Source organism: Phenylobacterium sp. (assembly GCF_030681155.1).
Taxonomy (GTDB): Bacteria; Pseudomonadota; Alphaproteobacteria; order Caulobacterales; family Caulobacteraceae; genus Phenylobacterium.
The window spans coordinates 57,672-115,342 of sequence record NZ_JAUXXE010000021.1 but is presented as its reverse complement, the minus strand read 5'-3'; the positions used below and the strand labels follow the sequence as shown (position 1 = coordinate 115,342).

Genomic DNA, 57,671 nt, shown 5'->3' with positions numbered 1-57,671 from the left:
AGACGAAGCAAATTTGGCGGTTTAGGCCGCCCGATCACGATAGGTCAGCAGCCGCAGGGCGTTGAAAACGACGACCAAGGTGGAGCCTTCGTGCATCGCCACGGCAGGGCCGATGCCAAGTCCCAGGATCGTCGCGGGCACGAGGATCGCCACCACTCCCAGGCTGATGAAGACGTTCTGGCGAATGACCGATCGCGTTCGGCGGCTAAGACCGACGGCGAACGGCAAGTGGCGAAGATCATCTGCCATCAGGGCGACGTCGGCGGTCTCCAGCGCGACGTCGGATCCCGCCGCGCCCATGGCGATGCCAACGGTGGCGTTCGCCATTGCCGGCGCGTCGTTCACGCCATCGCCGACCATCGCGACCTTGGCCTCCGCCCGCAGTTTGCGGATGGCCTCGACTTTGTCTTCGGGCATGAGATCACCCCAGGCTTCGTCGAGGCCGACATCCCTAGCGATCGCCTCGGCGACCTTGCTGTGGTCTCCCGAGATCATCAGCATGCGGGTGATGCCCAGCCGTCGAAGCGCAACCAAAGTTTCGCGCGCGGCTTCTCGCGGGGTGTCCATCAGGCCAATGACGCCGAGGTCGCGGTCTCCCTTACGGACTGCCATGGTCGTCCGACCTTGATCCCGGAGTTTAGCGATGGCCTGGGCGGCCTCAGCGCTCAGCGCCGGTACCCCGTCCACGCCGAACATCTCTGCCTTGCCTATCCAAACAGTCATGCCATCCAACTGGGCGACCACGCCGCGGCCGATCAGGTTTTGAAGATCGCTGGCCGCGCCGATAGCCTTGCCTGCCGTGCCGAGCCGCTCGCGACCGTCGCGGGCGATGGCATCGGCGAGCGGATGGTCGCTTAGCATTTCGACCGCGACCGCGACACGCAACAGTTCTTCATCGGCGACCGAAGAGGTGGCGATGACATCTGTGATCCGCGGCCGACCTTCTGTGAGCGTGCCGGTCTTGTCGAACGCAATGGAACGAAGCGAGCCCAGATCCTCGAGGGGCGCGCCGCCTTTGATGAGAACCCCGCCCCTGGCGGCTCTGGCGACGCCCGAGAGCACGGCGCTGGGCGTGGCGATGGCTAGGGCACACGGGCTTGCGGCGACCAGCACCGCCATGGCGCGATAGAAGCTGTCCGAGAAGGGCTCGTCGAGCACTACCCAAGCAAAGAGCAGCACAAAGGCCAGGGCCAGGACCACGGGCACGAAGATCCGCTCGAACTTGTCGGTGAACCTCTGAGTCGGCGATTTTCGGGTCTCCGCCTCACTGACGAGGCGTACGACTTTGGCCAAGGCGGAATCCGTAGAGAGGCGCGTCACCTCCACCTCAATCGCACCCGCCCCGTTGATGGTGCCTGCGAAGACCCGAGATGAAGCGTCGACGCCATCAGGCTTAGCGCGAGCTAGGTGCGGATTTTCCACCGGCCGTTTGTCGACCGGTATGCTCTCGCCAGTGACAGGGGCCTGGTTGATGCTGGATGCGCCCTTCACCACAAAACCATCCGACGGCAATCGCTCGTTGGGACGGACAATCACCACATCCCCAAGCACGAGCTCCTCGACGGGCACGTCCATCGTCCCACTCTGACGCCGGACGGTCGCGGTCCGGGGGGCGAGTTCGGCCAAGGCTTCGATCGCGCGCTTGGCCCGTCCCATTGCGTAGTGCTCGAGCGCATGGCCGAGACTGAACAGGAAGAGCAGCAGCGCCCCCTCAGCCCAGGCGCCCAACGCCGCCGCGCCAGCTGCGGCGACGAGCATCAAGGTGTCAATCTCGAAGCGCTTGAGCCGAAGGTTGTCGAACGCTTCGCGAAGCGTGAAGAAGCCACCGAAGCCGTAGGCGCCAACGTAGAGCGCCGTCGGCAGCCAGGGCGGCGCAGCTGGGATCAGCTTCTCGACCAGGAAGCCCGCAGCCAACAGCGCCCCGCACAGTAGCGAGAAGATGAGTTCACTATTCTCACCGAGCGGCCCGCCGTGGGCGTGGGCGTGGCCTTCCCCCTCCTCGTGGACATGACCCGGCTGGCCGTGGGCCGCGTGGGCCTTAGCGTCTCGCGTTGGCGTCGCGGGCGTAACGCCAAGCGCGGCGAGCACCTTCAGAACCTCCACCTCTGATACAAAGGTTCGATCAAACTCGATCCGCACTAGACCCGCGGCGCTGGCGTCGGCCTCTAGCACGCCGGGCGTGGCGGCGAGACGTTCCGTGACCGTCCGCGCGCGCCGCTCGTGCTGGATGCCTTGGACCTGCCAGACGGCGTGGCCAAACCGCTCTGTGATCGCCGCGCCCGATGCGGTGACGAGTTCTCGTAGCCGCGATAGCGAGATGACGGCGGGATCGTAGTGGACGCAGAGGTGAGGCTCCTTGGCCTCAGCGCCGTCCACCACATGGGCCTTAGTGACACCAGGCCGCCCTGCAATCTCGTCTGTAAGTCGCCTGACGCAAGCGTCCGAACTGTCGTGCACCTCCGGCAAGATCAGCGGGATGTCGAGTTGAAGCGTCTGGATCATGCCGAACCTCTTGATGAGGCCAGGACATGCGGCCTCGGGACTGGTTGGACGAAGCAGGCGGCGGCTTCCCGCCGCCTGTCGTTGAACGCCGGGATCGAGCTAGTCTTCGATCCCCTCACTCTTGCGGTGCCTGACCGCCTGGGCCGCGAAGGTCGGCAGCACCAGCAGGGTCAGCGCCGTGGCCGTCAGCAGGCCGCCGATGACCACAGTCGCCAGCGGTTTTTGGACTTCGGCCCCTGCCCCGCTGGCGATCGCCATCGGGATGAAGCCAACGATCGCCACCAGCGCAGTGGTGAGGACAGCCCGTAGACGGCTCGAAGCCCCTTCAATGGCAGCTGTCCGTGGGTCTAGACCGCTGTCGAGGCGCTCACGGATCGACTGCATGAGGACAAGGCCATTCAGCGTTGCGACCCCCGAGACGGCGATGAAGCCGACAGCAGCGGACACCGAGAACGGCATGCCACGCAAAAGAAGCGCAAGGGCCCCGCCGACGAGAGCCAAGGGCACGCAGGCAAACACCAGACCGGCTTCAGCAAACGAGCCTAGGGCCATGAAGAGCAGAATCCCGATCAGAACGAATACTATCGGGATGACGAGCGAGAACCGCTGCTCGGCGCGCTGCAGGTTCTCGAATTGACCGCCCCAGTCGAGATATACCCCGGCCGGAAGTTCAACCTTGGCCACCCCCTGCTGGGCATCGGTAACGAAGCCTCCGAGATCGCGACCGCGAACGTTGGCCTGGACCACCATACGTCGACTGCCATTCTGGCGGCTGATTTGGTTTGGTCCCTCTCCGGTCTGGATGCGGGCGACGGACGACAGCGGCACGACAGTGCCGTTCGGCCCGCTAATCGGGAGAGCGGCCAGCGCCGCTGGATCATTGCGCGCCTCTTCTGGAAGGCGCACCACCACGTCGAAGCGGCGATCGCCTTCAAAGATGCGCCCGGCCTCGGCTCCGCCGATCCCTGCAGAAACAGCCTCACTGATATCGGCTGCCGACAGGCCGTAGTTGGCCGCAGCAAAGCGGTCGACGGTGATTGTCAAAGTCGGCAGGCCTGACGCTTGCTCTACCCGCACGTCCGCGGAACCGGACGTCTCACGCAGGACGCCGGCAATCTGATCGCTGACGCGCTGCAGGGTGGCAAAGTCATCGCCGTAAACCATAACCGCAAGGTCGGTTCGGACTCCGGAGATCAGTTCATTGAAGCGCAGCTCAATGGGTTGGCTGAACTCGAAATTGTTGCCGATCTGACCCGAAGCCACCTTCTCGAACCGAGCGATGAGTTCCTCCTTCGGCAGCTTGGGATCGGGCCAATCCTTGCGGTCCTTCAAGACGATGACGCTATCGGAGATATTGGGCGGCATCGGGTCGACCGCGGCCTCCGCCGTGCCGGTGCGCGAGAACATAGTCTCCACCTCGGGTTGGGCCTTGATGGCTTTCTCCAAGGCCATCTGCATGGCCAGGGACTGCTCAAGCGAAGCCGACGGTACCCGCAGAGCTTGCATGGCGATATCTCCCTCATCGAGGGTTGGAATAAACTCTCGGCCCAGGACGGTGAAGGACACAGCCCCCAACACAAGAGCGGCGACCGCCGAGATCAAGACCACTTTTGGCCGAGCGACCGCCGCCACGATGGCAGGCTGGATGAAGCGACGCGCAAAACGCAAGATCTTGGTCTCGTGCTCCTCGACCTTGCCATCCGGCCCCGTGTGTACCGTCTTGGGATCGCGGACGAACAACGCCGTCATGGCGGGGACGAAGGTGAACGAGAAGATGAAGGCGCCCACAAGGGCGAGCATCACCGTCGCGCCCATTGGCTGGAAGGTCTTGCCTTCGACCCCCTCAAGGGTGAGCAACGGAGCGAAGACCAGAAGGATGATCAGCTGACCGAAGGCGGCCGGCTTGACCATCTGCCGGGCCGCTTGGATGGCGACATCCAGACGCTCGTGACGGGTCAGGAGACGTCCGAGCTCGGCACGGCGCTTGGTCAGCATCAGCAGCGTGTTCTCGATCACCACGACGCCGCCATCGACCATAAGGCCGAAATCGAGGGCGCCCAGGCTCATCAGGTTCCCGCTGATGCCAAACCGGTTCATGCCGATGACGGCGAACAAGAATGAGAGCGGGATCATCAATGAGGTGATGATCGCGGCGCGGATATTCCCCAGCAGCAGAAAGAGGATCACAATCACCAGGAGCGCGCCCTCGGTAAGATTGCGCGCCACGGTAGCGATAGTCGAGTTGACCAGTTCACTCCGGTTCAACACCGGCACGGCGACGATGCTCGGCGGTAGGGAGTCGTCGACCACTGAAAGACGCTCGGCGGCCGCCTGGGCCACCGTCCGGCTATTGCCGCCCGCGATCATCAGGGCCGTGCCCAGCACGGCCTCATGTCCGTCTCGGCTTGCCCCGCCCAGCCTGGGCGCTTGGCCCGCCTCGACCGTAGCGACATCCGCCACGCGAACGACCAAGCCGCTGCGGTTCGTCACTGGCGCTTGGGCAAGATCCTCCGCCGTCGCCGCGAGGGCGTCGGTTCGCACCACCAAGGCTTCCCCGGCGCGCTGAATGTAGCCGGCGCCGGACTGGATGTTGGCTCGGTCGAGAGCCTGGACGAGGTCGTTCAGACCGAGTCCATAGCCGGCCAGCTTGGCGACGTCCGGCCTGACCGCGAACTCCTTGACGTAGCCGCCGACCGTATCGACCCCTGCCAGTCCCATGGTCGTGCGCATCTGCGGCGCGATGATCCAATCCTGCACGGTACGGAGATAGGTCGCCCGCTGTTGAGGCGTTGTCAGGCGTTCCCCCTCGGGAGTGAGATAGACGCCTTCCGACTGCCAGCCAGGCTGGCCCGGCTTGGCCAGCGTCTTCTGACTGAAGGGCTCGTAGTCGACGGTCCACATAAGGACCTCGCCCAGACCCGTGGTGATCGGCGCCAGCGCGGGCTCCACGCCCTCGGGCATCCTCTCGCGCGCCTGCGCCAACCGCTCGGCCACTTGTTGTCGGGCGAAGTAGATGTCGGTCTGGTCGGTGAAGATCGCGGTGATCTGGCTGAAGCCGTTGCGCGACAGCGACCGGGTGCTGGTAAGCCCCGGGATGCCGGCCAGCGCCGTCTCAAGGGGATAGGTTACCTGGCGCTCGATCTGCTCGGGCGCGAGTGCTGGGGCGACCGTGGTGATTTGCACCTGACGGTTCGTGATGTCCGGGACTGCGTCGATCGGCAGCCGGGTGAGCTCGAAGAGGCCGACGGCGCAGACCAGCGCCACCGCCAGCACCACGAACCATCGAAAGCGAACAGACGCTTCTATGAGAAGTTTGAACATGCGCGCCCCCTAGTGCCCGTGCTCGGCTTGGCCCTTGGCGAGCTCGGCTTTCAGCAGAAAGGCGTTGGCGCCGGCGATCCGCTCGGATCCGTTCAGACCTCGCAGTATCTCCGTCCGGCCGCCTGCTTGGCGACCGGTGAGGACCGGGACAGCCCTGAAGCCCCCAGCCGTTTGGAGGAACACGACGCTTCCGCCCTCGACCGTCTGCACGGCTTCGGACGGCACTGTGACGGCCCCAGTCGCGCCGCCGGTGACGACGGCGGCGGTGACCGGCGACCCAACAGGGGGGGCTGTGCCCCCGCTTGGGCGTGCGCGAACCACGGTCGCGCCGGTCGAGGCGTTGGCGGCGGCGGCGACCCCGGTCACCACGGCGTCAAATTCACCGGCAGGACCTTGGACACGGATGGCCGCACCGGCGCGCAAACCGGTCGCGATGGCGGGCGGCGCGTTGAACACCAACTCCACGCGCGCAGGGTTGGTGACCTCAGCGACAATGCCGCCCTGGGCGACGAAGCCGCCCGGCCCCACCGCGACGCTGGAAACAACGCCGGAGATCGGCGACGTCACGTTGGTTCGGCCAGATGCGTTCGGGCCGCCGGCCGCGGCCGACCGCGCACGCGCAGCTCGAGCACTGGCTTCCGCACTCATCGCTTGAGCACGGGACGTTTCCACCTCCTGACGCGCAACCACGCCCTGTTCGCCAAGGCTCCGGTCACGGTCGTAAGCGCGGCGGGCGGCGTCTGCCGCAGCAACCGCCGCATCGGCTTCAGCGCGATAGGTCGCGGCGTCGCCGCTGACCAGAACGATCAATGGTTGCCCTGCGCGCACCGACTGACCAGGAGCCACAAGGACCTGCTCGATGCGACCGGCGACGGCGGCGCCGACACTGGCCCGCGCATCGATGACGGGCTCCACCCGGCCCGAGAGCCGCGTCTCGCCACCACCACCTTGGCCGACCGCCACGATTTTGATGCCAGCTGCCTGCAACTGGTCCGGCGTCAGGGCGACGGCGCCCTCTTCATCCTTTTCAGCGCCGCCTTCGGCGTGACCATCCTCGTCAGCGTGACCGGCTTCTCCGGCCTTGCCATCCTCAGCGTGTCCGGCCTCGCCTTCCTCCCCATGGCTGTCAGAGGCCTTCGCCGCCGCGGGGGGGTCGTTGCGATTGAGCAAGGCGGAGAGGCCAAAGCCCGCGCCACCAGCGATTACAGCGGCCGCAGCCACGGCGCCCAACAGGCGCTGCTTGTCTTTGGTCATTGGGGTACTCCGGTCTCGGCGACGCCCGTCAATCGGACAAGGGCGGCCTGGGCGCCGATCCGCTCTACGGCGGCAGCGATGGATTGGGCCCGCGCGTCCGTCAGAGCGCGGCGGGTGTTGAGAAGCTCGGCGAGATCGATCTTGCCGGCCTCGTAGCCGATGCGGGTCAGCCGGTAGGCCTCCTGGGCGACTCTTTCCCCCTCAAGGGCGGCCGAAAGTCGGGCTTCAGCTGCGGCGATCCGGGCTGTCCCCGAACGTACGGCGGCAGCGGCGTCCAGACGTGCAGCGTTGAGCCTTGCCTCGGCCGCGTTCACGTCGGCCCGAGCCGCACGGACATTGCCCTTGTTCCGGTCAAATAGCGGAAGCGGCGCTGAGACCCCAGCGACCAAGGCGGTCGAATCTGACTCAGAGAAGCGACGTACGCCGACCGAGACGGATAGATCTGGAACAGCCTGGCGGCGCTCCAACGTCACCCGCCGCTGCGCTGCCTCGCGCTCGGCCTCGGCGACCAAGATCGCAACGCTGTGCTCCGGATCCAGCGACCGCCGCCCAAAAAATGAGGCGCCCTGGTCGAGTAGGCTCGTGGGGATTGAAGTGAACGGTGTGGCTGCACCGGACAGGGCGGTCAGGTTCGAGAATGCTGTCGCCCGTGCCGCTTGCGTTTCGTCGAGCGCAGCCAGCGCGCTCTGCAGGGACGCTTCGGCCTGGAGCCGACGCAATTCCGGCTCGCGCCCCGCCTGCACGAAGGCTCGCGCGATTCCGGCATCCTGCTTGGCGGCCGCCAACGTGTCCTCGGCGAGGATGAGGCGCCGGTCGCTAGCTTCGGCTTCGGCGTACGCGAGGGCCAGATCGAACCGGAAATCGGTTCGCGCCTGCGCTTCGCGCCTCCGGGCGGCATCCAGCTCGGCCCGCCCCACCCCGATGCGGGCGGCCCGCTTGCCGCCGAGCTCCAGGGTCTGGCCTAGGGTCGCCGTGGTTTCGGCGACGCCGGACCCACTGTACGGCCCAGTACCTGAAAAGTTCTCCCGGTCGATACCGATCGTTGGGTTTGGAAAGGCGTGAGCCTGCAGCGCGAGGCCTTCGGCCCGGGCAACCGCGGCGCGGGCTTCGGCAAGGCGCGGCGCGGTTGCATCCACTTGCGCAATGAGTTCGGCGAACGGCGGAACAGGCTCAGCGGCGGAGACGCCGACAAAGAGCCCCAGGGCCGCCAGCCCTGACGCGGCCGCAAGCAGCGGCACTCGATGGTAAGACACAAAGAATCCTTCTCGATTGTAATGACGGAAGGCGCGGGGAGGCGCCGGGTCATCACGCGCGAGGCGGACGCTCTAGGTTGGAAGGATCGAAATCGGGGTGGAGGCTCGCGAGCGTCCAACCGTGCGGTACCGAGGATCGAGGCGCACTGGCGTCCTGGCCCTGGGCGACGCCCAGCCCTGCGAGGTGGTGACAATGTCCATGAGCGCAGGTTTCGACTGCGCTGTGGATCGGATCGGGTTCGGAGTCGTCAGCGACGAGGACATAGTGCAGGTCGCCAGCTACGCCGACCGGGCTGCCCTCGTCCTGGCAGGCGACGGCGTCAACCGCCGACCCCGCCATAAACGCCATGGCGAAGGCGACGACCATTAGGCCGCCGAGTGTCCGCCACCATGTGCGTAGAAGCGCCATTGATCGCTCTATAGACGTCGGCCTGCGCCGTGGGAATGCGTTATAAGATCACGTTTAGGCACAGTTTAAATGTGCTTCCTCGCTTGGTACGTGGGAGGGGCCTGGACGATGATCCGCCAAGCTAGGTGAAGATGCGGGACTGTGACCAAGCCGCCCCCCTCGTGCGGCCTTAGCGAGCCGACTGGTCCCAGCTAGTTGAAGGCCAGCCAGGCCATGCTCGCGGTGAAAGTCATCGATACTATGAACAGAAGCACTGCCCACAACGACGGGCGACCGTCACGGCCGTCTCCCCTTTCGCTCGTCACAACACTACTTCTCTCGCAGTCGTGCTGCTTCGCTCACCCGTCATGCTCGGCAGGATCACCAGGGGATTCAGCCGTCCGCCGCTGCGGCCAGTGAGTTCCAAGTGGACATGATTGGTCATGCCTGGGCCGTAGCGCACGGCAAGATCTTGCGCCCGACCGATCAGGTCGCCCGCGGCGACCGTGGTCCCCGGTGTGACTTGGGAGCCGACATAGAGGACACGCGCTACGTAGCGTGTCTCAGGGTTGGCGATCTCGACATAGGTCAGTGCGGCGCTGTCGCTGTAGGCCGCGCCAACCCGGGTCACCCGGCCGGAAATGGGTGCGCGGACCGGCGCCCCCGGAGTCGCCACCAAATCCACGCCACGATGCTGGCGGCGACCGCCGTCGCGGGCCGCGCCGAACGCCCCCGAGCCAAAGGCATCGGTTCCGCGTAGATTGCTTTCCACGGGAGCCGCCACATCCAAGCGGCCATCGGCGTCGAGGTCGAGCCCACCCCTCGCGGACAGAGGCGGAAGAGCCGCAAGGACAGGATGTGTCGACCGCGAAGGTGTCGTCACTGCTCCTGCGTTCCGTCCGATGGCCAGCCCAAGCGCCAGTCCGATGACAATGATTGCCCAAGGCGTCGCACGACGGAGCCGCTCCAACCGGCGCTCCAACCGGCGTAAGATTTCCACATGATCGAACGTGGAGGTCACACTGATTTCTCCTTTGTCAAAGGTAAGTTGGGAAAATTCGACGCGCCCTCGGCGTCACGATCGGGGCCGCATCCCGGGCCATGCCTGCATGGTATGGCCGAGGAACGAGCCCTAGCGCTTCCGGGATGGCGTCCCTTCTTCAGGTCCGTGGCTCAGCGCGGTGGCCGCCATAGCGCAGCACCTCAACCTTCTCGAAGGTCACGAGCCCGATGTCAGTCAGGTCAGCGAGGGTGGCGAGGAACGACCGCAGTCGGAACTCCTCGTCGACGATCTCGACCACCACGGGAAGGTTGTCGCTGAGGTCAAAGGGGCGGACCTCATGGAGCCGCGCGGATTCGCCAAAGCCCATCCGGCCGCGGAGCACCGTGGCGCCCGCAAGGCGGGCAGCCCGCGCACGCTTGACAATGACGCTGATAAGCGATTCCGCGCCGCTGAGCGCGTTCTCGTCAGTGTAGATGCGGAGCAGGACCGCTTGACTAGGAATCTGCATTAGGGGGTCTCCTCTAGTGTTTTGCGAAGGTGCGGGTCCGGCTAGCCGGCAGGATCGGGAGCCTGACGTACGTGGTCGTTGGGCGTTTCCATTTCCGGAGAGCCGAGGGGCATCCCTGGCACGGCCAACCGACGGCTCCGGTCGGTCGCCTCGCGAGCAAGGTGGTGACGCCGCTCGGCGGCACGTGGCCTTCACCAAGACAGCTAGCGCGCTGCGTCTGGAGAAGCCGGTCATCGCGGAGACACTCCAAGAGGCGGCTGAGCGTCCGCGGGATGCAAATTCAGCTGGAAGTCTTGTCGATGGCCGGCCTCAATGATGCTCAGGCGATCGCCGTCGGCGAGCGTCCCTGCGATGTCGCGCGAGCGCCAGTTCAGGCCGATGGGCTCGAAGTGAGCGCGAACGCCCTCCGCCGCCGACAGAGTGACCGCATCGGCGGGCGGCGGAACAACGGGCTCGCCCGCCGCGCCCAGGAATGCAATCTTCAGGCGGCCGTCTGTCTCCTGGCGGATCTCGATGACGAGGCCGCGTGCGTCCGCGCGCCATTTTCGGCCGGCGACCTGTTCGACCACAAGCGTCGGAGGCGGAGCCGCGACGCTTGGGCAGCGGGCAAGCCAGAAGCCGAGGCCCAGGACTAATGCGGCCGTCCAACGCCGTTTAAGGCGGTCAGTGCGTCGCATCGGGCGGACTCTTGGCTGGGGAGGCGGTGCTCGCCGGGTCTCCGGCCGTGTTCAGCGATGCAGCCGTCCGACCGAGGTTCAGGATTGCGCGACCGTTGAGCGCCATGACTCCAGCGGCCAGAGCCAGGTAGCCCCATGCCACGATGGTAAGCGCAGCGATGTCGCGAGATGCGTCGCTCCGCAGAGTGAACGCGACCGCGAGTTGCGCCACGAACAGGACAAGCAGCGCGACAGCGCCCGGCAGGGAGAGACGCCCCCGGAGAAGCAAGGCGAGCCCAAAGAGGGATTGCGCGGCCGTGAGGAAGAACTCCTCGTGCTGGCGCGCGTCCAGCGGCATCGCCATCAGCGTGCCGGCGCCAAGGCTCATGGCCAGTGGCAGCATGCCCACCAGCAGGGTCCATTGATTGATCTTATCGCTGATCATCGCGACTAGGCCTGCGGCCGCGCGACCAGCGAGGACGAACAGCACCGCGATCACCACAGCGGGAGCCTCGCTGGCGATCGGAGCAAGCCATTGGATGAGTAGGAACTGATCGATCCCAAGCGCGCGCCCGCCATCAATCATCGACTCTGCGAATGGTTCGGCGACGGCGAGGATGACCCCCGCAGCAACCAGGGTCATGCCGATCATCACTGGCCAGCGCAGAGCCGGTCGCATCTGAGCGATTACGGCGCCGGGCCCCGGCTCGTCCCCTTCGTCCTCGTCCGCCGCCTTGGGGACGCGGCTGACACGCCAGAGGTAGGCTCCGAACACGCCCATCAGCACGAGCGAGTCCCATGCGCTGATCGTGTTCTTCCAAACAATCAGGAAGGCATAGGCGCTGGAGACCGCCAGCGCGATGATCTCCACGGCGTTGGCACGCGCCAGCTGAATGCTCTGCTGGCGACTCCGCCACCAGTGCAGGAGCACCATGGCCGGCCATGCGAGGCCGATCAGCAATCGGTTGGCGCCGGTCATGTTGGCGGCGGCGAAGGCGACATATCCCTCGTCCGGCGCCCGCCCCGCCTGAAAGGCGTAGTAAATGTCGACTGCGTACTCCGGCAAGACAGTGACAAGTGCGACCGCCGCCAGGATCAGGCCCTGTGAGATGTACTTCTCGGCTGCCTCGGCGCCCCAAGACAGCAGAAAGCCCGCGGCTAGGATCGCGGCGCCAAACACCGCCATGTCGAGCACAGCGTTAGGTCGCCAGCCCTCAATGCGGAGCGCCATGGCCGGGAGCATTGCGGCCACGGCGATGACTACGGGAATCCACAATTGGCGAGGCTGAACTTTGGAACGGGTCACGCGAACTCCTTCCGATGATCGGGCCTGGTTGGCGCCAGCGCGGAGATGGGCCACGCCGGCGCCCCCAGTCACGGCGCTATGGGGGTGAGCGCCGCCGGGCTCTCCGCGGGGTCGGCTCGGCGTCGGCCCAGGCGGAGGATCAGTTGAGAGATGGCGGGAAGCACCACCAGGGTGACCGCGGTGGCGGTGATCAGGCCGCCGATGACCACCATGGCCAGGGGCTTCTGCACCTCAGCGCCGGTCCCGGTAGCGAGCGCCATCGGGATGAAGCCGATGGCCGGCACCAAGCCGGTCATCAGGACCGGCCGAAAGCGCTCGGCGGCGCCCTCATAAATCGCCTCGGAGACCGGCATGCCCTCGTCGAGCCGCTGCCGGATCGACGACATCACCACCAAGCCGTTCAGCACGGCGACGCCAGCGAGGACGATGAAGCCCACAGCCGCCGAAATCGAGAAGGTGATCCCAGTGAGCGCCAGGGCGAACACCCCGCCCGACAATCCGAGCGGAATGGCCGCAAAGACCGAAGCGGCTGGCGCCAGGCCGCCCAGCGCCATGTAGAGGATCACGAAGATCATGATGAAGCAGATCGGGACGACAAGCCCGAGACGAGCCGTCGCGGCCTTGAGGTTCTCGAATTGGCCGCCCCAGGTGATCCAAGAGCCGGGAGGCAGGGCTACGGCCTCGACCTTGGTTCGAGCTTCATTGACGAAGGAACCGATGTCGCGGTCGCGGACGTTGACTTGGATCACCACGCGCCGCTTGCCGTCTTCGCGGCTGACTTGGTTTAGACCGTCGGCGAACCGGAACTGCACCAACTCACGTAGCGGCACCGAGCGCTGCATGCCGCCATTAGCGGACGGCAGCATTACCGGCAGCGCACCAATCGTCTCCAGGTCGTTACGGTTGGCCATCGGCACACGGACAGTGATGTCGAAGCGCTTGTCGCCTTCGAAGACGTCCCCCGCCTGGCGACCGCCTAGGGCGGCAGCCACGGTTTCGGCGACCTCTTCGACAGTCAGGCCAAACCTGGCGATCGCGGGCCGGTCGAACCGAACATCCAGGGTGGGCGCGCCGCCGGTTTGCTCGATGCGAACTCCGTCGGCCCCCTGAATGCTCTCCAGCGCGGCGCCAATCTTCGCCGCCGCGAGGCCCATCTTGTCGAGGTCGTCACCATAGAGCTTGATGGCGACGTCGCCCCGCACCCCCGCGATGAGCTCGTTGAAGCGCATCTGGATCGGCTGACTCACCTCGTAGCTGTTGCCCAGCAGAGGCGCGACCTTAGCCTCGATCCGCTCGACAACTTCAGCCTTGGTCTTGACGCCTTCAGGCCACTCCTTCTGCGGTTTGAGGATGATGAAGCCGTCCGACTGGTTTGGCGGCATCGGGTCGGTAGCGACCTCGGCGGTGCCGGTCTTGGAGAACATCATCTCCACCTCCGGCAAGGAGGTGACGGCGCGCTCCACCAGCTGTTGCATGCCCTTGGATTGCTCAAGGGATGTGGACGGGATCTTCAGCGACCCCATCGCGAGGTTCTTCTCGTCGAGCTGCGGAATGAATTCCTGGCCAAGCGTCGTGTAGACGCCGCCCGCGACAAGGAAGAGGGCCACGCCGGCGCCAATGAAGGGCCAAGGCCGAGCGATCGCGCGCTTGAGCACCGGATCGTAGTGGCGCTTGGAGTAGGCGATGATCCTCACCTCCTTCTCCGAGACCTTGCCCCGCATAAGGATGGCGACCATAGCCGGGACGAAGGTCAGGGACAGAATGAACGCCGCGCCAAGCGCCAGCATGATCGTGATGGCCATGGGGGAGAACGTCTTGCCCTCGACTCCCGTGAAGGTGAGCAGCGGCGCAAACACCAGGAAGATGATCGCCTGGCCGTAGACCGTCGGCCGGATCATCTCCTGGGAGGCGTGCAAAACCGTCTCCAGGCGTTCGGGGAGCAATAGCAGCCGGCCCTCCCGATGCTGGCGCTCGGCCAGCCGCAGAAGGCAGTTCTCAATGATGATCACGGTACCATCTACGATGAGGCCGAAGTCCAGCGCGCCGAGACTCATCAGGTTGCCCGGCACGTTCAGCTTGTTCATGCCGATCGCCATCATCAGGAATGACAGCGGGATGATCAGCACTGCGATCAGCGCCGCCCGCACGTTGCCGAGCAGGAGGAAGAGGGTCGCCGCAACGAGGATCGCCCCCTCGGTCAGGTTACGCTCAACGGTGGCGATGGTCGCGTTGACCAGCACCGAGCGATCGAGAGTCGTGTTGACCACGACGCCAGGCGGCAGCGACTTGCGGACATCGTCCAGCTTTTCGCCAACGGCCTTGGCCACCGAACGACTGTTCTCGCCAATCAACATCAAGGCGGTGCCGACGACGACCTCCTCACCATTCTTGGTGGCCGCGCCGGTGCGCAGATCACCGCCGACGCGGACCGTGGCGACGTCCTTGACGGCGACCGGGACCGTGCCGCGGGTCGCAATCACCGCGTTCTGGATTTCGTCGAGGGTGCGGACCCGGGCGTCGGCGCGCACGAGGTAAGCCTCACCGGCTCGCTGGATGAAATTGGCGCCCACCGAGAGGTTTGAGGCCTCCAGCGCCTTGGCGAGCTCGGTATAAGAGACGCCATAGGCTGCGAGTTTCGATGGGTCGGGCTCGACCACGTACTGCTTCTCGAACCCACCGATGGAGTCGATACCGGCGACGCCCTTGACGCTGCGCAGCTGCGGTCTGATCACCCAGTCCTGCACGGTCCGAAGATAGGCGGCTCGCGCGACGCTGTCGGTCAGCCGCTCGCCTTCGGCGGTCAGGTAGGAGCCGTCGCTTTGCCAGCCTGGGCTGCCGTCGCGAACCTTGGCGCCCTTCCCGTCTGGGTTGGCAAACTCCACGGAATACATGAAGACCTCGCCGAGCCCGGTCGTGACCGGCCCGATCTGCGGCTGCACGGACGCCGGCAGGGTGTCGCGAGCCTGGGTCAAACGCTCGGCGACTTGCTGGCGGGCGAAATAGAGGTCCGTGCTCTCCGAGAAGATCGCCGTGACTTGGCTGAAGCCGTTGCGAGAGATGGAGCGAGTTGTCTCCAAACCCGGGATGCCCGCGAGCGCCGTTTCAACGGGGAAGGTGACGCGCTTCTCGATTTCTACCGGCGAGAGCGCACCGGCGACCGTATTGATTTGAACCTGCTTGTTCGTGATGTCGGGCACGGCGTCGATGGGCAGCTTGGTGAGCTGCCAACCGCCGTAGATGGCGATGATGAGAGTCAGGAAGAGCACGTACCAACGCCCCCTCACCGACATGGATAGAATTCGACCGATCATTTCGGCGTGTCTCCAGATGCGGCTTTGGGGTCAGTCTTCTTCCGCGCTCTTTCCGAGCTCGGCCTTGAGGAGGAAGGCGTTCTTGACGGCGAGCGTCTCCCCGCCTTTCAGCCCCTGAAGGATGACCGCGCGCCCGCCGCTGCGCTGGCTGACGCTTACTGGCTGCACACGGAAACCGGTCGTAGTCCGCACGAACACCGCATCGCGGCCCTCAATGACCTGGACAGAGTCTTCAGGCACCACGATCCCCGCCGAGGTCGACTGGCGGGACGTAATCCGCGCCCGCACCAGCTGACCCAGCTGCAAGGCTCCCGGGCCATCTGTGAGGGTTAGGACAACAGTTGCCGACCGCGTCTCCTCGCTTACCCCGGGCGTCACCGCCCGAACAACAGCGGCCCGGGTTTCACCGCCGCTGGTTTCGACGATGGCCCGATCGCCAGGCGCGATCCGGCGCGCGTCGTTGGCCGTCACCGCCGCATCCACCTGGATGCGGGCCGGGTCGGAGACCCGGAAGAGTTCGGTCTCAGGTTGGACATAGGCGCCGAGGCTGGCCGCCATCGCGGTGACGCGGCCATTGATCGGACTGGTTACCGCCACGTAGCGCCCGTCGTTTGACACGGCCGCGGCCCCCGCCGCGGTGGAGGCCCGGCGCGCCTCGGCCTCGGCGGTCGCCAGCTCCGCCATCGCCGCTTCGTAGTCCTGTCGCGGACTGACCTTCTGCTCGTAGAGCCGCTTTTCGCGGGCCATCATGCGGCGAGCAAGATCGACCTTGGCGCTAGCGACGCTGCGGTCGGCCGAAATCTGCGCGGCCTCACGGCTCGACACCAGGGCCAGGGTTTCCCCCGCCCGTACGGGATCCCCGAGGCGCTTGGTGATCTGAACGACCGCTCCTGCAGCGCGCGCGGTCAGGACCGCCTGGCCGGTCGGCTCGGCTTCCACCGTGGCCTGGGCGACCACTTCCGACGCCAAGCCGCCCGCCAGCACGGTCTCCAGACCGACGGCAGAGGCCTGAATGCGCTCGGGTCCCATGGTCAGGGTATCAGCGCCGTGAGCCGCCGCCGGCGCCTCGGCGGCGGCCTCGGTGGGCGTGGGCTTGGGCGTGGTCAGCTTGGCTATGCCGAAGCCAACGCCTGTTGCGACGACGAGGGCAGCGCCGCCGAGCAGCCATTGCCGCTGGGAATTGGACGAAGAGGTGCGGGGCATCAGAGGTCTCCGAGGGGGCGGCCTTGCAGGCGCGCCAGGCCAGCTTCAGCGCGCAGACGCGCCAGCTGGGCTTCGATGGTCTGGGTGCGCGCTTCGGCCAGCGACCTGCGCGCATTGATGAGCTCGAGAAGCGGCGCCTTTCCGGCCTCGTATGCGACCCGTGTGAGCTGGTAGGCTTCCTGAGCGGTCTGTTCGGTCTCAACCGCCGCGCTGACCCGTGTCTGGGCCGCGTCGACCTGAAACAGCGCCGTCCGCAACTCGGCCTGGGCCTCCAGGCGTGCACGGGCTAGTCTAGCCTCGGCGGAGAGCAGTTCGCCTTGCGCTGCGGTGATGTTGCCGCGGTTCTGGTCGAACACAGGAATGGGCACGGATATCCCGGCGACGAGGGCCGTCGAGTCGTCCGCGCTAAACCGGCGGACACCGGCCGACAGGGTCACGTCGGGCACCGCCCGCGTGCGTTCGACCCGCACGCGGCGAGCGGCGGCCTCCCGTTCAGCTTCCGCGGCGATCACTGCGGGCGTGGTCAGAAGATCGACATTGCGCGCCGTAGCCGCGGCTTTGGTTAGCAAGCTGTCACCTAGGCTCGTGAAGGGCGCCGGAGATCCGGCAAGGGCGGTGAGCCGGGCGAAGGCGCTGGCCCTCGCCGCCTGTGCAGCCTCCAGGGCCGCACGGGCGCCGGTGACGGCGCTGCGCGCCTGCAGGCTGCGGAGCTCCGCCTCGCGGCCGGCGTCCACCAGCGCTTGGGAAATCCGAAGCACCTCCTCGGTGAGAGAAAGGCCCTCTTGCGCGAGGGTGACTTGCCGCTCGGCCGCCTCGGCCTCGGCATAGGCTTCCGCAAGAGCGAAGGCGTAATCGGCACGCGCCAGGCTGAATTGCGCTCGCGCCGCGGCAAGGCCAGCGCGACCGGCGGCCACCCTGGCGCCACGCTTGCCGCCGAGTTCCAGCGCCTGTCCGAACGAGAGCGTACTCTCTGCCTCGGAGCTGCCCTTATAGGGGCCGCTGCCACTGAAGTTCTCCACATCCAACCCAAGGGTCGGATTGGGGCGGGCTCGGGCTTGCTGAGCCAGACCTTCGGCCTGACGAACCTCGCCTGCCGCCTCAGCCAGTTGGGGCGCCGCAGTTTGGGCCTGCGTCAGCAGTTCGCGGAAAGAAGGTGCCGGATCGGCGGCCGCGCTGGACCCGGAGGCCAAGGCGGCAAGAATCGCCACGGTGCTGGCGGCCGCAAAACGCAGCCCGCCACGCATGAAGAGTGACATGGAATTTGGTATCCCTGAGTTTCTATGCAGTCCTGCGCGCCGATCGCCGGCGCCGCTGACGCATCAAACTCGGGGTGGTCGCTCCAGCAGGGCGGGTCGCGAGGCCTGGGCGACCGAGTCGTTCGTCGCCCACCAACTTGCGCGCAGGACATAGAGAACGAACATGGCCGGCGAACTCGCCGGCAAAGTCAGGGTATGGGCCGTGCAGTGGCCGGTGCAGAGGCTAAGAACCCGGCTCTTAACCGGGGCATCAGGTGTGGCGGGCGACTTCGCCGAAACGTCTGCCGCCGTTTGAATGGCAGGCGCGTCGTTGTCGAAACCAAGGTGCGCAGCGGATGGCGACAACATCGCGCTGAGCAGGACAGCCAACGCCACCAGCAAACTGACGACGAAGTGCGCCCCGCTAGAGACACCCACGCGCGCGCGTATCGCCTTGTTCGCGACGCGCTTCTTTGTGTGCTGAGGGAATGTCCCCATCCCAGTCATGAGCGACCTATACGTGCCCCTGAAAGCTATGGGAACACGTTATAAAGTCACGATTCCGGCCCGCCGCCGCGGCACGCGCGATCGCTTGGACGCCGAGACGACTTTGCGGTCGCGTTGCGACGCGGAGCGGCGAGTTGCGGTGGCTGACCATTTGCAGAGGCTACATGCTCCAGCCGCTGGAGGAGCAAGAAGTTTTTTCACATCTTGCGCGCCACGGCACGCCCACCGTCGACTTGCTCGCAGCTTCGCGGGTGCGCGTTGTGGCAAAGACGTTGCCATCTGCTGACGAGCGCGCTTGAGCAAACCTCTAGGCGCTAGAGGTTTGCCACACTATGTTCGTCGCCAGACGCAGGAGCGAGTTTACAATGTCGCCTCTTTCCATCGGCGCTCTGGCCAAGGCCACGGACGTCAAGGTCACAACCATACGATTCTACGAGCAAATCGGTCTGCTCCCCGAGCCCCTTCGCGCGCCAAACGATCGGCGGGTCTACGACGAGCGTACGCTGAAGCGGCTCGCGTTCATCAAACACGCTCGCCAGCTAGGCTTTGCGGTCGATGCCATCCGGACGCTGTTGCAGCTAGCCGACGACCCTGAACAACCCTGCGACCAGGCCAACGCCTTGGCGGCTGAACAGCTTGTGGCCGTCGAAAGCAAAATCGCCCGGCTGGAGGCGCTACGCGGCGAGCTTCAGCGGGTGGTGTCAGCCGCCTGCCACGGACACGTCTCAGACTGTCGGGTGATCGAGGTGCTGAGCAATCACGAGCTCTGTGCCAGCGATCACGCTGAACCTGAGGCCGCTATCGTCGCGTGATCCCGCCCTGCCCTCATAGCTATGCCCCTTTGCCCGACCCGGCGCGTGTCGAGCGAGCCCTGGTCGCAGCACGCGCGCGATGTGAACGCTCCGGCGAGACCTGGACAGAACCGCGCCATCGTACGTACGCGCTTCTAGTCGGCGCCGGAAAGCCGGTGAAGGCATACGACCTCATCCAGCAGTTTGGAGCGGGTTTGCGCCCGACCAAGCCCCCGACGGTCTATCGAAGCTTGGATTTCTTGATGGCCGTCGGCCTCGTCCAAAAAGTCGTCACGCTGGGCGCCTACATGGCCTGCCCCGAAACGCCGGAGACTGGCGGAGCCGCACTGCTCGTCTGCACCTGCTGCCACGCGGTTGAACGCCTGCCAGTCCCCGGCCCTGCCGCCGTCTCCAACGCGCCGCCGGATTTTCTCATCGAGCGGGTCTTGCTGGAGGCCAGCGGCCGTTGCCGGCGCTGCCGCTGACCTCAGACAGGTCGCCAACGCAGCAAACGGATCGCATTCAGCGTCACCAGAACGGTCGCCCCGGTGTCTGCCAAGATCGCCGGCCAGAGCCCCGTCACGCCGATGATCGTCGTCACCAGGAACACGGCCTTCAGACCCAATGCGGCTGTGATGTTTTGGTAGATATTGCGCATCGTCGCCTTAGAAAGCGCGATCATGTCAGCGACATCCGAAACACGGCCGTGGAGCGCCGCCGCGTCGGCCGTCTCGAGCGCCACGTCCGTGCCGCCGCCCATGGCGATACCGATATCCGCTGCCGCGAGCGCTGGGGCGTCGTTGATCCCGTCGCCGACCTTGGCGACGATCATCCCCTCGGCCTGAAGCGCCCGCACGATCTCGAGTTTGTCCTGAGGCATCAACTCGGCGCGCACGATGACCCCAAGATCGGCGCCGACCGCAGCAGCGGTTCGCGCATTGTCACCGGTCAGCATCACCGTCCGAATGCCGGCTGCGGCGAGACTTGCGAGGCCTTTGCGGGCGTCGGCCCGCGGCTCGTCACGTAACGCGATCAGGCCAATGGCTTGGCCACTGGCGACCAGAACCGAAACCGTCTTGCCTTCGGCGTTCATGGCGTCGATCCGAGCGGCGTGCGCAGGTTCGATCGGCGCGCGCTCCACCGCGGCCTTCGGCGATCCGAAGAAGGCTGGTTCGCCGGCGACGTTTCCGGCAATCCCCTCCCCGGCGATCGCCTGCGCCATGAAGGCCGGCGGGATCGGCAGCGCCTGCTCCTTTGCCCTGTCGAGGATGGCCACGGCAAGGGGATGGGTCGAACCGCGCTCCAGTGCCGCGGTCATCGCCAACACGGCCTGCTCGCTCCGCCGGAAGGCGACGACGTCGGTTACGACCGGTCGACCTTGGGTCAGTGTTCCGGTTTTGTCGAAGGCGACAGCCGTCACATGACGTAGGCCCTCGAGCACCGCGCCTCCCTTCAGCAGCAGGCCGCGCCTCGCGCCAGCCGACAGGCTGGCGGCGATCGCTGCGGGGGTCGAGATCACCAGAGCGCAGGGGCAGCCGATCAGCAGAACGGCAAGACCACGATAGATCCACGTCTGCCAATCCGCGCCGCCCACGAGCGGCGGGACGATAGCGACGAGTATCGCGATCAGGACCACGAACGGCGTGTAGGCTTTCGAGAACCGATCGATGAACCGCTCAGTCGGCGCCTTACTCTCTTGTGCTTCCTCCACAAGACGCACGACACGGGCGATGGTGTTGTCGGCCGCCGTCGCCGTCACCCGGATGCGCAGCACGCCTGTCGCATTGATCGTGCCGGCAAACACCACGTCGCCGACGGCCTTCGCTTTCGGCACGCTCTCCCCGGTGACCGGCGCTTCATCAATTTCGCCCGCCCCTTCGACGATTTCGCCGTCCGCAGCGATCCGCTCGCCAGGCCGGACGAGAATGGTCTCACCGACTTGCAGGAGTTCCGCGGCGACGACCCGCGTCTCGCCGCCCGCTTCGACCAGCGCGGTCTTGGGAACCAGGTCGGCCAGTTCGGAAATGCTCCGGCGCGCGCGGCTGGCCGCCAACCCCTCCAGCATTTCGCCCACCAGGAAGAATAGGACGACTGCGGCAGCTTCCTCTGTAGCTCCGATCACGACGGCCCCGACGGCGGCCACCGTCATCAGCATTTCGATGGAGAACGGACTGCCCATGCGCGCTGCCGCAAAGGCCCGCCTGGCCACCGGCACTAGGCCGACCAGAAGCGCGGCGATGAAAGCGTAGCGTTCGACGCTCGGAACCAGGCGCCCCACGCCGTAAGCAACCGCTAGCGCGAGCGCGCACAGGAGCGTCGCCCGCGCCTTGGCCGACCTCCACCAGGGGTCGGGCGCCGGACGGGACGCCGCCTCGGCGCCAGCCTCCAAGGCCGTCGCGCCAAATCCGAGTTTGCTAAGAGTCTTCGCGACAGCCGCGTCATCTACGCGATCATCGTACGCGACCGACAGGACGCCAGATTGAAAGCTGACCGCCACCTCGGAGACGCCCGGCACCCGCCGAAGCGCGGTGCCGATCTTCGCGGCGCACGCGCCACAATCCATGCCGGTGACGCGATATCGCGCCTGCGTAACGCCTCCGCTCATCGCTTCAGCCCCTAGGCTGCCGTGACTTCGAAGCCCAGCGAGGTCACAGTCTCGCGGATGACCTCCGGCGTCACCGAAGCGCTATGAAGCACGCCGACCGTGGTCTCCGGATAGTGGAGCGAGATGTCGCGCACCCCCTCAAGGCCGCGCAGGGCCTTGTCGACTTTGCTCGCGCAACCTGAACAGGTCATCCCCGTCACGGTGAGAGTGGTCGCTTGCAGTGCTTGGTCCATGTGCTGCTCCTCCATTTTAAGCAGCACCCTAATTCCTCCAGCCACTCGAGGATCAAGCGCAATTTTCGGCCCACGTTCGCGCGGACTCAGAGACGCATGCTGCCCAAAAAAGCCTGCCGCCGTCTGAGCCTATTTGCAGAGATCTACTAGGTCGTCTGGTAGCGGCATCGGCTGCTCGGCAGGGACGTTCGCGCCTCCAGTATTGCCGACCGGAAGGCGTCCCATCCAAGACAAGAGGCCTCCGGCCGTCAGTCGGACCAACTGACCTCGGACTTCGCGGGCGTCCCTCCTCCGCCAGCCGATCTTGAGCATCTCCCAATGCGCCCAACTGTGGGGCCCGGCCCATGGTTGGCCGAGGATGTGGGCCCGTTCAATCAGCCGGAATGCTTCGTCGAGGTCGCCAGCGGCTAGGGCGCGCTTTGCGGCGGATGACTCGCGTTCGAATGCCTGGCGGCGAAGGTCGGCGTCCATGCGATGGGCTCCAGTCGGCGGGATTGCGTTCCTCGGCGTAGGCACTTCACGTAGGCGCAGGCCGTTGACGAGGTCCACCAACTGGCGCGCCCGTCTTTCGAAATCGACGACCTAGGAACAGTAACCGTTCGCGGGCAAAGGAGAAGAGTTTCACACCAGTGCTGCTTCATACGGGGTCTACACGTGAGAATGGTGCTTCTCACGTCTTACTTTAGCGGCCCGAGGCCACTTCCTCTAAAAAGATCAGGCCGTGTTAGACTGACTCCCCTGCTGGCCAGTTGTCCGGGCAGCCACGATTCGCTTACGGTGCTGAGCGATCGGTATCCTTGCCGGAGGAACGTTCTCGGGAGAACCTCGTTGGCAGCTGCCAGGCGGAGCCTAAACCCTAGCGGTGCGCAGGAACTGGAAGAGTTGGCCGCAGTACTCCTCGGCTTGGGGCGCACGCCCGCCGAAGTCGGATCGATGGTCGACTTGCATGATCAGCTTCTCGAAGGTTTGTCGTCGGCTACGGTCAAGCGCCTTCGAGGCCGACTTCATGAGATGCGTGACGATCCCAATCTGTTATCGGCACTCGGTCTAGCTATGCTCGACACCAACTCGTCGAGGAAACGAATGACGCCGCTTCAGGGCAACTTTGCTTGGACCTTCGCGCGGCTCTTGGTTCGGGCGACCCATGTTCTCGGCAACCAATCATCAGCGGAGAGGTGGATTTCCGAGCCGGTCATGGCTCTGAACCGTCGCTCCCCTCTTGAGCTCATGACCACCTCAGCTGGAGCGCAGGCCGTCGATGATCAACTAACGCGGATGGAGTTAGGCGTTTACGCATGAGCGATGAGGGGGATCCCCCTGAGCCGCCTAAAGGCGGCAGCAGCTTCAGGCCACTTGGACCATCTTCAACAACTCGGTCGAAGCCATGAGCGATCGGATAGGTGCAAGCGCAGCACAGCGCCGGTCCAACGCGCCGACTGTGGGCTGAATGCCGACATAGGCAAAGCGAGAGGGAGGGCGAAGGAGAGCAAATTAGCTCTCGAAAAGGTCCCTCGACATGGCAACCCCTCCGTCCTTCTGGCCCGCACCCGACTCCTCGTGGCGGATCGCTTCTGATCTTGTCAACGTGATCAACGGCGAACTCACGAAACCGCTGCCCAGCGGAATTTCAAAGCTGGAACGACACAACCTTCTCCAGAGGAGGTTGGCGGATTTGGGCGCCCATCTTGGCCATGCTTCCCGCACAGAGGTCGAAACCGGCCATCGGAAGTTCAAACAATCCGGGAGGTTCGACGTGGTTTGGACACCCGGGAGTGGAAGTTTGCCGATCATCTTTGAAATCGACAGCTGCTGGCGCCACGAATCGCTGCTGAAGCTTGGTCGCGTAGGCGAGGAAGCGCTCAAGCTGTGGATCTACTATGGCCAACGCCCCTTCCCGCTCGAGCCTGTCGAGCCCGGCCTTCGGCGCCTAAACATTCTCCGAATTGAACCATGGCGACTAGGCGTCCAAGATGGTCATCGGGCGGTTTCGCTAGCGCCTGGTCCATGGCCGGAGGCTCTGCATCCCCGACAAGCGCCCAGCAACCGGCCGTGGCCGCACGCCGGCCGGGATCGAACGAAGCCAACCAGCTAGGATGGGTCCCGTGGACACAAAGATTGAAGCAGCGATCGCAGCGCTGGCCGCTGACATCGACACAGCGATGGCGTTGCAGACCGCTAACATCAAGGCGGTCCTTGCCTCGTGTACTACCCGTTTTGAAGGGGAGCTATTTGCTTCGGAAGCTAGGTTCCGCGGCACCTTGCGTCGGGAGGAGCGGCGCTTTCTCGTCGCAATGACTGCGGTCATCGCGATTTGCGGAGCGGCCCTATTGACCCAGTGAGCCGTCGCGCAAGGCTCCGTCGCACCATTCTCCGTTCTTCAGGCCGATCTCAGATGGTCCTATTAGCTCGACGATCGATACGATGCCCCTGAGTCCAACCTCGTATCGCCAAGTGTTCGAGGCGACCCCAATTGAGCGGATCTCGATGATCCGAGCCCGCGTTGGCGCGCGGGACGCGATGCGCATCCTGACCGAGGTGGCACGGGCAAACGGGCAAATCTTTGAGGCGCTCGGAGTGTCCAAGTCGAGCGTCAGCCGCAAGGCGGCCTCCGATCAGTTTCTTTCAAGGAGCGAGAGCGAACGCATACTCGGTCTGGCGAAACTTATCGGGCAGGTTCAATCCATGACCAATGACGCTGAGGCCGATGCTCCGGCCTGGTTGGCGACCTGGATGGCGGAGCCTGTGCCGGCGTTGGGCGGCGAGCGCCCAATCAATCTGATCGGCACAATGGAGGGGCAGACTGTTGTCTCCAACATGCTTGGGCACGTTCTTCGTGGAGGATTCGCCTAGCATCAGGAACGTCCACCGCTCTCGCGAGCGTCTATCGACACACCCGGCGCACGGGCCAACGGACGGCGATTTGCACCAGATAGCGGCAGAGCCGCCCTAGAATTTCCAGGTCTTGAGATGGGGCCCCAGATAGCCGACTTCCAGTGTCCGGGTGGCGCTGTCGAGAATAAAGTGCAGCCGGTTCCCTCTGTCGATCCAGACATGCTGCTCGTAGGTCCGCACTTCGCCAGTCGACGACCTGAAGCGCCTCTGGTCTCCATAATTATCCATCGTGAGATCGCTCTCACCATGGAAGACGAGGTTGGCGGTCTCGGGCCCTGCGGAACTGGTGTTCTGCCAGCGGCGGACGATATCGTCCAGGGCCGCCAAACGCGTAAACGCCAACGTCAGATATTCCGCCGGGAAGGTATCTATCTGCCGATCAACATCGTCGCCCCAAGCGAGACACGGGAACGCTCGACGGCGCACCGTCGCGAAATTCTGCCGTGTCATCCGCTCGCGGGCTTCCAACCGGTCGGCAACCGATAGGTCCCCTACATGGTCAGGTCGGCTAGCATGCCCCAAGTCTGCAGAACGGCCATCGCACTCGAACCGCACATGAGAGAAGCGCCACGGGTCACGGTCAAGACTTACTAGGGTGCCGCCGGTTACGACACACTGCATGGCGTCAAATCCAGCGTCGCAAATGGCAGGAAATAGGGCCTCGAACCCGTCGGCGGCCCCGGTAGGTTGTATTCTTAGAATGGCGTCGACCGTAGCGTCGTCAAGCGCATGGATCGCCGGCGCGTGGCTCTGCAGCGCGTCGAAGTAGACGGCCAACTGACGCGTTTCGTGTGATTCATAGAGATCGTTAGCGAGTTCCCCCAGCGACCGTTCCGTTCCATCTGCGTCCCGGCTGATCGCGAGATCCCAAGGCAGGGCCGGCAGCTTCAGCGGCCGATTGTCCCGGTCCGGCAGGGTGTCGAGTTCCACTAGTGTCTCGATGAGGGTGACGGTCAGGGCGAGACCGTCTGCCGCGCCCGTTCGATCAGGCAGGTTGGATGCTGCGTTGAAGACGTACTCCGACATCAGTCGCGCCTGACGGGCCTCGCCAGAAGGGCGGCGTTTCGCCGGTGCTGGTCGAAGAACCCGTCCGGCCACTCCGACAACCGCCCCTCGCTGTCGATCAGGGGCGTTCTGCGCACAGCATGCCCGCCATCGCTCAGCTGAAGAAAATGGAAAATTGCCTCGTTCTGCCCGAGGATGCCGCTGCGAACAGCCAGTCGGGCACCATCAAGGACGTGATCGCTGTGGGTCTCAATGATCACCTGAACGCCTGCGGCCGCGGCCCGGGCGCAAAGTTCGCCCATCTTGGTCTGACCGCGCGGATGCAGATGAGCTTCGGGGTTCTCGATTAACACAAGTCCGCCGGCCGGGGCTGCCAAGAGCGCCGCCAGAACCGGCAGGATGTAGCTGAGGCCGAAACCGACATTGGTCGGACGATATTCGGGTGACCGCAGCGCTCCTTCCCGTCCAAAGGAGAACGAGCCAACCGCAAGATCGGCGCTTTCCAGCCCCTTGATGTCCAGGCGGACGCCAGGGCTGATCTCGTCAAGCCAGGCCTCGATCTGATCGCGCAGGCGGTCGCCGGGCGCGTTGTCAAGGCGCCGGGCGTCCCCCGAATCTAGTATGATCGAGCCTTGATGGGCCAGAAGGGCATCGAAGACCTTGTCCCCGTGCTTGCCTACGTCGAACAAGTTCGCGCCGCCCCCACCCATTGGCAGGGCCTTGCGCGGGCCAAAACGTTCCGCGTTCAGATAGTTAAACGCTGCGATTCGGTGCTCACCGACGGGGCCTCCGTTGAAAAGGCCCAGGCCAAGCTCGGCGAGAGTGTGCGCCTCTGTCTCCGCCTCGTCGGGATTGCCCCAGGAGGCGTCCCCACTCTCGATGTCCACCAGCCAACCGGCGGTCAGGGTCCGCCCTCGGGCCTCCAACTGGAGGATGATCACATCTTCTTCGGCTCCCGAGAACAGGATGTCCCTAGCCCGGCCGAGATCGACCAGATCTCCCGACAATGAGATTTCCGGCCCCCGGAAGTCGGACCGGAGATAGATCTGGCGCAGGATCAGCAAACTCTGGATCACGCTGCTTTTGCCCGCCCCATTGATCCCGGAGAGCAGGGTCAGTTGCTTTAGAGGAATAGTTTCGTTTTCGAAACACTTGAAGTTGCCGAGGGTCAGGCTGTTGATCATGTCAGATGCCCGCCAGCGTCGCGGCGATCACGGATTGGATGGACTCGAAGCGCTTCTGGACGCGCTGGACAGTGCCGGTCGATGATGAGATCGAGACCTCGAAGAACCGATCATCCATCATTAGATGCATGAAACGCTGCCGGACTTCCGTTGCCCTTCCGACGAGCAGAGCCTGCTGTTCGTGATTTAGCACTGCGATATTTACGCTCCAGGCCTCGAACAGCGCCTTACTGACTGGCTTGCGTGCGTCTCCTGCACGGTAGCGCTTCCGGAAAGCGTCGGCGCCAAAGATGGCCGATGCGACATTCATCGCGTTGCGGAAATGTTGTGACAATTCCTCCCGCCGCTCGTCGCTCAGCGCATTGACCCTTTTCATGGCTTCACTGAGGTAGGCGTCGAGGTCGCCGCGATCGTAGGCGCGCCAGTCGTCCATGAAGAAGGCGCAGAACCGCAGGACGCATTCTTGGGCATCCATTCGGGCGTCGCTGACACGATTGTCGGTTGCGCGCAAAAACTCGCCCGATGCGGCGAGCTCCGCCAGAAACTCACGAACCGGCCCCTTGTACAGCGCGTTGCGGATTTCTTGTCCGGCGAGCGGTAAACCGCCCGTGTTCAGCCTACGGAAAATGTTGATCATCACCTCATCGGGAGTGCCCGGCTGAATGATATTTAGAACCAAGCTTGTCTCCTCGATTCTACGCTGCATAGCGCGCGGCAGATCGCTGAAGGTCATGCCCTCTAGCTGGTTCAGGTATTCGAGTCCCGAAAGCCTAAAACCGTTGGAGAGGAAGTCGTGGATGGTGGTCAGCCGCTGCAGTCCATCGACGACCGACCATAGGTCATCTTCCGTCGCGGCGACATAGAAGACGGGCAAGGGTATTCGCAGCAGTATTGACTCGATCAGTTGGCCTTTTTTGTGCAGCTTCCATAGGCGCGCGCGACGCTGGAACTCTGGGGCGAGATCAATCTCGTCATGCCGAATGCGACGGACTAATGAGTCGATCGTCCTCGGCTCGGTCGTTACTCGGATCTTGCTCGGATCGAACGGATGGGTGAGGTCGATGGTCTCGTCTCGGGTTTCCTCCTCGACGCCATGGATCTTCTCTAGATCGAGCCTCTCGTCATCAGAGATGAATCCGTCCGTCAAACCCGCATCCCCAAAGCCTCTTCACGATTAGTGCAACGCTTACAGCAAGAAAGATGGGCTGGAAATCTGCGCATCAGTTTGATGGTGCGGACGATGACTTTTTCTCCCTGATGGCCCTTCGTGGTCCGGGTCCGGTCGCGCGATGCGCCCATAAGCCATCTGCCAGCTTGGTCGGCTTCCGACGATGACGGCAATCTAGCCAATTGGCCCGTCGCCAGCGTCCTCAGCCTCGTCATCGGCCGTCCACTGCCCACCCGACGGCGACGATCAACGGCTCCGCATACCGGCGAAACTCGGCTCCTAGGGGGTGACCGCCATAGGATCAAGAAAGGACATTTGGATCGCTCCGGAGAGAAAATATTTATCGGGCAGGCACTAGGGCACTACCGACCCACCACGGCGCGCGCCGCCACGATCCAATCGTTCGGAGACTGACTGGCACAAAGGTCGAGGTCGATGGCAAGGCCACGCTCGCCAGCGAACAAGCGGCGCTGGGGCTCGGCGCACTCCTACCTATCCAGTCTTTGAGATACCCAGCGACACTAGCGCAGCAATGAAGAGCGGCAGTCAATTTAGGCCGCCACATCCTTGGACAACGCGCCTAAGGGCCTTCGTCAGCGGCGCTGCTGCCGACGAAGGTGATAAATAACGAACAAAAAATCTTCGTGAGGAAGTGGTCATGACACAAATACATACGGAAGTCATTGCAGCGCAGCGGCAGTATGCGCTTCGTGCGCTTAGCCAGAGCCTTGGTCTAGTCGTCCCCGAGGCCTTCGTCCGCGGCATCCGCCACTTGGGCTACCGGACGAACGTCGAGGCGATCGCCGAACTAGTTGACAACTCGATCCAAGCATACGCCGAAACTGTTGACATCGTCTTCGGATATGACGCGGATGAATCGACCCGGAAGCCCACGCATCTGGCCATCGTTGACGACGGCCACGGCATGGATCCAGACATGTTGCGCTTCGCAATGATGTGGGGCGGAACCCACCGCGAGAACGACCGGCACGGACTGGGACGGTTCGGCTACGGCCTGCCTTGCGCAACGGTGAGCATGGGCCGCCGTTTCACAATATACTCCAAGACAAGAGGTGCCCCGCTTTATGCGGTGACCCTTGACCTCGATAGCATCGATGCGGGGAATGCTGATGCCGAACACGAGGTGACGATTCCCGCCGCCGAGCGAGCAGAACTCCCCCACTTTCTGCACGACGCTATCGGGCGAGCCTATCCCGGCGGCTGGCAGTCCGGCACTGTGATCGTCATCGATAAACTGGACCGGCTCGACTGGACGACCTCCGCCGGTCTGCGGCGCAACCTAGTCCGCCAGTTCGGCGTCGCCTACCACAAGCTCCTGCGGGCGACGCGCGTCCATGTCGACGGAGAGCAGGTGCGCCCGATCGATCCGCTCTTTCTCGATCCCGATGCCGATCTCCACGACCTGGACGAGGACCGCGCCATCGCCCTCGATCCGGTGATCGTCAGGATCGAGGGCGACGAGGGCCGAGTGGGCGAGGTCATGCTCCGCTACGCATGGCTACCGCCCAGTTTCGCAGCGACCGACAAGACGCGCGACGCGATAGGCATCAACGCGAACACACGCTTTCCAATCATCAAGCAGTATCACGGCATCAATTTCAGCCGGAACGGACGGCTGGTTGACGTCCAGTCGCGAACGCCTTGGACGATATTCATCAACAACGACCGCTACATCCGAATAGAAATCGAGTTCTCCGCCACTCTCGACGAGGCGTTCGGGGTCACGACCTCGAAGCAGCAAGTGTCGGTCTCACCCGAGATGTGGGACCGACTTCGGGGTGCTGGCCTCCACAAAGCGATCGAGCACCTCAGAGCGAAGGTGAGGTCGGCAAAGGCGGAGCGACCCACCCGCGAACTCCAGGCCATAACGTTCTTGGCCCCGACCGCGGCGCCGCGTGGCGTCGCGGCGGCCGACGCGCTCCGCGTCCTGCTCGACGAGATCGAACGTCGCGCGTCCATTGCTACCCCGGCGCTGCGGACGGAGTACCGGGAGTTGCTGAGCGGATGGTCCAAGCGGCTGGCTGGCAACACAGCGGGATCGCCGCAATATGACAGCGGAAGGTCGAATACGCGCTGGCGTGAAACAACGGGAATTGGCATTGCTGGCGCGAGGCCACGATCAGGAGGAGGCGTCGATGAATGACCATGACGACAAACCCCGAAACGCGCGCCCGTTCGAGCCATTCCTCAACCGTAGCGAGCGCGAGGAACTGCACGGCCTCCTCGACTTCAGCGGTCCGACGCCGCGGCAGTTCGCCGACAGGCTGCGCAGCCTCGCGCGCAGTTCCATCGACGAAGGCGACAGCACCAAGCTGAGGGCCGTGTGCCTTCTCGTTGCGGACCTCTTCGACCAGGGCTGGCAGGTCTCGCTCAGGAAGGGCGCGCTGCTCTGCGAGCCGCCGAGCATCGACCGCCACGATGACCAAACGGTCGAGGACGTAAAGCAGCGGATCCGAGCGGCGCTGCAGGCATCGCGCCGCCGGCAACTCGAGGAGCCGTCCGTCGCGAGCTTCATCCGACGGATGGAGCGCCGGACGCTCCGCCCGCAGGGGCGAACCTCGGTGCTCGAGTTGATAGACAACGGCGACCAACTCGCCGACCAGTTGGAGCGGATCAGCAAACTGGCCGAACATGAACGGGAGGCGGCGCTCGCCCGCGTGATCGATCCCGTGGTCGAGATCTGCCATTCGGGCACTCGGTGCGCCGATACCGGCCTGCCGCTGAACGACATTTGGCGGTACTTCCGGCACACCTGGGCGCATGAGTACCGCCCAATACCCGGCCGCCAGCTACTCGTGCTCGTTCGCAACGCCGCCCGGCCCAACCGCCCGGTGATCGGCATCGCGATGCTGGCGAGCCCGGTGATGCGCTTGACCGCCCGCGACAACTGGATCGGCTGGCTTCGCGGCGCGATGGAGGCCAACCTCGATTCCGGCATTTGGGACGCGTCGGCCGTCGCCCAGGCGATGGCTGAGAAACTGGACGCGTCGATCGCCGAGGTTCGCTGGGACGACCTCGTCACCGCCGACGAAATCGAGACGCCGGTGGAGAACACCGTGCTGCGGCTTGAACAAAAGGCATCCGGCGCGACGTTCGCCCGCGAACTCGAACTCCGCGCCCACTACGAGACGAGCATGAAGCAGGATGGACGAGTTCCCCCGCTGCGCGGTGCCGTGAAGGCAGCCGATCCCGCGACGGACTGGCGGGCGGCATCCGAGGACCTCCTATTTGTGCGAAAACGCGCTGAACTCCTCGCCCAACTCCTGTCGGCCAAGCAGACGTTTCGCGCCGCCGACCTCGTCGGCAAGCCCGAGGAAGCACTGGCGCAACTGCTCTCGGCGAAAAGCGGTCAGCGTGCGATTGACATCGTGCTCGCCGAGTTCCGCAAGGCCGGCCTATCGAGCCGCGTCGCCGATGTGAGCATCTGCGGCGCCGTCGCGCCCTACAACGAGTTGCTTGGCGGCAAGCTCGTCGCGCTGCTCCTCGCATCGAGTGAGGTGCGCGCCCATTACGCCGAGCGATATGGCGGACAGGTGAGCGTCATCGCCTCCCAAATGGCGGGCCGCGCCGTCTCGAAGCCGGCGGACCTTCGGTTGCTGACCACCACGAGCCTCTACGGCGTCGGCTCGAGCCAATACAACAGGCTTGCCCTGCGCTCGGCCGAGCATCCAGGTCTCGACCACGACCTGCGGTGGGACTCGATCGGCAAGAGCAAGACGGGTGGGTTCGGGACGCTGCATCTCGGCGCCGACACCGCCCACGCGCTTAGGCAGATGGCGCAGAGCGTGCACACGTTGCGCCGGATCAACAACCGCTTCGGCGAGGGCACTAGCCCGCGCCTGCGCCAGATCAGGGAGGGCCTCGATGCCCTCGGCATCGACAGCGACGCCATCCTCCACCACAACACGCCCCGCCTTTTCTACATCTGTGAATTCGGCTCGGGCTCGCGTGGCTCGCTCATGGGAATGGAGAGCGAGGAATTCCGCGCGTCGCCGGTCTCGGCCATCGCCGCGGCGTGGCGTCGGCGGTGGCTCGACGGCCGCGCCAGGCGCCCCGAAACGCTCAGCGCGTTACGCGCGCTCGGCCCGGCGACCATCCAGCGCAGCCTGCACCCGACCGAGGCCCACCACCTGTCGGAGTTGACCGACTAGGCACCCGCAGAGGGAAGCTCGATCCATTCGACGAAGTCGGGATGCCAGTCGGCGACACGCCGAAGCACACCACGCAGCGGACCGGGTGCCGTCCCTAGTCCGATCACCAGCGTGTCCATCGCGCGGGTCAGCGGTATCATCACCCAGCGTGCGGCGTGGCGCGCGGCCGCCTCCTCGCGCGTTTCGATCAACGGATCGTGGTCGTGCCCTTCAGTCTCCCACTGGCGCGCCTTGTAATCCCATAACTGATCGAGATCGTAGTTGACCACCGACCAGCCCTCCAGGCCTCGGCAGGAGTCGTACTGCACAAACCGCAGTTCCTCCCGGTCAGTCGGATATGCCTCGCGGACGTCGCGCGCGGTCCCATCCCACACCTTGCCGCCGACGCTGGAATAAGCCTCAGCCGCCCTGCATCCCAGACCGTGGGCCGTCCTCACGAGCGATCCCGGCGGCACGCAGGCGAGCATGTCGACCGGGAAGTTGCCAAGCTTGCGGGCCTCGCCGACCAAGCCGGCGATCCGATCGGGCTGGGTGCTGAGATCGCCGTCGTAAATGATGACCCTGCCACCGCCTGCGTCCGCATTGGGCTCCAGGTCCCAGTCCTCCAATCCAAGGCACATGGCGACGTCGGCCACGAACGACGCGACATTCGCCTTCATGCGCAAGCACTTCCTCAGACGACGGGTCTTGGAATCCCCCTTCCGCAGGCCGGACGTCCAGTCGGCCACGGAATCCCGGACATATTGGTCGACGCCGTCGGACACGACGAGGCGCGTTGGCCCATAGACCGCGTTCAGGATGGCGATCTCGTCACCGGGCCAGTCCTGCCCCTCATCCACGAGCAACAGATCCCAGTCGAATTCGGTGGCATCAGCGCGCATCATCTCGCCTAGATCCTCGGCGGTGACGGTCCCGCTACGCATATAGTCCAGCAGGGTCACCTTGTGCGCCTCGTAGTCTTCGAGAAAGCCCTCATAGCCGTCGATCACGCCTAGCTTGAGCATCAGCCGGCCGATGAAGCCGTGTACTGTCTCGATCGCCACCGCGCCCTTCTCGATGTCGCGCGGTACCCCGAGCAGAGACATCGTGCGCCGCATGTCCGCCACGAGCGCTTTGTTGAAGGTGAGGACAAGCGAGCGCTGACCCGCTTGGTCGAAGGCCCGGTAAGCCATTTGCAGCAGGATCACCGTCTTGCCGACTCCTCCCCGGCCCTTCAACAGGACCTGCCGCTCGCCGAGATCCTCCAGCCAGGCTTCGGGCAGCGCCGCCTTCGCAATGATGTCCATGCGGCGACGGTCCAGCGGCGACGGCTCGAGAGTTGCGAAGAGCGGCGAGGTTGGAGCGAGCAAGCGAGTAAATGCCTCCTCGTTCCCGTAGGACAGCGTCACCCGCTTGTCGGGCTCGCGCGGGCCGGCCACCTGACCGAGCACATTAAGCAGCCGCTCGAAGCTCGTATCGCTAGCGATGCAGACGTTGGGACGCGGAGGTAGGTCGCGTTCCTTCAGCCCGGTGAACAGGACTAGATTCTGGACGTGGACCTGGTCGAGCCCGAAGCGATCGAGCCACCTCTTGAACTCGAACATCTGTGTCCGGTTCTTCTCGGTGACGCACTCCCACGACTCTGCGCCATTGCGCGCATACCTCACGAACGCGGCGGCATTCTCGAAGCGCACGCCCGATGCGTCGTGGGATTTGACCTCGATGACCAGCGCGAAATTTCGCACGCGCGCCGACCTCGGCGTGAACGCCTCGCCATCACGCGAGTAGAACTTCCACTCCGGATCGAAGTCGCGCGGGGTCTCGAACGACCCAATCACGACCAGATCGAGATCCTCGAGTTTCTGACCATGCATCTTCAAGCCGACGAAGATCCGCACCGTGTCGGTCCGGCTGCGCGCGAGGTCGGGCCATAGATCGAGCATGCGCCGCTCGAGGCGCTTGGCGGCAGCATACTCGTCGCCCTCAGTAACGCCGGTGATCTCGATCACACGTCGCCCCCGCGAACCGCATCCGCGAACGTCATGCCAGAACCTGCTCCTCGACCTTTCGGGTCGCCGTCGGCAGATTGCCCCGCACGAGCAGTTCGTTGACCGGAACGACCTCGCCGTCCCATTTCTCGCGCATCTCCGCGAGGCGGGGATCGGAAGGGTGCTCCTCTGTGAGCGGTCCGGCGAGCGCGATAACCGTCTGGACGCCGTCAGACCTAGTGGCGAGGATCGGGACTGTCACGTCGCCCATGCCCGGCACGCTCACGACCGCATTCCGCTGGTAAGTGACACCGCGGTCGGCATTGCGCTCGAGATCGAGCATCAGGACCTTCGTAGATGCATCGATACGCTCAGGATTGAAGGGCTGCATGTGGTCGGTGAGCAGGAACTCGACCAACTCCGCGCCGACATGCCGATCGAGTTGGCCGTGCTCGAACTTGTTCTTGAAGCTTCGCAGGCACCGGTAGCACGAGGAATCGCAGTCCTCGCGGCAGGTTTTCATGATGATCAGCGCGCGCTGGAAGAGCTCCAGACCGCGGTCCGCGAGTTGCCGCGAGAACCCAGCACCGCCGGGAAGCGTGTCGTAGAGGAATATCTCCGCCTCCAGCCCGACCTTCCCCGCCTGAGTCAGCGCCGGTCGGTACTCGGCCATCAGTTCACCAGGCTCGACCTCAAGCATCGCGCACGCCGCCTTGGCGAGCGCCTCGCTGACTGTCCTCAGCGCCACGTCGGTCGGGAAGTAGCCCGGCTTGAGTTTCAGCGGGGCCTCCACCCGGATAGAGAACAGAGCGATGTCCGTGATGAAGTCGGTCCCAAGCACGATGTGTCTCGACGTGCGCGATCCGGGGCATGTCGGCTCCTTGTGGGGAAATGGCTTCAAATGGGGACTGAAGATCGACGCCGACCCCTCCGCCGAGGACTCGATGAGGCCGCATAGTGTGCAGTAGTTGTAACCCTCCTGCTTCGGGCCAGTGTTTGAGACGAGGAGGTGCTGACGGTTGGGCATCGCGCGGATGCGGTCATTCGCCCAGATCCACTTTTCGTCGTCCGCTGGCGTCGGCATCACCAGCTTCGCCCTCGTGGCATAGCTGGTCTCCGGCATGTCATCCGGTGACGTCACCTCCTCCATCTCCAGCGGATGAGCGAAGCCCGGTGGGCGGAGCCAATAACGCGCGGGGCCGAAGGTCTCCAGGGACCCACAGGCATAGCAGTCTGATACGTGGTTGTGGCCGAGTCCTTGGTCGATCTTCACCGTCTCGGCGAAACCGCACTCGGTGCATTCGCGATAGAGGCGTCGGTTCTGCCAGGCATCGAAGCGGTCCTCGGGCATCTGCGAGTGGACGGCGCCCGACGTGTAGCACTTGCCCGAGATCCAGACCTGCTTGCCCGGCGCGTACTGCGACAGGGCCACCGGCAGTCCTTGCGACGGCGCGAACTTCATAACGTGCCGGTATGGCGTCGATCGCTCCTTGTCGAAGACGCTGAAGGTCGCGACATCGGTCGGGAAGGCGTAGCGCGGCAGCACTCCCTTGTAGAGTAGACGGTCAAGCAACTTACCGGTTAGCGCCTTCACCGGCGGGGCCTCCTCGCCCACCTCATCCGGCATCTCGACGCCTTCCTCGTCGGCATCATCTTCCTTCTCGAACCGCTCACCGCCCACGGAATCGTTGGCGATCGCCTTGTCGACCTCGTCCGAGCAGTCGTCGACCATCTCATCCAACAGCGCCTCGCGGACCTCTCCGACTAGTTCCTCGGGGATCCAGGACGCCACGCGCTCGCGGAGTTCCGCCTCATTCTCGATGAGCCAAGCCTTGAAGTCCCCGGCGTTCAACGTCGCGCCCGCCAACTTGAATTCCTCGACCGAACCGAGGACCGAGAAGAGGTCCGGGTTGGCGTTGGGGTCAAAGACCGGGATCCGCACCTGATGATACGCCTGCAGGAGGTAGGCGCGGATATGGCGCTTCACGATATCCGGATTGTCGAGCGTAAGCTTGGGGTCAATCACCTTCCCCGAGATCATTTCCTTGGGTTCGCTGAAGTAGTGCTCATCGTGGCTATCGGCACTACCGAACGCGACGACGGTCGCAACCGCGTTGCCGCGGCGGCCAGCGCGGCCGGCTCGCTGCTGGTAGTTAGCCCGGCCGGGGGGCATGTTGCGCAGCGCGACGCCCGACAGGGCGCCGATGTCGATCCCAACCTCCATCGTAGTCGTGCTCGACAATACGTCGATAGCCGTGTGCTGGCCGCCAGATGGACCCCAATCGAGTTCAACATCCTGGAACAAGAGTTCGTTCTCCTCCGCCTTTGAGAAGACGTCATCGCTCTGCGGCGCGTTCAACTGGGCGGTGTGCTCCGCCGCGATGAGGGCCATCGGCGCCTCGCGCGGCGTGCTTAGGGCCCCCAACACCGGGCTACGGTAGTAGCCCTTGCGTGCGACGAACACGCGGTCATTGAGCGGGTCCAGTTCCACCACCGCATCGCTCCCGCAATCGAGGCAGCGCGGGATAGTGCGGACCGGCCGATGAACCGACTTGCAGTCGGTGCACCTGCGCCAATCACCGTCCAGTTCGAGCGAGAGATTCTGGCCCATGAGACGGCGTGCCCCCCCGCCCTGGTCCTGGGTAAAGATGTCCAGCAGTGGCTTGGTCCAGCTCTTGAACGCCTTCCGGGCGGCCGGGTCCTTGAGCGCGGCATCCATCGCCTTGAAGGTGCCCTTGCGCGAGCCGACGCTGGTCCCCCGTCCCCGGGGCCGCTTGTACCAGGTGCTAGGCATCGAATTCAGCCAGAAGCCGACCGGCCGCCAGCAGCGGAGCCAGGCACGCGCCAGCGCGACCTTGTCCTCGTCATTCTCCGCAACGCCTGGGATATCCGGCAGCGCGTGCAGATCCTTCGTCTTGTTGGCTCGCTCGCGGATCGAAGCGAGCGCGAGCGCCTCGAGGCCGAGATACCGGTCCTGGACGGTCTTCACGATGTCGTCGAGCAGCGCTGCCGGCGGCACCTCAGTCTTCGTTTCTATCCAGAGCATCGCCAGCCTAGCGTCATCGGTCTCGGCCTTCTCGGCGACCGCCTTCTCGACCGCCTCCTCGGCGGTGGAGAAGTTCTCCCCAGACTTCAGTTCAGGACGCAGGCGGACACCCAGCACCTTCGATGCCAGCAGCACCGACAGATAAAGCTCGTCGAGGCTCAGCAGCGGCTGGATCATCGCCGGCTGCGAGAGACGGCCATAACCCCAGATGATGAGAGACCTCAGCGCGTCCCGGACGGAATACATCTGCAAGTTCGGCGCGAGGCGAGCGGCCACCTGGCGAGAGTCCGAGAAGACGAGAACCTTGCGGCCACGGAGCGGGGCGAACGCCGAAGGCGCCTGCTTGCCCGGCGGCTGCACCGCCAGTTGACGCGCCACCAGCGCCTGGAAGGGCTGGTCGCCCTTCGTCTGGTGGTCCTGGACGGTCGTCCTGCCGCTGGCGGTCTCACCACACACTGCGCACGGCACGAATTGCCCCCGACGATCCGCGCTGTCATCCGCCTTGCCGACTTCGTCATCGTCGTCGTCCTCGACTGCGGGCGAGATTCTGTCCTTGCGGATATACACCATGCGCGTCCGCCGGCCCGCGGACAGTCGCCCGGTATCAAGGTCGTACTCGGCGAGTTCGGCCAGATCGCTCTTCTTCGGCGTTTCGAGTAGCAGGTCGAGATCGAGCAGCGGAAGGGTCTCGACGTCTGGCATCCGCAGCCGCCGCCCCGGCTCAGACCAGAGGACGTCTGGTGAATCGAGGTCGTCGGAATAGGCCCTGGCGTGTGCCGATCCGCAGTTGCGGCAGGTGAAGAACTCGAGCACCCTCGATCCGCAGCCGCACACTTCGTGCGGCTGACTATACATCATGCCGCAGATGCCGTTGCGATCCTCCTCGGCCAACCCGGTGCAGTCGGGGTCCATGCAAACCCACAACCCAGGAAGGCCGCGGTAGAAGTTGTGCACACGGCAAGGCAGCGGACCGGAGGCGTCGGGCTGCTCACGTGCGACGCTCCCAACGGCAAGCAGCGCCGTCACAGCGCTGTCCGCGATGTTCGGGGTATCCGGAAACAGCCTGGAACCGAGCTCGGCGACGGGCTGCGCGGCGCCCATAGTCTCGTTTACGAGCAGGCCGAGTGGGGGAAAGGCCTTGAGTGCCTCGAAGAGGTCACGCTCAATGCCGGCGCTGGGCGCCACGCCCCGATGCGCAAGGAAACCCGCGACAGACGCCGCGCGGTCGGCCTCATCCGCCGAATAGAAGAGTTCGAGATCGAGACCGGCCAGCACGTCGGCATCGGCCTTGGTGCCGGGCGCGGCGTGGGCCCGCATATCGAAGGTGCCCGTGATGGGGACGAAGCTCTCAGCCGGCACGCCGCCTAGCTGCGCGCCGAACTCGGTCGCGTAGACCTTGCCCTCAAAGCTCGCGGTGGCACAGATCACCTGGAACCTGTCAGCCGGAATCTCTAGCCGATCGCGAAGGCGGCGCAACAGAAGCCCAACCTCGGCGCCGGCCGCGCCCCGGTACAGGTGGGCCTCGTCGAGCACGACCGTGAACTTTTCGTTCGGATTGGCCGCCAGCCAGCCCCGAGTGGCGTCGAAGATCGACCGCTCGATCGGCCGCATCATCATGTACTCGAGCATCGAGTAGTTCGTGACCATGAGGTCCGGGCAGGTCTCCTGCACCTCGTGGCGCGTGATGAGCTCGGAATCACCATCCAATGTGACGGCTCGGAGGAAGTCGCCGGTTTTGGGGTCGACCCAGCGCGCGCCCTTCGCCCCATACCACCTGTCGAGATCAGGCTTCGCCGGCCACTTGCCCCGGTCCTGTAACTGATCGCGCAGGCGAGCGGCCGCCTTCTGCTGATCGGATGCCGGCCCCGACGCATGGCGCTCGATTTCGACGTAAAAGTCTCCGAACGAGGCGAGCTTGCGGCCGTCCTTCTTCCCCGACCGGACGCCGGCATAGGGAGTCCGGCTAGTGTAGCGGGCGAAGCGCGGCGGACGTCCTGCCCACTTCGTGAACTGCGCAACGAGTTCCGGGTCGCCGAAGATGGCGCGCAGACGGCCCAACTGGTCGTTTACGAGCGCGTTCATTGGATAGAGCAGGAGCGCGCGCATAGCCGGCCGCCCAAACGAAACCGGACGCTCAGCCGCCTCGCGCGCGAATTTGCCGAGGATCGGTAGCAGGAAGGATTCCGTCTTACCGGAGCCTGTCCCAGTCATGATCATGAGGTTGCGCCCCTCGACGAGGGCGTGGCCGAGGGCATCGGCCTGATGGCGATAGGGGGGATCGAAAAGCAGCCGCGGACGATCCTTCCGGACGCCCGACAGCATTTCGTAGATCGTGCGTGCCGAGGTCGGCAGTCCGGCCAAGTCCCGGAACTTCGCGCCCACCTGATAGCGCGCGGTTGTCTCAAGGAACGGCTCCTGATGGGTTACGCCTGTCCGATTGAGCAGCCTGCGCCGCTGATTGATGAGCGCTTCGTCACCAATGTGGTAGGTGGCCTCGATGTATTCTTTCAGCGAGGAATGGAGACGATCAATGGTCTCCTGGATTGTTCTCGCCATCTTAGTAACGCGTCCTCATTCGACCACCTGCGAGAGGTAGAGTTGTTCATTCAATAGCTTCCCCTGCGCCGCCACCTCGCTGGTGGGGACGAGGAAGCTCATGAGGCAGCCTGCAGGCTCGGCCTCACGGCCGATCACCGCTAGGTGCCGCCGCGCCCAGGACGGGATCGGCGAAAAGAAATCGAAACGCGATCCACCGTAGGCGTCGCCGAGTCGATATTCCTGAGGGCGTCCGGCGAGCGCGTCGATCGCCATCTGGATGCGCCAGGCCGCGTCGCAGCCTCGCCACCGCTCACCATGCAGCGGGAGATCCAGCAGTTTCTGCGCAACCCCGTCGCGCAGTTCGGCATAACCCCACAGGTCGGAGCCAAACATCTGCGGGCGCCGGACGACGAAACACCCCGTGAGCGACCCGGGAGACGTCCAGCGTCGCCGGTAGCTCCGGGTGTTACGGCTACCATCGAGCACAAGAAGGTCGGGTAACTCGCCCGATCGCGAGCATGCGGCGAGCTTCATGCCGTAACCCGCCAGAAGCTTGGCGGCATCCACGGGCCGAGGGGTCCGGAGCCATCCGGCACACGACAGTTCGCGCAGCCCAAGTTCGCGGAGCACTGCGCCGAGATCCTCACCTTCGTGGCGCTCGATCGACCGTATGCCCCGGTCGACCGCAACGCGGGAGCGCATCTCCGTGGGAAGTGGCGTCTGCTCGTCGGCCGACAGCCCGAGCAAGAAGGCATTTCCGCTCTCCCGCACGACGAAGGCTGGCGGCGCCGCCACTAGCCACGTGCTCCTGACCTTCTCCCCTTCCAGTGCGACGTCGCCGAGTTCGAGCAGGTCGCCGATCGCGACCAGCGTTTCGATCACCTCCTCTACCCGCTCGGCGAAGGCGTCGACGTCGTCAACCAAGCCGCGATGACTGTCGACCATCGCACGCAGCAGCGTACGCGGCGATCCTGGGCAGAGAAAACCGGCAAGTCGCCGGAGCGCGGAAGCGATGTATGACTCGTCCAGGGCGGCCGGCGTGGAGGGCAGTCCGAGCGACGTCCGGGCCACGCCCGTCACGACATCAGCGGCGACGATCTCGATCATGCTGCCCCCCCGGCACCCGACAGATTGAACGGTGTCGTCCGGTTGCCGAGTAGCTGGATGAGGCGCGCTCCGGCATTCAACGCCCGCCGATCCCAAAGATGCTCGATGATCGCCAACACTTCCGCGTCGGAAAGCTTTAGCCTGCCGTCGATCACCTCCCCGAGATTGATCGCGTGCTTGGTCAGCGCGCCTGGGGCGATTTTGTAGCGATCAGCGAGCGCGTCGAACTCACGCGCCCGCACGTCGACCGCCATGTGCGCATACTTGTGCGCGTCCCGCGCGAGGATGTGGCCGAATGCCCGCTTCTCGTTGAAATAGCGCAACAACCCCTCGACCGCGATCTCCTCAGGCAACTTTCCGATCCGCAGGCTGGCCTCCGCCCGCGCCCAGTTGCGACCGAGCAGGACGTCGTAGAGCCGTTCCTTGAGGTGGGCGACGATGCTGTCGCGACGCGGGGCGGCTAGCGGGCCCGTCAAACGCGCCGTAGACCAGACGCCGATCGCCTTCACTAGGGCGAGCGCGGCCTCAGGTTCCTCCCGGACCTCATTGAACTCGGGCTCGACCAGCAGCCCGCCCAGGCCACCAGATAGCTTCCGGGAACTCACAACCAGTGCCTCGTTTTTGTCGCCATATGTCGCGACGAACAGTCCCCCAGGCGACTGCGGTTCCGTGCCCGCGACGACGGCCTCGGGGATCAGTGTGATAGCCTCGACAGGTCTCCCAAACGGGAGGAACGTCACCTTGATCGGTGTTTCGGCATCATGGTCATCGACGAGCCTGAGTTGCGTCGATCGGTTCGTCTCGTGCCAGACCCAGCGCACCGGGGCGACATCGCGTTGGAGCGGGATATGCACAACCCCCAGTTCTTCGCCGTCGATGACGATACGTCCCGAGCTTGCGCTCAGATAATTCCAGGGCTGCTTCTCCATCTTCGCGAATACGGAGAAGGCGTTGCGCCAGGAGTCCGGCCCCATAGGCAGGGTGAGTTGCGCGACCTGCTCAAGACCGAGTCTACCGCCAGTGCCGTCCAGCAGTTCAACGAAAACCACGACCTGGCGCCCGGCGGGGCCCATCACCTGCAACTGCGTGAGAGCCTCCCAGAACTCGTCAAGCGTCGGCGTCGGCGGATCGCACGAGACAATCAGCCCCGTATGGCCGATAGCGCCGGTCACCCAGGGACTTGGAGGGCGCACGGCCAGCGAGATCACACCCTCGACAGGGTGGAAGGCGGCTTCAACCGCACTTCGGACAATGCTGACACTGAGGACGTGGTTGCCGGCCGGAAGCGGCCGGATCCTCACGAAGGTCGGTTCGCCAGGCGGCTTCGCAGGAACCTTCACGCTGGCGCTGGCGCCAAGCCTCAGTTCGTACTGCGCGACAGGGTGGTCGTGTTCGATGGCAAAGCAAGGGCTCTCGTTCTCGAGCCACTCTGTGGCGCCCTCGCCGTCCCAGCCCCGCGCCGTGAGGCCGACCGGCCGAATCTGGATCGTCTCGGCGATCGACAGGTCGGCCTTCTTGAACTCGGTGATCTCCGCTTCCGAAAGTGTGGTCGGCACCGCGAAACGGATCGCGGTGACGCCGCGGCAGTGAACAGTCGTAGCTGTCGCCATCGAGAGAACCGGCGGATCGCCGCGCGCGACGAGAACGTAGGACTGGCCCGGTCTGATCAACCGGGCAAGCACCTCCAGGGCCTGGCCATCGGGTCCGACGCGGAAGAGCCACGTCGGTCCGGCGCGAATGCAACCTTCGCTTGCCAGGAGATGGTCCATTGCGGCATTCGCCTTCTGGAACGATAGCACTGGCTGTCCTGCGGCGGGCCACTCCTCGAGAACGCGGCGCTGTACGCCCATGAGAAGCCATCCCGGCGGCCGCAATCCCGGTGATCCAGCGACTTCGCATCGGGTCGCACGCAGGAATCCACCGAGTTCGGGGTTAAGGTTCGCTACCTCCATGAAGCTCGGAATCTCGACAATCGGAGTCCATTCGTCCGTCTCAGTGCGCCGCAGTACCAGCGAAGGGCGGATCGCGGGCTTGCGCTCTGACGGCCGCGTATCGCGTTGCACCTCCGCGCCGTCGCCCACCCGTCGGGCCACACCTTTCAGTCTAGCGGACTCCACTGCCTTTCTCGTGTCGTGCAACCACTGACGCGCGCTCCTCGCCCGCTCGAGGTCGCCGACGATGCGGTCCAGCGTGGAAGGCAGGATGGCGGCAGCCGCGTCCTGGGTCCGCTCCCCTAACAGCGCCAAGATGATGCTGCCGACGAGTTGCTCCTGCTCGAGGAAATTCTCATAGCGTGAGCTTCCGCCGTAAGTCATGCGCGCGACGTAGCGACCCAGGTCCCCCACCGGCTTGTCTAGGTGCGCAACGAGGTTGTAGCGCAGGCTGTACAGGGTACGCGCGACCTGCGATTGCAGATCTTTAGGCAGCAGCGCGTGCGTGATCGGCCAGGCGATGATCGAGAAGTTGTTCGCCCAGGGCCCAACCGGACGGAGGCCGCCATACTTGTCGTGGAACCTGCGGAACCACGCCCGGATGCTTGACCGCCACCCGTGTTCCCAGTGCGGCATCCGCTGCCCAAACGTGTACCAGTACTCGTCCCCATCGTAGTCGTAACCCTGTTCGGTCGCGAACACGATCCACGCCAGCCAGTGCGTGGACAGGCGATAAGCGGCAGGCGCCGCTAGCTTGTCCTTGAGTAGCATCGCCAACGTTGACCGTTCATTCGCGCCGAGCCCGTGCTCAAGCGCGAACACCGGCAGTCCACGCGCGATCCGCGCAGATGACAGCGTCTCGAAGTGACTCTCGAGCCGCTTTTGTAGAGCGTCAAGGTCGGCGCTCATCCGATCCCCGCCGCGACGTAGCGACGCGAGTTCGAGCAACGGTGAACAGAAGCCACCCCAATCCCCCCCCCCGAAATCGAACGACCGGTCCCCCCAGCCGATCTCGAAAAACGATTAACGGCGCCAGCTTACACAGCAGGAGGCCCTAAACCAGAGGTATAGTTTGAGAACAGCTCGGGACTATTTGGTTCACGTTGCGTCCAGCCGGTGAGCTTGCCCTCCTGTCCAGCGGCTTGTCCGCTGGCGACCTAATGGCGCGGCGGCGCGCTGAATGTAGCTGCTCCCGGCTCAGCCCTTGAAAGCGCCGAGACCTTTTCTGCACTACGCTCGGGCGAGACAAACACGTCCCGTTGCACAATTCCCCGCCGCTCAGCCTCGTCTCGATAGAGACCCACATGTGGTAGCCACCCCGCGACTGCACTCCGCCCAGGGACACGTCGCCGACGCGAAGCCGAGCGCAGATCGGCCGAAGCGCCGCGCACTTTTCCGCGGAACGACCACCTCCCCGGCCGGGTCGGTATTTCAGCGACTTGTGCCGTGATCTCAGCGAGCCGCCTCCAGATTGGCGAGTTGACCTGCGGCCGGGCAAATATTTGGAGCCTGCAATGGGCTATCGCCTCAGTGTCTGATCGAGGTTTACTCTCCGGCAGCCCACCGCCCGTTCCCAAGCACCTGCGGCATCACCACCCTGACGTCGAAGCGTCGAAGCAATTCACCAAGATCACGCTGAATGCGATCGCCGGCAAAGCTCGTGCGGGGCAGAATCTCGCGACTGCTAACGGACCAGGCGCAAGGGTCGAGCCAACTCCGCGTCCACGCGGAGCCCAATCGCTTCACCACCGCTGCGCGCAATTCTCGCGGGCCGCCAAACTCTTCGAGGATTGGCCGAGCGACGACAGCCTCAGAAACGTCTTCGTCGTCCCAGCAGCCTTGTGCGAGCCAGTTAGCTGGCGTCTTTATGAACTTGGGGTCCCGATCATGCACTGACAACGCGTACCTGCGCGCAGCCTCGATCAACTTAGCGACCAGGACGCGCCCTCGCTGGACGAGTTGATCGAATTGCTTCCGCGCGTTTCGAATTCCAACCTTCTTTGGGTAGTGGCTCCACCAAGCCCCGAAGCCCCCATCGGATCCTTCCGCAGGAGATACTTCGTCAGAAGTATCTTCCCTTAGGTTTTTCCTTCCTTGGGATGGCGCCTGCGCCACGGGGGGAGTGTCGTCAGCGTCATTCCGGGGGACGTCACTCACGCTATCAATTGGCAGCCGGTAGAGGTTCGATGTCTGGCCGCCGTTGTCGCGGCTCCGCGTCGATACTCCGACGAGTCCCGCCGCCTTCAGCTTGAGCAGCGAGCGCTGGATGGTCCGAGGCGTCACCTGGAGGACGGCCGCCAGGCATCGATTGCTGGGCCAGCAAACATCATCAGCGTTGGCCATCGCCGCTAGCTCCAGCAGGACGGCCTTGGAGGCCGAACACGGGGCAGTCTGCCTCCTCGCCCAGGCGCGCGCCTTCTCGCTCATGACACCCTCGCGACACAGCGGAAAAGGTTAGACGTCGCTTCGAAATTCCCTTTGCATTCAAAGCCCCCTCGGGCAGCAGTTAGACACCATTCTAGTTTGATTTTGCTTGAGTATTGGACACCCTCCCGGGCCGCCAGAACGTTTGTCGGCGCAATTTAAGACTGGCCAAATTGAGAATCGGTCGCAAGCGCTGCGACTTGCAATAGCCATGGCGAGACGACAGGCGCGCGCTGTGGCCGAAACCCACCCTCAAGTGACCTTCGGAACTTCTGCTGGCGGGCGTGGCGCCAATCGAGGGGTAGCATGCCATAGGCTGCGTGGGTGCTTCCAATCAGAGGTGAGCCATGGCTCAGATCGACCTCTTTCGCATGCCGAAAAAGCCCTGGAATTCAGGGCGCATCATTGGGGCAAAGCCCCCGCTCAAACTCAAGCACATATAGGGAATTCGCCAGCAGTTAAGGACGGCGGGCAAGGTCCGCGCCCTGTGCGAGATATCTAGTTGCGAAAATTCATTCTGCGCCGTGGCCCGATGACCGCAAAGCCAGCGTCTTCAACGCCTCCAGCGCCCGCAAGCGGGCCTGGCTGTGATCAACAACCGGACGGGGATAGGTCTGGTCTAGGCGCACGCCGGCCTGCGCCAGCACCTCGGAGGGCGCGGTCCAGGGCGCATGGATCCATCGGGCCGGCAACGCCCCAAGCTCGGGGACCCAGCGCCGGACGTAGCGTCCATCGGCGTCGAACTTCTCACTCTGAAGGACGGGGTTGAAAATCCGGAAATAGGGCGCGGCGTCGGCGCCGGAACCTGCGACCCACTGCCAATTTTGCACATTGCTGGCCAGATCGGCGTCCACCAACGTGTCCCAGAACCACGCCTCGCCTTCGCGCCAATCGATCAGCAGATGCTTGACCAGGAATGAGGCGACCACCATTCGCACGCGATTATGCATCCAGCCGGTCGCCCAGAGCTGGCGCATGCCCGCATCGACCAGCGGATAGCCCGTGCGCCCTTCCTTCCAGGCCGCGAGACCGGCGGGGTCGGACCGCCAAGGCATGGCGTCGAACTCGGGCCGGAACGCCCGCTCGGCCATGTAGGGAAACTCGTGCAGCAAATGGGCGGAGAAGTCCCGCCAGGCGATCTCGGCGACGAACTTGTCCACCTCGGCGGGGCGCGCGCGGTCATCCCAGGCGGCGCGCCGGGCTTCCTGCACCACGCGTCGCGGACTGATCTCGCCCCAATGCAGATGGGGCGACAATCGCGACGTCCCGGCCCGCCCTGGAATGTCGCGACTAGCAGCGTAGTCGTTGAGACCGCTCGCCAAGAAGGCCGATAGCGCCGAAATTGCGCCAACCTCGCCAGGGACCCAGTCGAATCCGCCCGACCAGTCAGGCTCACTGGGATGCAGCCCCCAGCAGGCGATATCATCGCTCGGGGTCTCGAGCGTCACAATGCGGGTCGGGGCAGGCAGGGGCTCCAGATCCGGGAGCACCCGCAACAACGCCTTCAGAAAGGGCGTGAAGACCCGGTAAGGGCGTCCGGCTTCTGTCAGGACCGCGGAGGGCCGGGTCAGCAGCGTCCCATTGAAGCCCTGGCAAGCAACGCCCTCGTTCTGCAGGGCATGAGCGATATCGGCGTCGCGGAGAAAGGCGTCCGGCTCGAACCTTCGGTTCATGAACACCTGATCGGCGCCGGTCTGGTCGATCAGGCGGCGCAGTTCGGCCTCGGAATCGCCTCGGCGGAGAATAAGCCGGCCGCCGCATCGACCTAGCGAGGCGTCCAAAGCGCGCAACGACTTGTCCAGCCACCAGAGGGAGGCCGCTCCCAGGCGGCGTCCCTCGCCTGCCTCGTCCAGGATGTAGAGCGGCAGGATCGGCCGGCCGGTGGCGACGGCGGCGTGCAAAGCCAGATTGTCCTGGAGTCTCAGGTCGCGGCGAAACCACAGGACAACCGGACGCGTGGCTTCATCGACCAAGACGGCTCTCCCGCGCGTGATGCTGGATCGTGACAGGCTCGCGCGCAGGTGTCGGCTGGCGGGTCAGGCGAACGCCCTTGATCCAGAGCTTGAGCGCCTCCCAATGGATGGCGGCCACGACCTTGAAGGTCATAAAAGGCAGTGAGAGCGCAGCCGACCAGAGGTCGCGATCCTCCAGGGGGTGTCGCTCGGCGGACATAGCCGCCGTGATCAACAGGCCGTCGGCCTCGATGCCGTCAATGGTGAGGTCCAGCCGCTCGGCCGGCGCATGACCGCGAAACTCATAGTCCATGTCCATCCCGATGAAGGGCGAGACATAGAGAGCCTTGGCCGCGCCTTGCCGGATCAATCCCCGAGCCTGATCCTCAACAGGAACGGGAATGACGTAGGCGTGGCGAACGCCGAACGTGCTGGTCACTTCATAGACCATGGCCGCCAGACCGCCGTCGGTCCGGTGGCAGTAGTAGAGGCTGATCGGGTTGAAGACATAACCCATCACCCGCGGCATGGTCAGAAGGCGGATCGGCCCGGCGCCTATGTCGATCCCCGCCCGCGCTAGCCAGGCCTCGACCTGCGACCGCAGCGCCGAGCCCGAGCCGTCACCGTGATCGCGGTCATGAAACGACAGCAGGTTGAACCGATTGCGTGAGAACAGCCCAAGACGCCGGTCCAGTCCGTCGATCTCAGCCAAATCAAGCAGCAGCCAGAAGGCGCGGTAGTTCAACTCATGCACTTTGGGCCTCAGCCGCCGATGCATGACGCCGCCGCGATAAAGGGCGGAAGCCTCAGTCATGCGGCCGGCTCCATGGCGCCGGCCGAAGCGGGCGACAGATGGATACGTCCGCTCTCATTTGCGACCGTCCAGGGTCTGCGAACGCCGCCAAGCTGCTCGGCCACGGCAAGACCCGACTGAAGGCCGTCTTCGTGGAAGCCGGCGCCAAAGTGCGCTCCGCAGAACCAGACGCCGCCCCGCCCTTGCAGGCTCCACAACTGTTTCTGAGCTTCGAGAGCCGCCGGGTTGAAGATTGGATGTTCGTAGAGCTCGCTGCGCAGCAGCGTGTCGGGCTTCGGCGGGCGCGGCGGGTTCAGGGTGACGAACAGGTCTTGGCCAGGCAGTCCTTGAAGCTTGTTCATCCAGTAGGTGACGCACAGGCCTCCATTGGCGCCGATATAGTTCCAACTGGCCCAGGCGCGACGGCGACGGGGCATCAGGTCGGCGTCGGTGTGGAGGACCGTGAAATTGCGGCTGTAGCGAAACGCGCCCAACACCTCCCTTTCCCGCGCAGTCGGTTCGTCCAGCATGGCCAGGGCCTGGTCGGCGTGGGCGCCGATAACGACATGATCGAACCGCTCGGCGCCGCCCTGGCTGTCGTGAACCATCACGCCATGATCCGTGCGGCGAACCGCCGTCACGCCATGATCCAGCCGCACATCCTCAATCGCCTGCGCCAAGCGTTCGACATAGACGCGACTGCCTCCTTTGATGGTGCGCCACAGCGGTCGCCCGACCAGTTTCAGCAGTCCGTGGTTGCCACAGAAGCGGATGAAGGCCTCGGCGGGATAGTCCATCAGCGTATGCGCCGGCGAGGACCAGATGGCCGCCGCCATCGGCAGCAGATGGTCATCGCGGAACGCCTCACTGAAACCCTCACGCTTCAGATAGTCGCCTAGCGTCAGATCCGGATCAGTCAGTCCGCCCAGATGGATCGGAGCCTGACGATAGAAGCGCAAGACCTCGCTCAGCATTGACCAGAAACGTGGCCGCAAAAGATTGCGTCTCTGGGCGAAGAGGCCCGGCGCGGCGTACTCAAACCGCCCTTCCTCCAGCGACACGGCGAAGGACATGTCGGTTGCGCGGGTCTGGACGCCGAGATGGGTGAACAGAGCGATGAGATTGGGATAGGTCGCGTCGTTGAAACAGATGAAACCGGTATCGACGGCGACATCGCCCGACAAGGCGGCGGCTGTCACGGTGTTGGAATGGCCGCCCAGGCGCTCGGCCTTCTCATAGACGGTCACCCGATGACGTTGAGACAGCAGCCAAGCCGACGAAAGGGCCGCGACGCCCGACCCCACCACGGCGATTTTGAGCGGGCCGTCGAAGGTGTTGGCGGGCGATAGCGGCATGACGGCTCCGAAATGCGCCCGCCGAAATCACCGCGGACTTAAGCGGATTACGCGTCAGCCTCGGGATCGGATTGGAAATGATCCAGGCTTTTCGACGAAGCGTAATAGGTTTCATGCATGCTGAGCCCTCGCCTCTCACCTCCGCTGAAGTCCGCTCGGATCGCATGAGTCCGGCCGCCCCCGCGCAGGATGCGCTCAAGTATGATCGGCTGATCGAGGCCGTCGCTTTGCGACGAGACCGCGAGGCCTTTGCTCAGTTGTTCGAATATTTCGCCCCGCGGCTCAAGGCCTGGCTTATCAAGTCCGGAGCCACTCCCGGGGCGGCGGAGGATTTCGCGCAGGACGCCATGCTGACGGTTTGGCGCAAGGCTGATCTGTTCGACGCTCGCAAGGCGCGCGCCGCGACCTGGATCTTCACCATCGCGCGCAATCGGCGCCTCGACATGCTGCGCCGCGACGCCCGCCCCCTTCCGACGCCCGAAATCGAATTGGCCGGTGAGGAGGTCCGCCGGCCGGACGATATCCTGTCGATGTCCGAAGACACAGAACGCGTTCGCCACGCTCTAGCCCGTCTTAAACCAGATCAGGTCGAGGTCCTGCGCCTGGCATTCTACATGGACAATCCTCATTCCGAGATCGCCCGCAGCCTCGATCTGCCGCTGGGCACCGTCAAATCCCGTATTCGCAACGCCATGATCAAACTCCGTGCGATGCTCGAACTCTCCGAGGAGGCGTCCTGATGAACGCTCGCCGCAATCCTTCCGAGGAACGTCTGCTCGCCTACGCCGCGGGCGTCCTCAGCCCTCCGCAAGCTGTGGTGGTGGCGGCTCACTTGGCCTTGCGCCCCGCCAATCATGCCTGGGTGCGCCGGCTCCAGGCCGTGGGTGGAGAGCTCCTTGATGAGACATCTCCCTCACCTCTGTCAGCTGACGCCCTGGCGCGCGCCATGGCGCGGATCGAGACCGACACCGGCGTGGTGACGGCTCAGCCCCTGCTCAATGACATGCCGGAGCTCCCCGAGCCGCTGCGCCGTTACGCCCTGGGTCCCTGGCGCTGGGTTGGCCCGGGGATACGCGTGCGCGACGTGCATGCCCCACGTGATGGCGCTTGCCGCGTTATCCTCCTCAAAATCGATCCTGGCCGCGAGACGCCCCGCCACACCCACGGCGGCGTGGAACTGACCTGCGTCCTGTCAGGCGCCTACGCCACCGAGACTGAACGGTTCGACGTGGGCGATTTCGAGGAAGCTGACGCCGAGGTGATCCACCAACCGCGCGTGGTGTCCGACGACCCCTGCCTCTGCGTCGCCGCGCTGGACGGCCAGATTCAGCTCGACGGATGGCTGGGGCGGCTGATGCAGCCATTCGCCCGGCTATGACGCCCCTGCTGCCGCTTTGGGGCGCGGCGGCGCTCTTCATGGTTCTGGTGATGACCGCGGCCTGGGTTGTCCAAAGGCGCACCCTGCAAGGCGGTTGGGCCGACGCCTTTTGGTCCTTGGGCCTCGGCGCGGCTGGCGTGGGCGTCGCCCTGACGCCGGTCGACGGCGTTTCGCCTTCCGCACGTCAATGGCTGACGGCCGCGCTGATCGGCCTATGGGGCTTGCGGCTTGGTCTGCACATTGCGGCGCGCGCCGCCCGCGAAAGCGAAGACGCGCGCTACGCCCGCTTGCGCCAAGAATGGGGGCCCCGCTTTCAATCCCGGATATTCGGCTTTCTGATGCTGCAAGCCGGCGCCGGCGCCTTGCTTGTCCTTGGCATACTGCTGGCGGCGAGAAATCCGGCGCCAGGCCTAAGTCTGCAGGATGGCTTGGCCGCCCTCATCTTCATGTCGGCCCTTCTCGGTGAAGCGATAGCCGACCGCCAACTCACGGCATTCAAGGCCGATCACGCCAACCGCGGCCAAGTCTGTGACGCGGGCCTCTGGGCATGGTCGCGCCACCCCAACTACTTCTTCGAGTGGCTCGCGTGGTGCGCCTGGCCGGTGTTCGCCATCAACATCGACAGCGCTTGGCCCTTGGGTTGGCTGGCGCTGACCGGACCTGCCTACATCTACTGGCTGCTGAACCATGTGTCCGGCGTACCGTTGCTCGAAGCTCATATGCACCGCTCGCGGCCCGCCGCCTTCGCCGCCTACGCCGCCCGCACCAGCCGCTTCTTCCCGCGCCCACCCCGCCACTAGGACGCGCGCAGCAGCCGGATGAGGCCATGCTCGCTCGCCAAAGCATCATTGATCGACTCAATTCTTCAGATGAGGCGCTCTCCTGGCGATCCAATGCGTGATCGCGCCCGTAAACAAGAAAGCGCATCTAGATCGTTACATCCATGTCGGCGTCGGAGCCTGTAGGAACGTCTTTCCAATGGCTTTGTGCAGACCGTGGCGTTCGCCAGTAGAAGTAAAGATCTAGCTGGATGGCGTGCGCGGCACGAAAACGTCAAACTCCTAATCTACCCGCCCCTTAGTCTCCGGCACGGTTCACGCAATGCTTCGTACGACGGATCGTGAAAGTAGAACCGTTCGGCCAAATCGTATGCAGTTGCTGCTCATAGCGCTGTTCACAGTCGGCGCCATCGCGGCGACAGTCCTCTTGCTCTCCCGACGACCAGTTGCGGTCGAGGTGCTTGAGATCAAACCGCAGACGGTCGAGCAGGCGCTCGCGGTCGTCGGCCGCGCCCGGCCCAAGGACGTGGTCCAGGTCGCGTCGCCAAATCCCGGACAGGTGATCCGACTGCTCCATGACGACGGCGATCGTGTCGCCGCCGGGGCCCCCCTGGCGGTCATACGCGCTACCGTCGAACAGGCCCTGACAGAGGCAGATTTTGCGCGAGCACGGGCCGCGCGCGCCGAGGCCGCCGACGCTCGACTGCGATACGACCGCACTCTAACCCTGATGCAGAAGGGCTTTGCCGCGCCGGCCGCGCTGGACGTCGCTCGTGCGACGCTGCAGGCCGCAGACGCCAATGTCGCCGCCGCGGCCGCAGCGGCACGCGCCTCCAGAGAGCGCACGCGGGAATTTATCATTCGGGCGCCTATGAGCGGCACGGTCCTGCTCCGCCCGATAGACAACGGTCAGGTCGTGACCGCGGGCGAAACCTTGTTTGAACTAGGCTCGTCAGCCGGATCTGAAATCCGTGCCGACGTGGACGAAGCCTATGCCGACCTACTGAGACCCGGCCTGACTGCGCGCGCCGCTCTTTCAGGATCGGCCACCATCTTTCCGGCCCTTGTCACCGAGGTCTCTCCGCGTATCGACTCCGCGACCGGGGGACGGCAGGTGAAGCTGGCGCCCGCCGCCGGCCAGGAGCTGTCGCCAGGGCGATCCGTCGACCTGACCATTATCGTGCGCCTACGCCAAGACGCGATCGTGCTGCCTCGCAGCGCTGTCATGGATGCGACCGTCGCCCCAAAGGTCTACGTCGTGAATTCTCAGGGGATTGTAGCACTCCGCCAGGTCAGTGTGATGCGCTGGCCCTCGGCGAACGCCATTATCGAGCGTGGCTTACGCGAGGGAGATCGCGTCGTGCTGGATCCCGCCACCACACGCCCTGGCGCCCACGTCCGCCCTGTTGCGCCAACGCCGGACGGATAGGTCGTGTTCGTTTTCAAAGTTGCAAGGCGCTACCTCCTGTCGAACCCCAGTCAGTCTCTTCTGCTGATATCCGGGGTCGCCCTTGGCGTAACTGTATTCATCTTCATCACCGCCTTAATCGCGGGCTTGGCCGTACGCCTGACGGATCAGGTTACAGGCGATAGCGCCCATATCAGCTTGGAGCCGGCGCCACGCCTTGCTCGCGTATTGCCCGGGCCGGATTTGCCGACTGAAGCCGTCCCACTTGTCTCGACCTTTCAACGCAAGCAGATCCGCGACTGGCCGGTCATCGTCGAACTGTTGCGCTCGAACCCCGCGGTGACGGCGATCAGCCCGCAGATTTCCGGCAGCGCCTTCCTGGTCAGGAGCGAGGCGGTCTCACCAGTGTCCATAATTGGCGTAGAGCCTCAAGGTATCGACGCCATCTCGCAGATCACGCCAAAGGTCATAGACGGCGACGCCGACCTGGGCGCTGACGGTCTGCTGATCGGCGTGCGGATGGCCGAGGAACTTGGATTGAGCGCGGGGCAGTCCGTACTCCTACGAACTGATCGCGGTGTGGAGCGGCAACTCACGGTCAAGGGAGTATTTCGCACTGGCTTGCAGAGCCTGGACGAGCGGGTCGCCTTCCTCTCATTGCAGGCGGCGCGCCCCCTATTCACGCTGCCCGAGGGCGTCACGAACATTGAAGTCAAGCTCGCAAACCCCGGGACCGCTCGCGCTACCGCCCGCTTCTTGGCCGACGCCACCGGTCTGCGCGCTACGCCCTGGCAAGAAAAGAACCTGAGTCTTGAAGACGCACTCAAGGCTCAGGCCCAAACCGGCACGCTCATTCAGGTCTTCTCCCTGATCTCCATCATCATTGGCGTGGCTAGCGCCCTGGTGCTGTCGGCTTACAGGCGACGCAGCGAGGTCGGCATCATGCGAGCCTTTGGCGTGCCCAGCAGCTTCATCCTGTGGGTCTTCCTGCTGCAGGGGCTGTTGATCGGCCTGAGCGGCGCCCTGATCGGTTGCGCCAGCGGCTACGGACTATGTGTCTGGCTGCAGGGACTGACCAAACCGGATGGAACCTCCGCGCTCCCTATCGCCCCGGAACAAGGCGGCTATGTCGCAGCTCTAGTGCTGACCACCCTAGGCGCCGTGGTCGCCTCCATTCTCCCTGCCCGCTCGGCTTCGCGGCTCGACCCCCTTGAGGCCATCCAGCAATGACCCGCGCTTTGGAAGCTCGGGGGATCGAGAAGGTCTTCCGAAATGGTGAGGAAGAAACACAGGTGCTCAAAGGCATCGACCTTGACTTGGACAAGGGCGAACTGGCGGCCCTGCTCGGGGCGTCCGGGTCCGGCAAATCCACCTTCTTGTCGATCGTGGGCCTGCTGCTGCGTCCAACAGCGGGCGCCCTGACGATCAGCGGCGACCGCGTCGACATGCTATCGGAAGCCAAGCGAGCTCAATTTAGGAACCGCCGGCTGGGGTTCGTCTTTCAGTTCCACCATCTGCTGCCCGACTTCACAGCCATGGAGAACGTCGCCTTTCCAGCGGCGGCGCCCGCCGGCGGCATTTCACGCGAAATGCGCGCGCGCGCGAGAGATTTGCTGACGCGCGTCGGGCTGGAGGATCGCATCGACTATCCGGCCACAAGCCTATCGGGCGGTCAAAAGCAACGTGTCGCCATAGCCCGCGCCCTGATGAATCGGCCTGACCTGATTATCGCTGACGAGCCGACAGGCAATCTTGATCGGCAAGCCGCTGATCGCGTGCTGGACCTGATGCGCGAGGTCAATCAGGAGGACGGCGCCACCTTCCTTATCTGCACACACGATGAGGGCGTCGCCGCCCGCTGCACTCGCCGCCTGACCTTGATTGATGGTCTACTCGCGTCGAACCACTCCGTCGGTGAAGTGTAGCCAGGAGCTTCGCAGGCGCGAGAGCGATCAAGGCGGTCGCACACCGATCATCATGCTCAGCGCCAACGCCATGCGACAGCATCGGCTCGGTTCGGTTCGCTTGAAGCTGAGGCGGATCTACACCTCGCAAAGCCGGTAACAACGATCAGCTTGATCGATGCGGTGGCTCAGGTGCGTAGCCTGTAGGATCGAGCCGGATAGGCGAACGTCGATCAGTTGAACCCGAAGGCGGCGGCGCCGCCGCGCACCCAGCGCCTGAACGGGCCACGTGGGGCGGCACCTCCACTGGATGGTTCACCATGGCAGACGAGTCCCATCATAGGCGAAGAAGCCGCCCGTATCGGCCAGATCGAGATCGTCGAGCACCAGCAGCATTCTGCGAGCAGACTCGTCAGGGCTCAGCGCAGCGTGGTTCGAGCCCAGGAAGGGCGCGCTCAAGGGTGAGACGACCGTTCCTGGATGAAGGGCCACACAGATCGCCCTGGGGCGCTCACGGCGCAGTTCGATGGCCACGCCTCGGATCAACATGTTGAGCGCAGTCTTGCTTGCCCGGTAGGCGTGCCAGCCTCCCAGAGCGTTATCGCCGATGCTTCCGACACGCGCCGAGACAGCTGCAAAGATGGCAGGCTGGTTGCGCTGGAGAAGTGGCGAGAGGTGCTTTGCAACAAGCGCCGGGAGCACGGCGTTGACCTCGAAGAGCCGCATGAGGGACGCGCGCGTCAGCGCCCGGATCGACTTCTCGGGACGCAGGCCATCCTCATGCAGCATTCCCGTGGCGACCAGGATCAGCCCCGGCTCTCCGAGCTCGGTGATCGACCGCGCGAGACCCTCGAGCTCCGTCTCATCCATCAGATCCGCCGTGAGGAATACGGAGCCGCAGGATGGGGGCCAGTCTAGCGGCCGCCGGCGCCCTACGGCCACGACGGCGGCGTAGCGCGGATCGTCCAGCAAACGAGCGACGAACGCGCGCCCAATCGCGCCGCCAGCCCCGACAACAACCGCTATTGGCCGCTTCACGTCAAAGTCCCGCGCGCAGCCCCCCGGCGATAAGGGCCAAGGTCGCAGCAATGGTCAGTAAAAGCCGTAGACGACGGTACCAGTACGGAAGGTCCTTCGCCCCCAGGTCCCAAACTCCTTGAACAGCAAACGCGATAGCAAGCCCGAACAGAGCCTGCCCGGTCGCGCCTGGAGACCCGCGGCCGCCGATCGCGACCGCGGCGAGCCCGTAGCCGGCGAGCGGCGGCGCCATGGAGAGAACGATGTCCGCCAGCCTGGGCGTTTGCGCGAAGGCGGCGCACGCTGCGCGCACGCCGCCTAGGAAGCCAAGAATCGTGGCCCCATAAAGCGCCTGGGCGGTTCGCCAGTCTAGCCCGCCGGCCAGCGCTTCAAAGCCCAGGACTGGAGGCACGACGAAGGGAACAAGCCCCAAGACACCAAGAACGGTCAGAAGCTGAGCCTGCTTTTCAGACGCAGGAGACTGACGGCTAGTCTCGCTCATCTCGCCTGCCGCACGATGTCGAGAAACTCGGCGCGAAGCTTGTGGTCGTCGCGCACCTGTCCAATCAGCCGACTGGTGGTGAGGCTTGATCCTGGCGTCTGAACTCCCCGTAGGCTCATGCAGCTATGCTCGGCCTCTATGACCACGCCGACGCCGAGGGGATCCAAGGTGTCGGCTATGGCCTCTGCGATGTCTGCTGTCAGTTTCTCCTGAATCTGGAGACGGCGGGCAAAGCCGTGGACGACCCGGGCAAGCTTGGAGATGCCGACCACGCGGTTTCTCGGCAGATAGCCAACATGGGCTCGGCCAATCACCGGCAGCATGTGGTGCTCGCAGCAACTGACCACACGAACGTTGGTCAAAACAACCAGCTCCTCATAGCCTCCGACCTCTTCGAAGGTTCGCGCCAGATGGGCTCGGGGATCCTCGCCGTAGCCCGCGAAAAGCTCGCCATAAGACCTCGCGACCCGCGCCGGGGTGTCGACCAGCCCTTCGCGATCAGGGTCATCGCCGGCCCAGGCGATAAGGCAGCGAACAGCAGCCTCAGCTTCCACCCGCGTGGGGCGGACCACGGATGGCACATGCGGGCTCGGCGTTTGAGCGGCGCCATCGGGCATGAATGTCTCCAACGGCCTCCATGGCCCTGGGACATTTTTATATTTCAGTCGGAATAAAGAAAAGGGCGAATTTGCCTAGGCCCGCGCCAACTCGGCTCGCGGCCGCGAGTCGATCGCATCACCCTGTCCAAAGGCGTGCAAGAAAGCCTCGCAGGCGCTCTCGATCAGATCGTCCAAGGCGAGCGGTCGTACATGGCGACCGTCAAGTTGCTGCTGATGCAGGCACGCCAGCATGAGGGGGGAGACCAACATCAACGCGGCCATGCGCAGATCGACGCCTTCGCGCAACTCACCGCGCGCAGCATGTTCAGCGAGGCGCGCCTCCAGCCCCTGAAGGGTAGGCTCGAGAATGAAATCCAGGGCCGGACGGCTATAGGCGGGGTCAAGAAAACCCTCGGCAAGGCTAAGAGCGACCATGTCGCCCAATCGAACCGACTTCTCCGCTGTCATCGCCGC

Annotated in this window: 44 protein-coding genes (1 of these 44 only partly in view); 13 read left to right on the top strand and 31 right to left on the bottom strand. The window is 64.6% G+C overall.

The genetic code is table 11. The annotated features are described in order from the left end of the window. Window positions 1–21: 21 nt before the first annotated feature. The 13 genes from Q8M13_RS04800 to Q8M13_RS04740 form a co-directional block, all read right to left on the bottom strand. The gene (locus Q8M13_RS04800) at window positions 22–2,502 is read right to left on the bottom strand and encodes a heavy metal translocating P-type ATPase (RefSeq protein WP_305298552.1); all 2,481 of its coding nucleotides are present in this window, start codon (window positions 2,500–2,502) and stop codon (window positions 22–24) included. Window positions 2,503–2,601: 99 nt separating this feature from the next. Next, window positions 2,602–5,823, bottom strand: a complete 3,222-nt coding sequence (locus Q8M13_RS04795) for an efflux RND transporter permease subunit (RefSeq protein WP_305298551.1) — start codon at window positions 5,821–5,823, stop codon at window positions 2,602–2,604. 9 nt (window positions 5,824–5,832) lie between these two features. Continuing rightward, window positions 5,833–7,077, bottom strand: a complete 1,245-nt coding sequence (locus Q8M13_RS04790) for an efflux RND transporter periplasmic adaptor subunit (RefSeq protein ID WP_305298550.1) — start codon at window positions 7,075–7,077, stop codon at window positions 5,833–5,835. Continuing rightward, complete coding sequence (locus Q8M13_RS04785) at window positions 7,074–8,330, bottom strand: TolC family protein (protein WP_305298548.1); 1,257 nt, start codon at window positions 8,328–8,330, stop codon at window positions 7,074–7,076. The genes Q8M13_RS04790 and Q8M13_RS04785 overlap by 4 nt, the downstream gene beginning before the upstream one ends. A gap of 52 nt (window positions 8,331–8,382) precedes the next feature. Continuing rightward, the gene (locus Q8M13_RS04780) at window positions 8,383–8,739 is read right to left on the bottom strand and encodes a hypothetical protein (RefSeq protein ID WP_305298547.1); all 357 of its coding nucleotides are present in this window, start codon (window positions 8,737–8,739) and stop codon (window positions 8,383–8,385) included. Window positions 8,740–9,040: 301 nt separating this feature from the next. Further along, window positions 9,041–9,490: a M23 family metallopeptidase gene (locus Q8M13_RS04775; protein ID WP_305298545.1), complete on the bottom strand. Its 450-nt coding sequence runs from the start codon at window positions 9,488–9,490 to the stop codon at window positions 9,041–9,043. Between the two features lie 388 nt (window positions 9,491–9,878). Continuing rightward, entirely contained in the window at window positions 9,879–10,229 is a 351-nt protein-coding gene (locus Q8M13_RS04770; RefSeq protein ID WP_305298543.1) for a DUF190 domain-containing protein, read from the bottom strand. 230 nt (window positions 10,230–10,459) lie between these two features. Next, window positions 10,460–10,906: a hypothetical protein gene (locus Q8M13_RS04765; protein WP_305298541.1), complete on the bottom strand. Its 447-nt coding sequence runs from the start codon at window positions 10,904–10,906 to the stop codon at window positions 10,460–10,462. Next, a complete protein-coding gene (locus Q8M13_RS04760; RefSeq protein WP_305298540.1) occupies window positions 10,893–12,191 on the bottom strand; it encodes a sodium:proton exchanger in 1,299 nt (432 codons plus the stop codon). Before Q8M13_RS04760 ends, Q8M13_RS04765 begins: the two co-directional genes overlap by 14 nt. A gap of 68 nt (window positions 12,192–12,259) precedes the next feature. Continuing rightward, on the bottom strand, window positions 12,260–15,502 hold the full coding sequence (locus tag Q8M13_RS04755) for an efflux RND transporter permease subunit (RefSeq protein WP_305298539.1): 3,243 nt from the start codon (window positions 15,500–15,502) through the stop codon (window positions 12,260–12,262). Window positions 15,503–15,532: 30 nt separating this feature from the next. After that, window positions 15,533–16,705: an efflux RND transporter periplasmic adaptor subunit gene (locus Q8M13_RS04750; RefSeq protein WP_305298537.1), complete on the bottom strand. Its 1,173-nt coding sequence runs from the start codon at window positions 16,703–16,705 to the stop codon at window positions 15,533–15,535. Next, a complete protein-coding gene (locus tag Q8M13_RS04745; protein WP_305298536.1) occupies window positions 16,705–17,961 on the bottom strand; it encodes a TolC family protein in 1,257 nt (418 codons plus the stop codon). The genes Q8M13_RS04750 and Q8M13_RS04745 overlap by 1 nt, the downstream gene beginning before the upstream one ends. 63 nt (window positions 17,962–18,024) lie before the next feature. Beyond that, window positions 18,025–18,378, bottom strand: coding sequence for a hypothetical protein (locus tag Q8M13_RS04740; RefSeq protein ID WP_305298535.1), 354 nt, complete (start codon window positions 18,376–18,378; stop codon window positions 18,025–18,027). Window positions 18,379–18,812: 434 nt separating this feature from the next. Here Q8M13_RS04740 and Q8M13_RS04735 point away from each other — a divergent pair, with 434 nt between their 5' ends. Both Q8M13_RS04735 and Q8M13_RS04730 read left to right on the top strand, forming a co-directional pair. Further along, window positions 18,813–19,259, top strand: coding sequence for a helix-turn-helix domain-containing protein (locus Q8M13_RS04735; protein ID WP_305298534.1), 447 nt, complete (start codon window positions 18,813–18,815; stop codon window positions 19,257–19,259). Window positions 19,260–19,501: 242 nt separating this feature from the next. Further along, a complete protein-coding gene (locus Q8M13_RS04730) occupies window positions 19,502–19,723 on the top strand; it encodes a hypothetical protein (RefSeq protein WP_305298533.1) in 222 nt (73 codons plus the stop codon). A gap of 2 nt (window positions 19,724–19,725) precedes the next feature. Here Q8M13_RS04730 and Q8M13_RS04725 read toward each other — a convergent pair whose 3' ends face one another. From Q8M13_RS04725 to Q8M13_RS20965, 3 genes are all read right to left on the bottom strand, one after another. Beyond that, window positions 19,726–21,843, bottom strand: a complete 2,118-nt coding sequence (locus tag Q8M13_RS04725; protein ID WP_305298532.1) for a heavy metal translocating P-type ATPase — start codon at window positions 21,841–21,843, stop codon at window positions 19,726–19,728. Between the two features lie 11 nt (window positions 21,844–21,854). Then, window positions 21,855–22,076: a heavy metal-associated domain-containing protein gene (locus Q8M13_RS04720; protein WP_305298530.1), complete on the bottom strand. Its 222-nt coding sequence runs from the start codon at window positions 22,074–22,076 to the stop codon at window positions 21,855–21,857. A gap of 129 nt (window positions 22,077–22,205) precedes the next feature. Further along, window positions 22,206–22,547, bottom strand: coding sequence for a DUF3703 domain-containing protein (locus Q8M13_RS20965; RefSeq protein WP_370869956.1), 342 nt, complete (start codon window positions 22,545–22,547; stop codon window positions 22,206–22,208). A gap of 411 nt (window positions 22,548–22,958) precedes the next feature. Here Q8M13_RS20965 and Q8M13_RS04715 point away from each other — a divergent pair, with 411 nt between their 5' ends. From Q8M13_RS04715 to Q8M13_RS04705, 3 genes are all read left to right on the top strand, one after another. Continuing rightward, on the top strand, window positions 22,959–23,375 hold the full coding sequence (locus Q8M13_RS04715; protein ID WP_305298529.1) for an antitoxin Xre/MbcA/ParS toxin-binding domain-containing protein: 417 nt from the start codon (window positions 22,959–22,961) through the stop codon (window positions 23,373–23,375). An 803-nt stretch (window positions 23,376–24,178) separates the two neighbouring features. Then, entirely contained in the window at window positions 24,179–24,415 is a 237-nt protein-coding gene (locus tag Q8M13_RS04710) for a hypothetical protein (RefSeq protein ID WP_305298528.1), read from the top strand. 82 nt (window positions 24,416–24,497) lie between these two features. Beyond that, window positions 24,498–24,926 carry an antitoxin Xre-like helix-turn-helix domain-containing protein gene (locus tag Q8M13_RS04705; RefSeq protein WP_370869955.1) on the top strand — a complete coding sequence of 143 codons (429 nt, stop codon included), beginning with the start codon at window positions 24,498–24,500 and terminating at the stop codon, window positions 24,924–24,926. Window positions 24,927–25,022: 96 nt separating this feature from the next. Here Q8M13_RS04705 and Q8M13_RS04700 read toward each other — a convergent pair whose 3' ends face one another. From Q8M13_RS04700 to Q8M13_RS04690, 3 genes are read right to left on the bottom strand one after another with little or no spacing between them, the layout of a single operon-like run. Further along, on the bottom strand, window positions 25,023–25,994 hold the full coding sequence (locus Q8M13_RS04700; RefSeq protein WP_305298526.1) for a hypothetical protein: 972 nt from the start codon (window positions 25,992–25,994) through the stop codon (window positions 25,023–25,025). Then, entirely contained in the window at window positions 25,994–27,157 is a 1,164-nt protein-coding gene (locus tag Q8M13_RS04695; RefSeq protein ID WP_305298525.1) for a DUF3696 domain-containing protein, read from the bottom strand. Before Q8M13_RS04695 ends, Q8M13_RS04700 begins: the two co-directional genes overlap by 1 nt. Window position 27,158: 1 nt before the next feature. Next, window positions 27,159–28,304, bottom strand: coding sequence for a DUF262 domain-containing protein (locus Q8M13_RS04690; protein WP_305298524.1), 1,146 nt, complete (start codon window positions 28,302–28,304; stop codon window positions 27,159–27,161). A gap of 679 nt (window positions 28,305–28,983) precedes the next feature. On the opposite strand from Q8M13_RS04690, the gene Q8M13_RS04685 reads away from it, so the two are divergent. Together Q8M13_RS04685 and Q8M13_RS04680 are read left to right on the top strand one after the other, a co-directional pair. Continuing rightward, window positions 28,984–30,489 (top strand): ATP-binding protein, encoded by a 1,506-nt coding sequence (locus tag Q8M13_RS04685; RefSeq protein WP_305298523.1) that lies wholly within the window; start codon window positions 28,984–28,986, stop codon window positions 30,487–30,489. After that, a complete protein-coding gene (locus Q8M13_RS04680; RefSeq protein WP_305298522.1) occupies window positions 30,482–32,497 on the top strand; it encodes a Druantia anti-phage system protein DruA in 2,016 nt (671 codons plus the stop codon). Before Q8M13_RS04685 ends, Q8M13_RS04680 begins: the two co-directional genes overlap by 8 nt. Here the strand turns inward: Q8M13_RS04680 and Q8M13_RS04675 are convergent. From Q8M13_RS04675 to Q8M13_RS04640, 8 genes are all read right to left on the bottom strand, one after another. Next, window positions 32,494–34,485: a DNA/RNA helicase domain-containing protein gene (locus Q8M13_RS04675; RefSeq protein ID WP_305298521.1), complete on the bottom strand. Its 1,992-nt coding sequence runs from the start codon at window positions 34,483–34,485 to the stop codon at window positions 32,494–32,496. The two genes, Q8M13_RS04680 and Q8M13_RS04675, sit on opposite strands and share 4 nt — an antisense overlap. 31 nt (window positions 34,486–34,516) lie before the next feature. Continuing rightward, on the bottom strand, window positions 34,517–40,066 hold the full coding sequence (locus Q8M13_RS04670; RefSeq protein WP_305298520.1) for a DEAD/DEAH box helicase: 5,550 nt from the start codon (window positions 40,064–40,066) through the stop codon (window positions 34,517–34,519). Between the two features lie 15 nt (window positions 40,067–40,081). Next, the gene (locus Q8M13_RS04665; protein WP_305298519.1) at window positions 40,082–41,155 is read right to left on the bottom strand and encodes a hypothetical protein; all 1,074 of its coding nucleotides are present in this window, start codon (window positions 41,153–41,155) and stop codon (window positions 40,082–40,084) included. After that, on the bottom strand, window positions 41,152–43,995 hold the full coding sequence (locus tag Q8M13_RS04660; RefSeq protein ID WP_305298517.1) for a hypothetical protein: 2,844 nt from the start codon (window positions 43,993–43,995) through the stop codon (window positions 41,152–41,154). Before Q8M13_RS04660 ends, Q8M13_RS04665 begins: the two co-directional genes overlap by 4 nt. A gap of 636 nt (window positions 43,996–44,631) precedes the next feature. After that, window positions 44,632–45,513, bottom strand: a complete 882-nt coding sequence (locus tag Q8M13_RS04655) for a helix-turn-helix domain-containing protein (protein WP_305298515.1) — start codon at window positions 45,511–45,513, stop codon at window positions 44,632–44,634. A gap of 509 nt (window positions 45,514–46,022) precedes the next feature. Then, a complete protein-coding gene (locus Q8M13_RS04650; protein WP_305298514.1) occupies window positions 46,023–47,483 on the bottom strand; it encodes a deoxyribodipyrimidine photo-lyase in 1,461 nt (486 codons plus the stop codon). Next, the gene (locus tag Q8M13_RS04645; RefSeq protein WP_305298513.1) at window positions 47,473–48,276 is read right to left on the bottom strand and encodes a DUF1365 domain-containing protein; all 804 of its coding nucleotides are present in this window, start codon (window positions 48,274–48,276) and stop codon (window positions 47,473–47,475) included. The genes Q8M13_RS04650 and Q8M13_RS04645 overlap by 11 nt, the downstream gene beginning before the upstream one ends. Next, window positions 48,273–49,610: an NAD(P)/FAD-dependent oxidoreductase gene (locus Q8M13_RS04640; RefSeq protein ID WP_305298512.1), complete on the bottom strand. Its 1,338-nt coding sequence runs from the start codon at window positions 49,608–49,610 to the stop codon at window positions 48,273–48,275. Before Q8M13_RS04640 ends, Q8M13_RS04645 begins: the two co-directional genes overlap by 4 nt. Window positions 49,611–49,774: 164 nt before the next feature. Between Q8M13_RS04640 and Q8M13_RS04635 the strand changes: the two genes are divergently transcribed. The 6 genes from Q8M13_RS04635 (at window position 49,775) to Q8M13_RS04610 (ending at window position 55,100) form a co-directional block, all read left to right on the top strand. Then, window positions 49,775–50,350 (top strand): sigma-70 family RNA polymerase sigma factor, encoded by a 576-nt coding sequence (locus Q8M13_RS04635; protein ID WP_305298511.1) that lies wholly within the window; start codon window positions 49,775–49,777, stop codon window positions 50,348–50,350. After that, complete coding sequence (locus tag Q8M13_RS04630; RefSeq protein WP_305298510.1) at window positions 50,350–50,988, top strand: ChrR family anti-sigma-E factor; 639 nt, start codon at window positions 50,350–50,352, stop codon at window positions 50,986–50,988. Before Q8M13_RS04635 ends, Q8M13_RS04630 begins: the two co-directional genes overlap by 1 nt. Next, entirely contained in the window at window positions 50,985–51,788 is an 804-nt protein-coding gene (locus Q8M13_RS04625) for a DUF1295 domain-containing protein (protein ID WP_305298508.1), read from the top strand. The genes Q8M13_RS04630 and Q8M13_RS04625 overlap by 4 nt, the downstream gene beginning before the upstream one ends. Before the next feature lie 349 nt (window positions 51,789–52,137). Continuing rightward, complete coding sequence (locus Q8M13_RS04620; RefSeq protein WP_305298507.1) at window positions 52,138–53,196, top strand: efflux RND transporter periplasmic adaptor subunit; 1,059 nt, start codon at window positions 52,138–52,140, stop codon at window positions 53,194–53,196. Window positions 53,197–53,199: 3 nt separating this feature from the next. Beyond that, window positions 53,200–54,405 (top strand): ABC transporter permease, encoded by a 1,206-nt coding sequence (locus Q8M13_RS04615; RefSeq protein WP_305298505.1) that lies wholly within the window; start codon window positions 53,200–53,202, stop codon window positions 54,403–54,405. After that, complete coding sequence (locus Q8M13_RS04610) at window positions 54,402–55,100, top strand: ABC transporter ATP-binding protein (protein WP_305298504.1); 699 nt, start codon at window positions 54,402–54,404, stop codon at window positions 55,098–55,100. Before Q8M13_RS04615 ends, Q8M13_RS04610 begins: the two co-directional genes overlap by 4 nt. Before the next feature lie 294 nt (window positions 55,101–55,394). Here Q8M13_RS04610 and Q8M13_RS04605 read toward each other — a convergent pair whose 3' ends face one another. The 4 genes from Q8M13_RS04605 to Q8M13_RS04590 form a co-directional block, all read right to left on the bottom strand. Beyond that, window positions 55,395–56,117, bottom strand: coding sequence for an SDR family NAD(P)-dependent oxidoreductase (locus Q8M13_RS04605; protein ID WP_305298503.1), 723 nt, complete (start codon window positions 56,115–56,117; stop codon window positions 55,395–55,397). A gap of 1 nt (window position 56,118) precedes the next feature. After that, window positions 56,119–56,598: a DUF3429 domain-containing protein gene (locus Q8M13_RS04600; protein WP_305298502.1), complete on the bottom strand. Its 480-nt coding sequence runs from the start codon at window positions 56,596–56,598 to the stop codon at window positions 56,119–56,121. Next, window positions 56,595–57,215, bottom strand: coding sequence for a GTP cyclohydrolase I FolE (gene folE / locus Q8M13_RS04595; protein ID WP_305298501.1), 621 nt, complete (start codon window positions 57,213–57,215; stop codon window positions 56,595–56,597). Before folE ends, Q8M13_RS04600 begins: the two co-directional genes overlap by 4 nt. Window positions 57,216–57,290: 75 nt before the next feature. Further along, window positions 57,291–57,671: the 3' portion of a TetR/AcrR family transcriptional regulator gene (locus tag Q8M13_RS04590; RefSeq protein ID WP_305298499.1), read on the bottom strand. The gene runs 297 nt beyond the window's last position; 381 of the gene's 678 nt are visible here — the last part of the coding sequence; the start codon falls outside the window, past its right edge — the gene reads right to left on this strand; the stop codon is at window positions 57,291–57,293.

What these genes read in the sequence shown, in the direction of transcription:
- Q8M13_RS04705 (WP_370869955.1), top strand. Translation starts at nt 24,498, where the DNA reads ATGCCCCTGAGTCCAACCTCGTATCGCCAAGTGTTCGAGGCGACCCCA.
- Q8M13_RS04755 (WP_305298539.1), bottom strand. Translation starts at nt 15,502, where the DNA reads ATGATCGGTCGAATTCTATCCATGTCGGTGAGGGGGCGTTGGTACGTG.
- Q8M13_RS04745 (WP_305298536.1), bottom strand. Translation starts at nt 17,961, where the DNA reads ATGTCACTCTTCATGCGTGGCGGGCTGCGTTTTGCGGCCGCCAGCACC.
- Q8M13_RS04720 (WP_305298530.1), bottom strand. Translation starts at nt 22,076, where the DNA reads ATGGACCAAGCACTGCAAGCGACCACTCTCACCGTGACGGGGATGACC.
- Q8M13_RS04610 (WP_305298504.1), top strand. Translation starts at nt 54,402, where the DNA reads ATGACCCGCGCTTTGGAAGCTCGGGGGATCGAGAAGGTCTTCCGAAAT.
- Q8M13_RS04685 (WP_305298523.1), top strand. Translation starts at nt 28,984, where the DNA reads ATGACACAAATACATACGGAAGTCATTGCAGCGCAGCGGCAGTATGCG.
- Q8M13_RS04635 (WP_305298511.1), top strand. Translation starts at nt 49,775, where the DNA reads ATGAGTCCGGCCGCCCCCGCGCAGGATGCGCTCAAGTATGATCGGCTG.
- Q8M13_RS04680 (WP_305298522.1), top strand. Translation starts at nt 30,482, where the DNA reads ATGAATGACCATGACGACAAACCCCGAAACGCGCGCCCGTTCGAGCCA.
- Q8M13_RS04655 (WP_305298515.1), bottom strand. Translation starts at nt 45,513, where the DNA reads ATGAGCGAGAAGGCGCGCGCCTGGGCGAGGAGGCAGACTGCCCCGTGT.
- Q8M13_RS04630 (WP_305298510.1), top strand. Translation starts at nt 50,350, where the DNA reads ATGAACGCTCGCCGCAATCCTTCCGAGGAACGTCTGCTCGCCTACGCC.
- Q8M13_RS04730 (WP_305298533.1), top strand. Translation starts at nt 19,502, where the DNA reads ATGGCCGTCGGCCTCGTCCAAAAAGTCGTCACGCTGGGCGCCTACATG.
- Q8M13_RS04750 (WP_305298537.1), bottom strand. Translation starts at nt 16,705, where the DNA reads ATGCCCCGCACCTCTTCGTCCAATTCCCAGCGGCAATGGCTGCTCGGC.
- Q8M13_RS04790 (WP_305298550.1), bottom strand. Translation starts at nt 7,077, where the DNA reads ATGACCAAAGACAAGCAGCGCCTGTTGGGCGCCGTGGCTGCGGCCGCT.
- Q8M13_RS04660 (WP_305298517.1), bottom strand. Translation starts at nt 43,995, where the DNA reads ATGAGCGCCGACCTTGACGCTCTACAAAAGCGGCTCGAGAGTCACTTC.
- Q8M13_RS04780 (WP_305298547.1), bottom strand. Translation starts at nt 8,739, where the DNA reads ATGGCGCTTCTACGCACATGGTGGCGGACACTCGGCGGCCTAATGGTC.
- Q8M13_RS04665 (WP_305298519.1), bottom strand. Translation starts at nt 41,155, where the DNA reads ATGATCGAGATCGTCGCCGCTGATGTCGTGACGGGCGTGGCCCGGACG.
- Q8M13_RS04770 (WP_305298543.1), bottom strand. Translation starts at nt 10,229, where the DNA reads ATGCAGATTCCTAGTCAAGCGGTCCTGCTCCGCATCTACACTGACGAG.
- Q8M13_RS04670 (WP_305298520.1), bottom strand. Translation starts at nt 40,066, where the DNA reads ATGGCGAGAACAATCCAGGAGACCATTGATCGTCTCCATTCCTCGCTG.
- Q8M13_RS20965 (WP_370869956.1), bottom strand. Translation starts at nt 22,547, where the DNA reads ATGGACGCCGACCTTCGCCGCCAGGCATTCGAACGCGAGTCATCCGCC.
- Q8M13_RS04600 (WP_305298502.1), bottom strand. Translation starts at nt 56,598, where the DNA reads ATGAGCGAGACTAGCCGTCAGTCTCCTGCGTCTGAAAAGCAGGCTCAG.
- Q8M13_RS04695 (WP_305298525.1), bottom strand. Translation starts at nt 27,157, where the DNA reads ATGATCAACAGCCTGACCCTCGGCAACTTCAAGTGTTTCGAAAACGAA.
- Q8M13_RS04765 (WP_305298541.1), bottom strand. Translation starts at nt 10,906, where the DNA reads ATGCGACGCACTGACCGCCTTAAACGGCGTTGGACGGCCGCATTAGTC.
- Q8M13_RS04645 (WP_305298513.1), bottom strand. Translation starts at nt 48,276, where the DNA reads ATGACTGAGGCTTCCGCCCTTTATCGCGGCGGCGTCATGCATCGGCGG.
- Q8M13_RS04725 (WP_305298532.1), bottom strand. Translation starts at nt 21,843, where the DNA reads ATGAGCGGAGGCGTTACGCAGGCGCGATATCGCGTCACCGGCATGGAT.
- folE (WP_305298501.1), bottom strand. Translation starts at nt 57,215, where the DNA reads ATGCCCGATGGCGCCGCTCAAACGCCGAGCCCGCATGTGCCATCCGTG.
- Q8M13_RS04800 (WP_305298552.1), bottom strand. Translation starts at nt 2,502, where the DNA reads ATGATCCAGACGCTTCAACTCGACATCCCGCTGATCTTGCCGGAGGTG.
- Q8M13_RS04625 (WP_305298508.1), top strand. Translation starts at nt 50,985, where the DNA reads ATGACGCCCCTGCTGCCGCTTTGGGGCGCGGCGGCGCTCTTCATGGTT.
- Q8M13_RS04700 (WP_305298526.1), bottom strand. Translation starts at nt 25,994, where the DNA reads ATGTCGGAGTACGTCTTCAACGCAGCATCCAACCTGCCTGATCGAACG.
- Q8M13_RS04620 (WP_305298507.1), top strand. Translation starts at nt 52,138, where the DNA reads ATGCAGTTGCTGCTCATAGCGCTGTTCACAGTCGGCGCCATCGCGGCG.
- Q8M13_RS04795 (WP_305298551.1), bottom strand. Translation starts at nt 5,823, where the DNA reads ATGTTCAAACTTCTCATAGAAGCGTCTGTTCGCTTTCGATGGTTCGTG.
- Q8M13_RS04735 (WP_305298534.1), top strand. Translation starts at nt 18,813, where the DNA reads ATGTCGCCTCTTTCCATCGGCGCTCTGGCCAAGGCCACGGACGTCAAG.
- Q8M13_RS04640 (WP_305298512.1), bottom strand. Translation starts at nt 49,610, where the DNA reads ATGCCGCTATCGCCCGCCAACACCTTCGACGGCCCGCTCAAAATCGCC.